Source organism: Rhizobium sp. BT-226 (assembly GCF_025847085.2).
GTDB lineage: Bacteria > Pseudomonadota > Alphaproteobacteria > Rhizobiales > Rhizobiaceae > Rhizobium > Rhizobium sophorae.
On sequence record NZ_JAOYTI010000004.1, the window covers coordinates 1 to 57,671 of the forward strand.

General features: G+C 61.2%; 52 protein-coding genes and 2 pseudogenes (1 of these 54 running past the window's edge). 29 read left to right on the forward strand and 25 right to left on the reverse strand.

Annotated elements, in window-relative coordinates; genetic code table 11:
• Positions 1–374 precede the first annotated feature (374 nt).
• From OIU37_RS24580 to OIU37_RS24595, 4 genes are all read left to right on the forward strand, one after another.
• Positions 375–1,322 (forward strand): ornithine cyclodeaminase family protein, encoded by a 948-nt coding sequence (locus tag OIU37_RS24580; RefSeq protein WP_264258911.1) that lies wholly within the window; start codon positions 375–377, stop codon positions 1,320–1,322.
• Complete coding sequence (hrpB, locus tag OIU37_RS24585; protein WP_264258912.1) at positions 1,319–3,784, forward strand: ATP-dependent helicase HrpB; 2,466 nt, start codon at positions 1,319–1,321, stop codon at positions 3,782–3,784. Before OIU37_RS24580 ends, hrpB begins: the two co-directional genes overlap by 4 nt.
• A gap of 24 nt (positions 3,785–3,808) precedes the next feature.
• The gene (locus OIU37_RS24590; protein WP_319004759.1) at positions 3,809–5,137 is read left to right on the forward strand and encodes an ActS/PrrB/RegB family redox-sensitive histidine kinase; all 1,329 of its coding nucleotides are present in this window, start codon (positions 3,809–3,811) and stop codon (positions 5,135–5,137) included.
• Positions 5,138–5,205: 68 nt separating this feature from the next.
• On the forward strand, positions 5,206–5,781 hold the full coding sequence (locus tag OIU37_RS24595; RefSeq protein WP_264258913.1) for an ActR/PrrA/RegA family redox response regulator transcription factor: 576 nt from the start codon (positions 5,206–5,208) through the stop codon (positions 5,779–5,781).
• 21 nt (positions 5,782–5,802) lie between these two features.
• Here the strand turns inward: OIU37_RS24595 and OIU37_RS24600 are convergent, their stop codons facing one another.
• A complete protein-coding gene (locus tag OIU37_RS24600) occupies positions 5,803–6,297 on the reverse strand; it encodes an MmcB family DNA repair protein (protein ID WP_182208691.1) in 495 nt (164 codons plus the stop codon).
• A 179-nt stretch (positions 6,298–6,476) separates the two neighbouring features.
• Between OIU37_RS24600 and OIU37_RS24605 the strand changes: the two genes are divergently transcribed.
• Positions 6,477–7,160, forward strand: a complete 684-nt coding sequence (locus tag OIU37_RS24605; RefSeq protein ID WP_129422193.1) for a L,D-transpeptidase — start codon at positions 6,477–6,479, stop codon at positions 7,158–7,160.
• A 69-nt stretch (positions 7,161–7,229) separates the two neighbouring features.
• On the opposite strand, the gene OIU37_RS24610 is transcribed toward OIU37_RS24605, so the two are convergent.
• The 6 genes and pseudogenes from OIU37_RS24610 to hslV form a co-directional block, all read right to left on the reverse strand.
• Positions 7,230–9,401, reverse strand: a complete 2,172-nt coding sequence (locus tag OIU37_RS24610) for a malate synthase G (protein WP_264258914.1) — start codon at positions 9,399–9,401, stop codon at positions 7,230–7,232.
• An 85-nt stretch (positions 9,402–9,486) separates the two neighbouring features.
• Complete coding sequence (locus OIU37_RS24615; RefSeq protein WP_180696652.1) at positions 9,487–10,899, reverse strand: cytochrome P450; 1,413 nt, start codon at positions 10,897–10,899, stop codon at positions 9,487–9,489.
• A 48-nt stretch (positions 10,900–10,947) separates the two neighbouring features.
• Positions 10,948–11,895 (reverse strand): DUF1402 family protein, encoded by a 948-nt coding sequence (locus OIU37_RS24620; protein WP_180696651.1) that lies wholly within the window; start codon positions 11,893–11,895, stop codon positions 10,948–10,950.
• A 187-nt stretch (positions 11,896–12,082) separates the two neighbouring features.
• Positions 12,083–13,390 (reverse strand): ATP-dependent protease ATPase subunit HslU, encoded by a 1,308-nt coding sequence (gene hslU, locus OIU37_RS24625; protein ID WP_011649875.1) that lies wholly within the window; start codon positions 13,388–13,390, stop codon positions 12,083–12,085.
• Positions 13,387–13,482 (reverse strand): annotated as a pseudogene (locus OIU37_RS24630) (GNAT family N-acetyltransferase); the annotation flags it as partial. The gene hslU and the pseudogene OIU37_RS24630, both read right to left, overlap by 4 nt.
• Before the next feature lie 28 nt (positions 13,483–13,510).
• Positions 13,511–14,038: an ATP-dependent protease subunit HslV gene (gene hslV / locus OIU37_RS24635; protein ID WP_264258915.1), complete on the reverse strand. Its 528-nt coding sequence runs from the start codon at positions 14,036–14,038 to the stop codon at positions 13,511–13,513.
• A gap of 156 nt (positions 14,039–14,194) precedes the next feature.
• On the opposite strand from hslV, the gene hisB reads away from it, so the two are divergent.
• The 9 genes from hisB to coaA all read left to right on the forward strand — a co-directional run bounded on the left by hisB (position 14,195) and on the right by coaA (position 19,716).
• Positions 14,195–14,803, forward strand: a complete 609-nt coding sequence (gene hisB, locus OIU37_RS24640; protein WP_182208689.1) for an imidazoleglycerol-phosphate dehydratase HisB — start codon at positions 14,195–14,197, stop codon at positions 14,801–14,803.
• Positions 14,804–14,825: 22 nt separating this feature from the next.
• A complete protein-coding gene (locus tag OIU37_RS24645; RefSeq protein WP_182208688.1) occupies positions 14,826–15,311 on the forward strand; it encodes a DUF2628 domain-containing protein in 486 nt (161 codons plus the stop codon).
• A gap of 2 nt (positions 15,312–15,313) precedes the next feature.
• Positions 15,314–15,964: an imidazole glycerol phosphate synthase subunit HisH gene (hisH, locus tag OIU37_RS24650; protein WP_171604380.1), complete on the forward strand. Its 651-nt coding sequence runs from the start codon at positions 15,314–15,316 to the stop codon at positions 15,962–15,964.
• A gap of 140 nt (positions 15,965–16,104) precedes the next feature.
• Entirely contained in the window at positions 16,105–16,287 is a 183-nt protein-coding gene (locus OIU37_RS24655) for a hypothetical protein (protein ID WP_029768237.1), read from the forward strand.
• Positions 16,284–16,841 carry a hypothetical protein gene (locus OIU37_RS24660; RefSeq protein WP_264258916.1) on the forward strand — a complete coding sequence of 186 codons (558 nt, stop codon included), beginning with the start codon at positions 16,284–16,286 and terminating at the stop codon, positions 16,839–16,841. Before OIU37_RS24655 ends, OIU37_RS24660 begins: the two co-directional genes overlap by 4 nt.
• Positions 16,842–16,847: 6 nt before the next feature.
• Positions 16,848–17,594 carry a 1-(5-phosphoribosyl)-5-[(5-phosphoribosylamino)methylideneamino]imidazole-4-carboxamide isomerase gene (gene hisA / locus OIU37_RS24665; protein ID WP_171604382.1) on the forward strand — a complete coding sequence of 249 codons (747 nt, stop codon included), beginning with the start codon at positions 16,848–16,850 and terminating at the stop codon, positions 17,592–17,594.
• Complete coding sequence (gene hisF, locus OIU37_RS24670; RefSeq protein WP_017962660.1) at positions 17,595–18,383, forward strand: imidazole glycerol phosphate synthase subunit HisF; 789 nt, start codon at positions 17,595–17,597, stop codon at positions 18,381–18,383.
• A gap of 17 nt (positions 18,384–18,400) precedes the next feature.
• Complete coding sequence (locus tag OIU37_RS24675; RefSeq protein ID WP_182208687.1) at positions 18,401–18,724, forward strand: phosphoribosyl-ATP diphosphatase; 324 nt, start codon at positions 18,401–18,403, stop codon at positions 18,722–18,724.
• Positions 18,721–19,716: a type I pantothenate kinase gene (coaA, locus tag OIU37_RS24680; RefSeq protein ID WP_182208686.1), complete on the forward strand. Its 996-nt coding sequence runs from the start codon at positions 18,721–18,723 to the stop codon at positions 19,714–19,716. The genes OIU37_RS24675 and coaA overlap by 4 nt, the downstream gene beginning before the upstream one ends.
• Before the next feature lie 13 nt (positions 19,717–19,729).
• Here coaA and OIU37_RS24685 read toward each other — a convergent pair whose 3' ends face one another.
• The 3 genes from OIU37_RS24685 to OIU37_RS24695 all read right to left on the reverse strand — a co-directional run bounded on the left by OIU37_RS24685 (position 19,730) and on the right by OIU37_RS24695 (position 22,505).
• Positions 19,730–20,341 (reverse strand): alpha-ketoglutarate-dependent dioxygenase AlkB, encoded by a 612-nt coding sequence (locus OIU37_RS24685; protein ID WP_264258918.1) that lies wholly within the window; start codon positions 20,339–20,341, stop codon positions 19,730–19,732.
• Position 20,342: 1 nt separating this feature from the next.
• A complete protein-coding gene (arfB, locus tag OIU37_RS24690) occupies positions 20,343–20,786 on the reverse strand; it encodes an alternative ribosome rescue aminoacyl-tRNA hydrolase ArfB (protein WP_025396530.1) in 444 nt (147 codons plus the stop codon).
• A gap of 108 nt (positions 20,787–20,894) precedes the next feature.
• Positions 20,895–22,505 carry a phosphoenolpyruvate carboxykinase gene (locus tag OIU37_RS24695; RefSeq protein WP_264258919.1) on the reverse strand — a complete coding sequence of 537 codons (1,611 nt, stop codon included), beginning with the start codon at positions 22,503–22,505 and terminating at the stop codon, positions 20,895–20,897.
• 337 nt (positions 22,506–22,842) lie between these two features.
• Between OIU37_RS24695 and OIU37_RS24700 the strand changes: the two genes are divergently transcribed.
• From OIU37_RS24700 to trxA, 12 genes are all read left to right on the forward strand, one after another.
• A complete protein-coding gene (locus OIU37_RS24700; protein WP_011649862.1) occupies positions 22,843–23,577 on the forward strand; it encodes a response regulator transcription factor in 735 nt (244 codons plus the stop codon).
• Between the two features lie 185 nt (positions 23,578–23,762).
• Positions 23,763–25,553, forward strand: coding sequence for a sensor histidine kinase (locus OIU37_RS24705; RefSeq protein ID WP_011649861.1), 1,791 nt, complete (start codon positions 23,763–23,765; stop codon positions 25,551–25,553).
• A complete protein-coding gene (locus OIU37_RS24710; RefSeq protein WP_171604389.1) occupies positions 25,550–26,002 on the forward strand; it encodes an HPr kinase/phosphorylase in 453 nt (150 codons plus the stop codon). Before OIU37_RS24705 ends, OIU37_RS24710 begins: the two co-directional genes overlap by 4 nt.
• Before the next feature lie 150 nt (positions 26,003–26,152).
• Positions 26,153–26,554, forward strand: a complete 402-nt coding sequence (locus tag OIU37_RS24715) for a PTS sugar transporter subunit IIA (RefSeq protein WP_003544139.1) — start codon at positions 26,153–26,155, stop codon at positions 26,552–26,554.
• Between the two features lie 9 nt (positions 26,555–26,563).
• Positions 26,564–26,839, forward strand: a complete 276-nt coding sequence (locus OIU37_RS24720) for an HPr family phosphocarrier protein (RefSeq protein WP_003544133.1) — start codon at positions 26,564–26,566, stop codon at positions 26,837–26,839.
• Between the two features lie 157 nt (positions 26,840–26,996).
• A complete protein-coding gene (gene ahcY / locus OIU37_RS24725) occupies positions 26,997–28,397 on the forward strand; it encodes an adenosylhomocysteinase (RefSeq protein ID WP_264258921.1) in 1,401 nt (466 codons plus the stop codon).
• A gap of 203 nt (positions 28,398–28,600) precedes the next feature.
• On the forward strand, positions 28,601–31,186 hold the full coding sequence (locus OIU37_RS24730; protein WP_180696647.1) for a PAS domain-containing sensor histidine kinase: 2,586 nt from the start codon (positions 28,601–28,603) through the stop codon (positions 31,184–31,186).
• Positions 31,183–32,700, forward strand: a complete 1,518-nt coding sequence (gene tsaE, locus OIU37_RS24735) for a tRNA (adenosine(37)-N6)-threonylcarbamoyltransferase complex ATPase subunit type 1 TsaE (protein WP_182208684.1) — start codon at positions 31,183–31,185, stop codon at positions 32,698–32,700. The genes OIU37_RS24730 and tsaE overlap by 4 nt, the downstream gene beginning before the upstream one ends.
• Before the next feature lie 13 nt (positions 32,701–32,713).
• On the forward strand, positions 32,714–33,445 hold the full coding sequence (locus tag OIU37_RS24740) for a nucleotidyltransferase family protein (RefSeq protein WP_264258922.1): 732 nt from the start codon (positions 32,714–32,716) through the stop codon (positions 33,443–33,445).
• Positions 33,446–33,448: 3 nt separating this feature from the next.
• Entirely contained in the window at positions 33,449–36,643 is a 3,195-nt protein-coding gene (gene addB, locus OIU37_RS24745; protein WP_264258923.1) for a double-strand break repair protein AddB, read from the forward strand.
• Positions 36,636–40,187, forward strand: coding sequence for a double-strand break repair helicase AddA (gene addA / locus OIU37_RS24750; RefSeq protein WP_264258924.1), 3,552 nt, complete (start codon positions 36,636–36,638; stop codon positions 40,185–40,187). The genes addB and addA overlap by 8 nt, the downstream gene beginning before the upstream one ends.
• 75 nt (positions 40,188–40,262) lie before the next feature.
• Positions 40,263–40,583, forward strand: a complete 321-nt coding sequence (trxA, locus tag OIU37_RS24755) for a thioredoxin (protein ID WP_003544118.1) — start codon at positions 40,263–40,265, stop codon at positions 40,581–40,583.
• Between the two features lie 56 nt (positions 40,584–40,639).
• Here the strand turns inward: trxA and OIU37_RS24760 are convergent, their stop codons facing one another.
• The 10 genes from OIU37_RS24760 to OIU37_RS24805 all read right to left on the reverse strand — a co-directional run bounded on the left by OIU37_RS24760 (position 40,640) and on the right by OIU37_RS24805 (position 50,744).
• Positions 40,640–41,992, reverse strand: a complete 1,353-nt coding sequence (locus tag OIU37_RS24760) for a folylpolyglutamate synthase/dihydrofolate synthase family protein (RefSeq protein ID WP_264258925.1) — start codon at positions 41,990–41,992, stop codon at positions 40,640–40,642.
• Positions 41,993–42,019: 27 nt separating this feature from the next.
• Entirely contained in the window at positions 42,020–42,925 is a 906-nt protein-coding gene (accD, locus tag OIU37_RS24765) for an acetyl-CoA carboxylase, carboxyltransferase subunit beta (protein ID WP_180696641.1), read from the reverse strand.
• Positions 42,926–42,964: 39 nt separating this feature from the next.
• Positions 42,965–43,804, reverse strand: coding sequence for a tryptophan synthase subunit alpha (gene trpA / locus OIU37_RS24770; RefSeq protein WP_168314963.1), 840 nt, complete (start codon positions 43,802–43,804; stop codon positions 42,965–42,967).
• Positions 43,805–43,807: 3 nt separating this feature from the next.
• Positions 43,808–45,028: a tryptophan synthase subunit beta gene (trpB, locus tag OIU37_RS24775; protein WP_171604397.1), complete on the reverse strand. Its 1,221-nt coding sequence runs from the start codon at positions 45,026–45,028 to the stop codon at positions 43,808–43,810.
• Positions 45,029–45,030: 2 nt separating this feature from the next.
• A complete protein-coding gene (locus tag OIU37_RS24780) occupies positions 45,031–45,699 on the reverse strand; it encodes a phosphoribosylanthranilate isomerase (RefSeq protein ID WP_264258926.1) in 669 nt (222 codons plus the stop codon).
• 167 nt (positions 45,700–45,866) lie between these two features.
• Positions 45,867–46,625, reverse strand: coding sequence for a M48 family metallopeptidase (locus OIU37_RS24785; RefSeq protein WP_171604399.1), 759 nt, complete (start codon positions 46,623–46,625; stop codon positions 45,867–45,869).
• 107 nt (positions 46,626–46,732) lie between these two features.
• Complete coding sequence (locus OIU37_RS24790; protein ID WP_164015576.1) at positions 46,733–47,167, reverse strand: DUF2852 domain-containing protein; 435 nt, start codon at positions 47,165–47,167, stop codon at positions 46,733–46,735.
• 145 nt (positions 47,168–47,312) lie between these two features.
• Positions 47,313–48,593 (reverse strand): polyhydroxyalkanoate depolymerase, encoded by a 1,281-nt coding sequence (locus OIU37_RS24795; RefSeq protein ID WP_171604400.1) that lies wholly within the window; start codon positions 48,591–48,593, stop codon positions 47,313–47,315.
• Between the two features lie 205 nt (positions 48,594–48,798).
• On the reverse strand, positions 48,799–49,641 hold the full coding sequence (locus OIU37_RS24800) for a fumarylacetoacetate hydrolase family protein (RefSeq protein ID WP_171604401.1): 843 nt from the start codon (positions 49,639–49,641) through the stop codon (positions 48,799–48,801).
• A gap of 143 nt (positions 49,642–49,784) precedes the next feature.
• Positions 49,785–50,744: a glutathione S-transferase family protein gene (locus OIU37_RS24805; protein WP_264258927.1), complete on the reverse strand. Its 960-nt coding sequence runs from the start codon at positions 50,742–50,744 to the stop codon at positions 49,785–49,787.
• Positions 50,745–50,915: 171 nt separating this feature from the next.
• On the opposite strand from OIU37_RS24805, the gene OIU37_RS24810 reads away from it, so the two are divergent.
• Positions 50,916–51,200 carry a DUF2218 domain-containing protein gene (locus tag OIU37_RS24810; RefSeq protein ID WP_171604403.1) on the forward strand — a complete coding sequence of 95 codons (285 nt, stop codon included), beginning with the start codon at positions 50,916–50,918 and terminating at the stop codon, positions 51,198–51,200.
• Positions 51,201–51,242: 42 nt separating this feature from the next.
• A pseudogene (locus OIU37_RS24815) lies at positions 51,243–51,841 on the forward strand (nitroreductase family protein).
• An 85-nt stretch (positions 51,842–51,926) separates the two neighbouring features.
• On the opposite strand, the gene gyrB reads toward OIU37_RS24815, so the two are convergent.
• From gyrB to OIU37_RS24840, 5 genes are all read right to left on the reverse strand, one after another.
• Positions 51,927–54,362, reverse strand: a complete 2,436-nt coding sequence (gyrB, locus tag OIU37_RS24820) for a DNA topoisomerase (ATP-hydrolyzing) subunit B (RefSeq protein ID WP_182208672.1) — start codon at positions 54,360–54,362, stop codon at positions 51,927–51,929.
• A 133-nt stretch (positions 54,363–54,495) separates the two neighbouring features.
• On the reverse strand, positions 54,496–54,873 hold the full coding sequence (locus tag OIU37_RS24825) for a helix-turn-helix domain-containing protein (RefSeq protein ID WP_003544097.1): 378 nt from the start codon (positions 54,871–54,873) through the stop codon (positions 54,496–54,498).
• Positions 54,870–55,436, reverse strand: coding sequence for a Smr/MutS family protein (locus OIU37_RS24830; protein ID WP_017962631.1), 567 nt, complete (start codon positions 55,434–55,436; stop codon positions 54,870–54,872). The genes OIU37_RS24825 and OIU37_RS24830 overlap by 4 nt, the downstream gene beginning before the upstream one ends.
• On the reverse strand, positions 55,436–56,554 hold the full coding sequence (locus OIU37_RS24835; RefSeq protein ID WP_182208671.1) for a murein transglycosylase A: 1,119 nt from the start codon (positions 56,552–56,554) through the stop codon (positions 55,436–55,438). The genes OIU37_RS24830 and OIU37_RS24835 overlap by 1 nt, the downstream gene beginning before the upstream one ends.
• Complete coding sequence (locus OIU37_RS24840) at positions 56,547–57,251, reverse strand: Tim44/TimA family putative adaptor protein (RefSeq protein ID WP_003544090.1); 705 nt, start codon at positions 57,249–57,251, stop codon at positions 56,547–56,549. The genes OIU37_RS24835 and OIU37_RS24840 overlap by 8 nt, the downstream gene beginning before the upstream one ends.
• Before the next feature lie 131 nt (positions 57,252–57,382).
• Between OIU37_RS24840 and OIU37_RS24845 the strand changes: the two genes are divergently transcribed.
• Positions 57,383–57,671: the 5' portion of an FxsA family protein gene (locus OIU37_RS24845; RefSeq protein ID WP_319004760.1), read on the forward strand. Its footprint extends 218 nt past the window's final position; 289 of the gene's 507 nt are visible here — the first part of the coding sequence; its start codon is at positions 57,383–57,385; the stop codon falls past the right edge of the window.

The following is a 57,671-nucleotide window of genomic DNA, read 5'->3' on the forward strand; positions in this document are numbered from 1 at the left end:
AAACCAGCATCCGCCAATCCGCTTGAGTTTCACCAGAACGAAAGACTTCGTCGCCAGCAGCGCCGCCGCCCTCGTTCAGTGAGGGGGCTTATAGAACTAACCCCTGTAGACAGTCAACACACCAAACAAAAGTTTTTTGACATTTTTGTAACAGGTTGAAAATGAAGGGCTTTTGGCGTTCATCTCCAAAAACGAAGAAATTCACCGCCCGAATGGGTGGTTTTTGAGATTCGTTTTCGCCGAATCCCGAAGAACGGCTTCGGCGAGGGAGACAAGACTTATATGGGGCGCCAGGCGCGGAATTCCAGGGTGCTTGCCTATGTCACGCCTCACTCGCTAGTTTGGCGATGAAGAACGATGCGGCGGAGTGAAGAATGCTAGTCCTCGATGAAGAACAGACGCGCGCGGCCCTACCCTGGCCGGATCTGATCGAGGCGATCGCCCGCATGTTCCAGAGCGAATGCGTGATGCCGGTGCGCCATCACCATGGAATGGAGGTGCCGGATGAAGAGAGCGCCACATTGCTCCTGATGCCCGCCTGGGTTCCCGGACGCTATGCCGGGGTAAAGACGGTCTCGGTCTTTCCAGGCAATGTGCGACGCGGCCTGCCGGCAATCTTCGGAACCTATCTTCTTTCCTCCGGCGCTACCGGCGAGATGCTTGCCGCAATCGACGGCGGCGAGTTGACCGCGCGGCGGACGGCAGCAGCATCGGCGCTGGCGGCCCGTCATCTCGCCCGCCCCGACGCGGAAGAGTTGCTCGTCTGCGGAACCGGTCGGCTGTCGCTCAATCTGATGCTGGCCCATGGCACGACCCGGCCGATCAAGAGGTACCGGGTCTGGGGCCGCAACGGGCAAGCGGCGGAAAAGATCGCAGCCGAAGCCCGGGCGCTCGGACTGAATGCCGAGGCGGTCGCGGATGCTGAAATCGCAGCGCGGACAGCCGATATCATTTCCTGCGCCACGCTTTCCAGCGCGCCGCTGATATCAGGTGAATGGCTGAAGCCCGGCGCGCATCTCGATCTCGTCGGCGCCTTCAAGCCGAGCATGCGCGAAAGCGACGACGAGGCCATCCGTCGTGCTTCGGTCTATGTCGATACCCGCGCCGGCGCCATCAGCGAGGCGGGCGATATCGTTCAGCCGCTGAAAAGCGGCGTGCTGAAGGAAGGTGACATCAGGGCTGAGCTTGCGGAACTCGTCAGCGGCGCCCATGGCGGACGAAGCCATGACGCAGAAATCACGCTGTTCAAGTCGGTGGGTGCGGCGTTGGAGGATCTCGCCGGCGCCATTCTTGCCTATGAGACAGTGATGGGCCGAAAGTGACAATCAGTGCATCCTTGCCGGAACTTCCGGTTTCACATGTCCTGCCGGCCGTCGCTGCTGCGCTGGAAAAGCAAAAACGCGCCGTTCTTTCCGCCCCGCCCGGCGCCGGCAAGACGACGCTGGTGCCGCTTTACCTGCTTGGCCAGGCATGGCGCGGCGACGGCAAGATCATCCTGCTGGAGCCACGGCGGCTGGCGGCGCGGGCAGCGGCAAGCCGGATGGCATCGCTCATCGGCGAACAGGTCGGCGAGACGGTCGGCTACCGCATGCGCCTCGACAACAGGATATCGGCAGCGACACGAATCGAGGTGGTGACCGAAGGGGTTTTTGCCCGGATGATCCTCGACGATCCGGAACTGACCGGTGTCTCGGTGGTGATCTTCGACGAGTTCCACGAGCGTTCGCTGGACGCAGACTTCGGACTCGCTCTGGCGCTCGACGTCCAGTCGGCTCTACGCGACGATCTGCGTATCCTCGTCATGTCGGCGACCCTCGACATCGAACGCGTGGCCGCCCTGCTCGACCATCCGCCTGTTATCGAAAGCCTGGGGCGCAGCTTTCCGATCGATATCCGTTACCGGGATCGGCCGGGCGGCGAACGTATCGAGGATGCGGTGACGTGGGCGATACTCGATGCCCATGCCAATGAGCCCGGCTCGATCCTCGCCTTCCTGCCCGGTCAGGCGGAAATTACCCGGACCGTCCAACGCCTGCAGGGACGATTCGGAGCCGAAACGCTGATTGCGCCGCTTTACGGCAATCTCAGCCAGAAGGAGCAGGATGCGGCGATCCGACCGGCATCCAAAGGGACGCGCAAGATCGTGCTTGCGACATCGATCGCCGAAACGTCGATCACCATCGACGGCGTCAGGATCGTGATCGACAGCGGGCTGCAGCGTCTTCCGGTGTTCGAGGCGTCGACCGGTATCACGCGGCTGGAAACGGTGCGCGTGTCGCGGGCTTCCGCCGATCAGCGGGCCGGCCGTGCCGGGCGAACGGAACCGGGCATCGCCGTCAGGCTGTGGCACCAGGGACAGACGGCGGCATTGCCTGCCTTCGCCCCGCCACAGATCCTTTCCAGCGATCTCTCGGGGCTGGTGCTCGACCTCGCACATTGGGGCGTTCAAGATCCGGCATCCCTTGCCTTCGTCGATCAGCCGCCGGAAACGACGCTGAGGGAAGCGCGCGCGCTGCTTGGCCAACTCGGCGCCCTAAACAAGGACGGAGCGCTGACGGCGCGCGGCAAGGTGATGCGCGATCTCGCTTTGCCGCCGCGGCTTGCCGCCATGGTCGTCTCGGCGGGAGAAGCGGGACACGCCCGGGATGCGGCGATGATCGCCGTGCTTCTCACCGAACAGGGGCTCGGCGGAACGTGTGTCGATATCGAGGAGCGGCTGCGACGCTTCAAGGCCGAACGGAGCGAAAGAGCAGAGGCCTCGCGGCGGCTGGCTGGACGGCTGGCGAGCGGCCTCGACAGGGTTGCCTCAACGGCGCCGGCGCTTGCCGGCCAGTTGCTGCTGCATGCGTTCCCGGATCGAATCGCGCTTCAGCGCGGCGGGCGCGGCCGGTTCGTGATGGCGAACGGGCGCGGAGCGGAGCTGCCGGAAACCGAGAGGCTGGCCGGCAGCCAGATGCTGGTGATTGCCGACCTGACCGGACGGGCGGCGCAGGCGCGGGTTCTGGCGGCAGCCGAGGTGACACGCGGCGACATCGAAGCCGAGTTACCCGGGGAGATCAAAACCGGCGACCAGATATTCTTCGACCGCCAGAGTCGGCAAATCCGGGCGCGGCGGGCAACCCGACTTGGCGCCATCGTCTTCGAAGAGACGCCCTTGCCGCGCCCGTCCGGGGCAGCGGTCACGCAGGCGCTGGTAGAGGGGGTGCGCGAACTGGGGCTCGATCAGCTTGCCTTCTCCAAGGAGGCCGTGCAATTGCGCGAGCGGATCGGATTCCTTCATCGGACGATCGGCGAGCCTTGGCCCGATGTCAGCGATGATGCCCTGCTTTCCCGGCTCGACGACTGGTTCGCACCCTTCCAGACGGAGGCCCGCGGCCTTTCGGAGATTTCCGCCGCCGGGCTTTCGACCGGACTGATGTCGCTGGTACCACACGAATTGCAACGCGACCTTAGCCGGCTTGCACCGACGCATTTCGAGGCGCCGACCGGCCAAAGACATCCGATCCAATATGAGGGCGAGGAACCGGTTCTGACGATCCGCGTGCAGGAGCTGTTTGGACTGAAGCAGCATCCGGCCATTGCCGGTGGCCGCCTGCCGCTGCTGCTCGAGCTCACCTCGCCGGCGCACCGGCCGATCCAGACGACACGCGACCTGCCGGGCTTCTGGGCCGGCTCTTGGAAGGATGTGCGTGCCGATATGCGCGGGCGCTATCCCCGGCATCCCTGGCCGGAGCGGCCGGAGGATGCGTTGCCGACGACACGGGCAAAACCGCGTGGTACATGAGGCCATTCAAGGAGCCCTCGGCACATGATCGACAAGCCTGGCATGATCGACAAGACGGAAGGCTATACGCTGGAAGACCGGCATAACAGCCGCAGGCTGCGCCTGCAGACGCTGGTGCGGCTGCGCTGGCTTGCCTTCGGCGGACAGGCGCTGACGGTTTTCATCGTTGCCTTCTGGCTGAAATTTCCCTTACCGCTGGTTGCCAGTTCTTCGCTGATCGCCGCCCTTGCCTGGGTGAATTTCTACCTGACGATCCGTTATCCGCCGACCCATCGGCTGGAACCGCCGGCCGCCTTCGCCCTGCTCGGCTTCGACCTTTTGCAGCTCTGCGCGCTGCTCTTCATCACCGGCGGCCTTGCCAATCCCTTCGCAGCGCTCGTCTGCGTGCCGGTCATCATCTCCTTTGCCTCGCAGCCGATTCGCTACAGCACCGCGCTGATCGGCGTTGCGATGGTCTGCATCACGGTGCTTGCCTTTTCGCCCTTTCCGCTGCCCTGGTTCGACGGCGTCGAGATCAACGTGCACAACGTCATGCAGTTCGGTGTCTGGTGCTCGATCGCCTCAACCATGGCATTCGCCGCTTTCTATGCCTATCGGGTCTCGATGGAAGCGAGCCAGCTTGCCGATGCGCTGGCTGCGACCGAACTCGTGCTGCAACGGGAAAAGCATCTGTCGCAGCTTGACGGGCTGGCGGCGGCGGCCGCCCATGAACTCGGCACGCCGCTGGCGACGATCAGCGTCGTCGCCAAGGAAATGGAGCGCGAACTCAAGGACGACGACCGTTTCCGCGAGGACGTGATGCTGCTGCGCAGCCAGAGCGAACGCTGTCGCGATATCCTGCGGCGGCTGACGACGCTTTCCTCCGAAGGCGAGGCACATATGCGCCGGCTGCCGCTTTCCTCGATGATCGAGGAGATCGTCGCCCCGCACCGGGAATTCGGCATCGCTCTCGAGCTCATCGAAAAGAGCCCGCGCAAGGGTGAGCCTGTCACCGACCGCAATGCCGGCATCATGTACGGGCTCGGCAACCTGATCGAAAATGCCGTCGATTATGCGCGGGAGAAAGTGACCGTCACTGTCGAGCACGATCACGACAAAGTGCTGATCGTTATCGAGGACGACGGTAACGGTTATGCGCCTGATATTCTGACGCGGATCGGCGAACCCTATGTGACGAAGCGACAGAAAGAGGATACGGCGGGTGGCCTCGGGCTCGGGCTTTTCATTGCCAAGACGCTGCTGGAGCGCTCCGGCGCATCGCTGGTTTTCGAGAACCGCGATCCGGAAAGTGCGGGCGCGCGTATCCGGATCGAATGGCCGCGCATGCTGATCGACGCAAATTCGACAAAATAACTTTGTCGGCATAAACAGGATATAAGCGGTTGACCCAGATCGGACGTTCAACCGTCGGGACCGAGACGATGACAGAACAGAATCATGACAATTTCGCCGCGTCGGAGGACCATATCGGTCCCGACGCCAGCCTGCTGATCGTCGACGACGACGGGCCGTTCCTGCGCCGCCTGGCGCGGGCGATGGAGATACGCGGATTCCAGGTGGAGACGGCCGAATCAGTGGCGGAGGGCGTTGCGAAATCGAAAGGCCGGCCGCCGAAATATGCGGTGGTCGACCTTCGGCTCGGCGACGGCAATGGGCTCGACGTCATCGAGGCGATCCGCCAGCGACGCGACGACACCAGGATCATCGTGCTGACCGGCTATGGCAATATCGCAACGGCGGTGACGGCCGTGAAGCTCGGCGCTGTCGATTATCTGGCAAAGCCTGCGGATGCCGACGACGTGTTTTCGGCGCTGACGCAGCGGCCGGGCGAAAAGGCCGAGCTTCCCGAAAATCCAATGTCGGCCGACCGGGTGCGCTGGGAACACATCCAGCGGGTCTATGAAATGTGCGAGCGCAATGTTTCCGAAACGGCGCGCCGGCTCAACATGCACCGGCGGACGCTGCAGCGTATCCTTGCCAAACGCGCGCCGAAATAGACGAACACCTCGCGCTTATAATTAGACGTCGTCCACAGTGAACGGTTTTCCGTTCGCCCATTCGGCCATCATCAGCCTTTGTGCGGCGGCACGCGAGAAGTTGAGCGTGACGGATTTGCGCGTGGCGGGCGCCATGCGGTGTTCCGGCGCCTCGCGAATCATATGGGCGCCGTAACCATCCGACAGGAACAGTCCGCATTCTTCGGGAAAGATCTCCAGCGGCACATCCTTATGAGTCGCAAAGAACAAGCGGTCGCAATGCAGCCTGTATTCCGGCCATTTGCGATCCACCCTGAAATCCTCGATCGATGTCTTGATTTCGATGATCCAGACCTCGCCCTTGTCCGAAAGCGTGATCAGATCGGCCCGGCGGCCGCTTGCCAAAGGCAGTTCGGGCAGCACGGCGTGGCGCATTTCATGCAGCAATATCTGCGCTCCCCGCCGCACCATCATGGCCCTGTCCGATTGCCGGCCATCGATTAACGGATTGTTATTGTAAACGCTCAAAATCGTCATGGATAACCACCGCAGGGGCTGGCGTGTTGTTGCAAAAAAACCATGCGCTTCTAATTTGCGCGGCAGACGGATTTGTCGCGCTGCAGTAGCCTTGCAAAGCGCAAGTTAATCGAAAATAAACCATAATCAACGATGGTCGAGAGACCGTTCTCCTTGCCCCAAAACTTCAAGAGTCTTCCATGCGCATCCGCAATGCATTCCCTGTATTTGGCCTGCTGACGACGCTCGCTCTGGCCGGTTGCTCGACGACCTCAGACAGCGCGTCCGTCGACGATAAGGGCGCGGGCCCGACGGTACAGACGGCCCAGATCTTCGATGACGCCTACGGCGTGACGAAGGATGCCGGATACTCGCTGCCGGCGATCCCGATCAGCCGCGTCAAGCCGCAGTTCCGCCGCCAGGTCGTCAGCTACCAGACCACAGAGCGTCCCGGAACGATCATCGTCAACACGCGCGAGCGCTTCCTCTACTACATCCTGGCCAACGGCAAGGCCATGCGCTACGGCATCGGCGTCGGCAAGCAGGGCTTCGCATGGGCCGGCACCGCCTACGTCGCCTGGAAGCAGGAATGGCCGAACTGGCACCCGCCGAAGGAAATGGCCGTCCGCCGGCCTGATCTCGCCAAGTACGTCGAAGACGGCATGGGCCCGGGCCTCAGCAATCCGCTCGGCGCACGCGCCATGTATCTCTTCAACGAGGACGGCAAGGACACGCTCTTCCGCCTGCACGGCACGCCGGAATGGGCTTCGATCGGCACCGCCGCTTCCTCGGGCTGCATTCGCCTGATGAACCAGGATGTCATCGATCTGTACAGCCGCGTCCGCCCGGGCAAGGGCACGTCCAAGGTCGTCGTCATTCAGTAAGCTAATTATCGAATTCGGTATAAAAAAGGCCGCCGAACTATCGTTCCGGCGGCCTTTTCGTATTCTCCGTCAGGCAGTCTGCATCGCCTTGAGTTCGAGGCGGCGGCGGTGAAGCACCGGCTCGGTGTAGCCGTTCGGCTGCTCCCTGCCCTTCAGGACGAGATCGAGGGCGGCCTGGAAGGCGATCGAATCGTCGAAATTGCCGGCCATCGGCCGGTAGGCCGGATCCGATTCGTTCTGCCGGTCGACGACGGCGGCCATGCGTTTCATCGTCTCGACGATCTGAGCTTCGGTGACGACCTTGTGATGCAACCAGTTCGCCATATGCTGGGCCGAGATGCGCAACGTCGCGCGATCCTCCATCAGACCGACATTGTTGATGTCGGGCACTTTCGAGCAGCCGACGCCCTGATCGACCCAGCGCACGACGTAACCGAGGATGCCCTGAGCATTGTTGTCGAGTTCGCGCTGGATTTCCTCCGGCGTCCAGTTCGGCCGCACCGCGACCGGCACGGAGAGAATATCGGAAAGCTTGGCGCGGGCGCGATCCTTCAGCCCCAGCTGAACACGGGAGACATTGACCCGGTGGTAATGGGTGGCATGCAAGGTCGCCGCCGTCGGCGACGGCACCCAGGCGGTGTTGGCGCCGGCCTTCGGGTGGGCGATCTTCTGTTCGAGCATCGCCGCCATCAGATCCGGCATCGCCCACATGCCCTTGCCGATCTGGGCGTGGCCGGCAAGGCCGCATTCGAGGCCGATGTCGACGTTCCAGTTCTCATAGGCGGAAATCCAGGTCGCCTGGCGCATGTCGCCCTTGCGAATCATCGGGCCGGCTTCCATCGAAGTGTGGATCTCGTCGCCGGTGCGATCGAGGAAGCCTGTATTGATGAAGACGACGCGCTCGCGAGCGGCACGGATGCATTCCTTGAGGTTGACGGTCGTGCGGCGCTCCTCATCCATGATGCCCATCTTGATGGTATTGCGCGGTAGGCCAAGCGCATCTTCGACCCGCGAGAAGATCTCGACGGCGAAGGCGACCTCTTCCGGCCCATGCATCTTCGGCTTGACCACATACATGGAGCCCGTGCGGGAATTCTTCCGCCGGCCGGAGGGGCCGATATCATAAAGCGCGATCAGGCTGGTGATCGCAGCATCCATGATGCCCTCGGGCACCTCGTTGCCGTCGCGGTCGAGGATCGCCGGATTGGTCATGAGGTGGCCGACATTGCGCACCAGCATCAGCGAGCGGCGATGCAGCTCGAAGGAGCTACCGTCCGGACCGGCATATTGCAGATCCGGGTTGAGCTTGCGAATGAAGCTCGTTCCGCCCTTTGCCACCTCTTCCTGCAGGTCGCCCTTCATCAGGCCGAGCCAGTTGCGATAGACAGTGACCTTGTCCTCGGCATCGACGGCGGCAATCGAATCCTCGCAGTCCATGATGGTCGTGATTGCCGATTCCAGCCAGACATCGGAAATATCAGCCGGATCGGCTTTTCCGATCGTCGTCGCCGCATCGATGACGATTTCGATGTGAATACCGTTGTTCTTCAGGAGAATATGCGTGGGGGCGGCGGCGGCACCGCGATAGCCGGCAAAATGACCGACGTCCGTCAGCATTGCCTGCTCGCCATCGATCGATCTGACGACCAGCACTCCATCCTTGACGGCGAAGCTTCCGACGTCCTTCCAGCGGCAGTCCTGCAGCGGCGCTGACGTATCGAGGAAATCGCGCACCCAGGCGATGACCTTCTCGCCGCGCTTCGGATTGTAGCCCTTGCCCTTCTCGGCGCCGTCGCTCTCGGGAATGGCGTCCGTGCCGTAGAGCGCATCATAAAGCGAACCCCAGCGGGCATTTGCGGCGTTCAAGGCATAACGGGCGTTCATGACGGGAACGACGAGCTGCGGGCCGGCGATCGAGGCGATCTCCGGGTCGACATTTTCGGTCGAAACCTGGAAGTCCGATCCCTCAGGCAGGAGATAGCCGATTTCACGGAGGAAGGACTGGTATTCGTCCATATCCGCCGGGGCGCCATGTCGGCGATACCAGTCGTCGATCTTGACCTGCAGCTCATCGCGTTTTGCCAGCAGCCCACGATTCTTCGGGGCGAGATCGTGGATGATCGCCGAAAAGTCCGCGAAGAACTTGTCCGCATCGACCGCCAGACCCGGCAGCACCTCCTTGACGAGGAAATCATTAAGGACGGTTTCGATGGCAAGACCGTTCTTATCAACGCGGCTCATGCGGCATTCTCCCTGGCAACGACTTTGAATGCTGCCACTTTGCCCGGCTTTCATTCACAGTCAATTCTGCAATAATTCGAAAGATTTATGCTTTCGTGGAAATTATGCGCGGCGTCACGCGCATCGGCAGCCCGTTTTGCGGCTGCGTCGTCAGCTTCTGCACCGGCCAGGGATTGGTCTGATCGGTGGAATCGAAACGATAGCGGTGCATCAGGACGGCAAGGGCAATTACCGCCTCCTGAAGCGCAAAGGTTGCACCGATGCAGACACGCGGACCGGCGCCGAAAGGCAGGAACTGGAAGCGGCCGATAGAGCCGCGATTTTCCGGCAGGAAGCGTTCGGGCATGTAGGCACGCGGCCTGTCCCAGTGAAGTTCGTGGCGGTGCAGCGTCCAGGGCATGATCAGCACCGTGACGCCGGCTTCGATCGCGACCCGCTCGCCCTTAGTGCTTGTCCAGGAATCATCCGATATGGCGGCGCGATTGATCGATGGCGCCGGCGGATAGAGGCGCAAAGCCTCCTCGAAGGCGGCGCGTGTCTGCGGCATCATATCCAGCCATTCCACAGGTTCGGCCCCGGTGGCGAGCACCGCGTCGATTTCTTCTTCCATCGCCTCGCGGATATGCGGGCTGTTGCATACGCAATACAGCGTCCAGGCCAATGCCCGGGCTGTGGTCTCATGCCCCGCGCCGATGAAGGTCAGAATATTGTCTTCGATTTCTTCCTTGGTCAGTCCCTCAGGGCCGGCCTGCTCCAGGAGCAGGGTCAGGAAATCCTGAGGCGCGCTGCTGCGATTCGCCTTCATCTTTGCGAGCCGCATATCCATGGTATTGCGCACGATGGCGCGGAATTTCTCCAGCACTTTCTGACCGCCGATGCGTGTCACACGTGGAACCCAGGACGGGGCGCGCATCAGATCCATCGGATCGACGCGGCCCATGCGATGCAGGAGTTCATTGACATCGTCGGCGAAATGGCCGCTCGAGGTGACGATTTCGCCGGAGAACAATGTGTCAGCGAGAATCGCGAAGGTCAGCTCGGTCATATCGGTGCTGATATCGAAAATTGCGCCTGCCTCGCCTGCGCTCTCATATTTGCAGACATAGTCTTCGGACTGGCGCAGCATCTGCCCGGCGAAGCCTTGGGCATGGCGGGGCGTGAAAACCGGCGCCACCGCCTTGCGCGATCTCTTCCAGACAGGACCTTCGGCGGTCAGAAGGCCGTCGCGGAGGATCGGACGCAGGACGAGCTGGCGCACATCCGACATGCGGTAATTATTTGCATTGTCGACCAGCACGTGCTTGATCAGGCCGGGATCATTGACGATCAGCGTCCTCTGGCCGAAGAAATTGGTGCGGATCCAGGGCAGCGTGTAGGACGGCTCGCCCCAGAGTTCGAGCGGATTGCGCAGGATGATGCGAATGATTTCCAGCCGGCTCGGCGGCACGGTACGCGGCAGCGGTGCTGGCGGGACGAAGGGGTCCGGACGCATGTCCATCGTAAAAGCCTTTCGGGGAAGATCTAGGCCTTCCCGGCAAGCTTGAAGCTAGAGCAGGCCCTTGAGTTCGTCCAGCTTGTCGTTGATCAGCCAGCCGTAATAATTCTCTTCCGGCCAGACCGTCGTACCGGCGCCGCGGTTCTTCGCAGCAAGGGCTGCGGCGCGCTGGCGCGAATTGCCGACATTATAAAGCGTTGCCGTCAGGCCGGGATTGCCCGAGATATCCATGCCGGCGATCTCCTTGTAATCGTCGATCGACCTGCGGATCGAGGCCGCGACGAAGGCGAGCGAGATATCGGGATCCATGATGGCCCTGTAGACGGCGCCGGCATTCTTCTCGTTCAGCTTCGGATAGCCGGACACGCGGGTGACGAGATCGGAGAGCATCAGCGCCGTCAGCGGATTGACCTGGCCGAGGCCGAAGGTCTGGCCGGCATAGAAGGGCTGGAAGAAGACTGCGCTGAAACGGTTGTTGGGGAAGCTCGTACCACCCACCGTCTTGCCGCGGAAATCGGTTTCCCAGACATCTTCGCGGCAGGACCAGAGCGTGTAGGAATCACTCTTGCCCTTGCATTCGGCAAATTGCGGCCGCGCCACGAAATCGTCGACGTTTTCGCCGTCATAGGCGAAGCGGAAGCTTTCCCCGGCATAGGAAGCGGCCTTGACATAATAGGCCTGCAGTCGGTCGTAGGCATCGACATTATAGGTATGTTCGCCGACAATCGCGCCGACGACGTGGATGGGATTGATGCCGTAAGCGCTGGAGACCTTGCGGATCTTGCCCATCAACTCGCGATCGGTCGCTAGAAGCTCATGGACCTTTTCGTATTTCAGATCGAAGCTGCTCTTGGTGCCCTTGGTGCGCCTAATGGAAGCGCCCGGAATATCGGGCTGCTCGGCATGACGATTGCCGGCCGGCACCGTCTGCATGGCGAAGGCAGGCGCCGAATTCACGAGGGCAACGGCAATCATAAGGCTTGTCAAAAGGCGTCGCACGATCCGTTATCCCGTCCATTCCATCGTCCTGTTTGTGATGCGGCTGCCTGGACCAGAATCTTGGCCGAATAAAGCCGAGCGGAAACAAAACGGGCCTTCACTAGAAAGTAAAAGGCCCGTTGTCGAGAGTCGCGTTCGTCACAATCCGTCATTCATGCCGGGAAAGACATGAAGCGGTGCGCCGATATCACAGAATGAAGCGCGAGAGATCGGTATTCTGTGCGAGATCGCCGACATGTTCGCGCACATAAGCGGCATCGATCGTCACGGCCGTCCCGCCCCGATCCGGCGCGTTGTAGGAAATATCGTCCAGCACCCGCTCCATCACCGTCTGCAGACGGCGTGCGCCGATATTCTCGACGGAGGAGTTCAGATGCACGGCGACATCGGCAAGCGCGTCGATTGCGTCGTCGGTGAATTCGAGGCTCAGGCTCTCGGTTTCCATCAGCGCGCGGTACTGGCGGATGAGGCTTGCTTCCGTCTCGGTCAGGATCCGGCGGAAATCATCCTTGTTCAGCGGACGCAATTCGACACGGATCGGCAGGCGGCCCTGCAATTCCGGCAGCAGATCCGAAGGCTTGGAGACATGGAAGGCGCCGGAGGCGATGAACAGGATATGGTCGGTCTTCACAGGCCCGTATTTGGTCGAGACCGTCGTGCCTTCGACGAGCGGCAAGAGGTCGCGCTGCACGCCTTCGCGCGAAACGCCGGCGCCCATGCCGCCGTCACGGGCGGCGATCTTGTCGATTTCGTCAAGGAAGACGATACCGTCATTCTCGGTGGAGCGAACGGCTTCGCGCTGGATCACCTCATTGTCGATCAGCTTGTCGGATTCGTCGCGGATCAGGTCACTATATGAAGCCTTGACTGTCGTGCGAACCTTCTTGGTGCGGCCGCCCATCGCCTTGCCGAACATTTCCGACAGGTTCAGCACGCCGATATTGGCACCCGGCATGCCGGGAATTTCGAAGCCGCCCATGCCGGAACCGGCATCGGCTACCTCGATATCGATTTCCTTGTCGTCAAGCTCGCCGTCCCTCAGCTTCTTGCGGAAGTTCTCGCGTGTGGCAGGCGATGCTGTCGTGCCGACCAGCGCATCAAGAACACGCTCCTCGGCGCTCACATGCGCCTTGGCTTGCACTTCGGCCCGCTTCTTCTCGCGCACCAGGCCGATGCCGACCTCGACGAGGTCGCGGATGATCTGCTCGACATCGCGGCCGACATAGCCGACTTCGGTGAACTTGGTGGCTTCCACCTTGATGAAGGGCGCGCCGGCGAGTTTTGCCAGGCGGCGGGAGATTTCCGTCTTGCCGACACCGGTCGGGCCGATCATCAGGATGTTCTTCGGCATGACTTCGTCGCGCAGGCTCGGATCGAGCTGCTGGCGGCGCCAGCGGTTGCGTAGCGCGATCGCGACGGCGCGTTTGGCATCATGCTGGCCGATGATATAGCGATCGAGCTCAGAAACGATCTCGCGGGGGGAAAAAGTCGTCATTGCGTGTCATTCTCCTGGCGGCCCAGGGCCATCAGCAGCGCCCGGCCGTAATTATTCGTTGTTTCGCCAAGTCCCTGAAAGCCTGCCTTGGTTAGGCCTAGCGGTCTCAAAGCCTAGGGTTCAGCCTTCGACATCCAGCGATTCCAGCACGATATTGTGGTTCGTGTAGACGCAGATATCGGCGGCGATATCGAGGGCGCGGCGAGCGATCTCTTCAGCCGATTTGTCGGTATCCATGAGCGCGAGGGCGGCAGCGAGGGCAAAATTGCCGCCCGAACCGATCGCCGTCGTGCCGTGTTCAGGCTCCAGGACGTCGCCGTTGCCGGTGATCGCCAGCGTAATCGACTTGTCGGCGACGAGCATCATGGCTTCGAGATTACGCAGGTATTTGTCGGTGCGCCAGTCCTTGGCGAGTTCGACGGCGGCGCGCATCAATTGACCGGGATATTGCTCAAGCTTCTTTTCAAGCCGTTCGAGCAGGGTAAAGGCATCGGCGGTGGCGCCGGCGAAACCGGCGACGACTTCGCCCTTGCCGATGCGGCGCACCTTGCGGGCATTGCCCTTCATGACGGTCTGGCCGAGGCTCACCTGGCCATCGCCCGCCATCACCACCTTACCGCCTTTTCGAACTGTAATGATTGTTGTCATAAAACACCTGTCTGCCGGGCCGCATGCCGGCCCTGTTGAGCCCTATGTAAGTGGACTGGCGCCGATTGCAAATGGGCCGGCTTTTCTCTTGCCCGGCTTCTGGATATTTCCCGACGCGCCTGATAAGGAACGGCCTTATTCCCGATGGAGGGCCATATGGCCGAGACCGCAGCAAGCCGCACGGGCAGCGTTTCCCGCAAGACCAACGAAACCTCGATTTCCATTTCCGTCAATCTCGACGGCACCGGCAAATCGACGATTTCTACGGGCGTCGGCTTCTTCGACCATATGCTCGACCAGCTTTCGAGACATTCCCTCATCGACATGGAGATCGATGCCAAGGGCGACCTGCATATCGACGATCATCATACGGTCGAAGATACCGGCATCGCCATCGGCCAAGCGATATCCAAGGCGCTTGGCGACCGGCGGGGCATCACCCGCTATGCGTCGATCGATCTCGCCATGGACGAGACGATGACCAAGGCTGCGGTCGATCTTTCCGGCCGGCCGTTCCTCGTCTGGAATGTCGCCTTCAGCGCGCCGAAGATCGGCACTTTCGACACCGAGCTCGTTCGCGAATTCTTCCACGCACTCGCCCAGAATGCCGGCATCACCTTGCATATTCTCAACCATTATGGCGCCAACAATCACCATATTGCCGAGACATGCTTCAAGGCCGTTGCCCGCGCGTTGCGCACGGCGACAGAGATCGATCCGAGACAGGCAGGCCGTGTTCCCTCGACCAAAGGCACGCTCGTCTGAGCCCTTCGAGGGAGCAGCGGCAATGACATCCAGCTATATCTTCCTGACACCGCCCGGCAGCACGAGCGCCGCGGCCGATGAGACGAGAACCATCCGTGACGGCTTCACGCTGCTCGGCTTCCTGTTTCCATGGGTTTGGTTGCTGGCGCATCGGCTTTGGCTGCATGCGGCCGCGGCCTTTCTGCTGCAGGGGATTGGTGGTGCGCTGATGGATGAACCCGGCCTCGGGCCAGCGGGAGCGGCAATCCTGCTGGGCGTGAATATGCTGGTCGGTCTCGAGGGCCAGAATTTCCGTGTCCGCAACCTTGCTGCCAAGGGCTGGAACGAAGACGCATTCATTGCAGCCGATACGATCGGGATTGCCGAGCAGGTCTATTTTTCGGACAGGGCGGCTATCGCAGCTAGTGACGCCGCCGCAGCACCGGACTGGCAGAACAAGGCCCGTCCGAACAGCCCCCACGGCCATGCAACATCGCTTGGTCTCTTTGGTTTTGATGGAGGACGCTGACGATGCGCGTCGCGATTATCGACTATGGCTCCGGTAACCTGCGCTCGGCGACAAAGGCTTTCGAGCGTGCCGCCCACGAAGCCGGCATGGATGCCCATATCGATCTCACCGACAGGGCGGAGGATGTTGCCGCGGCCGATCGTATCGTGCTTCCTGGTGTCGGCGCCTATGCCGACTGCCGGCGCGGCCTCGATGCCGTGCCTGACATGGCCGAGGTGCTGATCGAAGCTGTCGAGAAAAAGGCGCGGCCGTTCCTCGGCATCTGCGTCGGCATGCAGCTCATGTCCTCGCGCGGCCTCGAGAAGACCGTGACGCACGGTTTTGGCTGGATTCCCGGTAACGTCATCGAGATGACGCCGGATGATCCGGCACTCAAGATCCCGCAGATCGGCTGGAACACGCTCGATCTGAAGCGCGAACATCCGCTCTTCGAAGGAATTCCGACGGGGTCACAGGGACTGCACGCCTATTTCGTGCATTCCTACCATCTTGCCGCCGAAAACGCCGAGGATGTTATTGCGACGGCCGACTATGGCGGTCCGATGACCGCTTTCGTCGGGCGCGACAACATGGTCGGAGCACAGTTTCACCCGGAAAAGAGCCAGAAGCTTGGCCTGGCCCTGATCGCCAATTTTCTGCGCTGGAACCCGTAGAGCCTGGAACGCGTCAAGCATTGTTCACGCAATTCCGAAGCAAACGGCTACACGCTTTTGCTGGAATTGCTCCAAGGGCTGGCTTTTAATACAGCCGCCTTATTTCCCTTGTATGGAAAGGCGGAACAGGAGTGCGTTCGATGCCGGCTTCACGGAAATCAGGCAAGGTGTTCTACACGTTGCGGCCCTCCAGGGAAGGCTTGCCCCCCTTTTCCGATATCAAGCTTCCCGGCGGCACGATCATCCGCCGTGTCGACGAAGCCATTCATAGGAAGGCGCTTTCCAACGCAGCCAAGGCGCTGAAAGAAAGGCTGGACCGATGATCCACGATTCTTTCCCCGCAAATGACGGTTCGATCCGGCGGCAAAACGGGGTCAGCGCCAGCGACATCGCCGAGGCCGTACTGGAATTCTACATCGAAGGTGAGGACGATCTGATCGGCCTGCTCGCCTACGCACTCTACGAGCGGCAAAAGCGCGATTTCGTTCTCAGCCATCGCAAGCGAAATGCCGGCCGTTCGCCCGATGAGGCCGAGCTTGCCGCCGTCAACAGCAATTATCTCTCGACCGACCTGCGCAATACGCTGCGCGACCGCGCCTCGCAGATCCTTTCGAGTTATGCCGAAACCTATGTCGAGGCGATGGAGCCGCAGATCCGGCTGACCGCCGTCAACAGCGATGCGTTGCGCCAGGTACGAAACATCGAGAAATCGATCAAGAGGCGCCTGGGCTTCTGGCGTCAGGTCCGGGCCGGCTTTGCCGTCACCCTGCTCCTCCTTCTACTTTTCGGCGCGGCTACCATTGCCGCTGTCTTTTTCCGATCGGATATCGTAGATGCGTGGAATGCGCTGATGGTACCGATCACTCTACGGACGTAAGACGACATGATCCTTTTTCCCGCGATCGACCTGAAAGGCGGCCAATGCGTCCGCCTGAAGCTCGGCGACATGCAGCAGGCGACAGTCTACAACATCGATCCGGCCGCCCAGGCGAGATCCTTCGAAGATCAGGGTTTCGAATGGCTGCATGTGGTCGATCTCGACGGCGCCTTTGCGGGACATTCGGCAAATGGCGACGCCGTCGAAGCGATCCTGAAGGCAACTGACAATCCCGTGCAGCTCGGCGGCGGCATTCGCACGCTCGATCATATCGAGGCCTGGCTGTCGCGCGGGCTGCGGCGCGTCATTCTCGGCACCGTCGCGGTCAGAAATCCGGCGCTGGTCATCGAGGCTTGCCGGAAATTTCCTGATCATGTCGCCGTCGGCATCGACGCCAAGGGCGGCAAGGTGGCCGTCGAGGGTTGGGCGGAGGCCTCCGAACTCGGTATCATCGAGCTCGCCAGGAAATTCGAGGGCGCCGGCGTTAGCGCGATCATCTATACCGATATCGATCGTGACGGCATCCTGGCCGGCATCAACTGGACCTCGACGCTGGCGCTTGCCGACGCCGTTTCCATTCCCGTCATCGCCTCGGGCGGCCTTGCCTCGCTCGATGATATCAGACGTATGCTGGAGCCCGATGCGCGAAAGCTGGAAGGAGCGATTTCAGGCCGTGCGCTGTATGACGGCCGCATCGATCCCGGGCAAGCGCTGGCGCTGATCAAGGCCAACAGGGCAAAGGAGACTGCGTAAATGACCCTCAAGGCCCGTGTCATTCCCTGCCTCGACGTCAAGGACGGCCGTGTCGTCAAGGGCGTCAACTTCCTCAATCTCGTCGATGCCGGCGATCCCGTCGAAGCCGCGAAGGCCTATGATGCGGCCGGCGCCGACGAACTCTGCTTCCTCGACATCACCGCTTCCTCGGACAATCGCGAGACGATCTTCGATGTCGTGTCGCGCACGGCCGACCAATGCTTCATGCCGCTGACGGTCGGCGGCGGGGTGCGTACCATCGCAGATATCCGCAAGCTGTTGCTGTGCGGCGCCGACAAGGTCTCGATCAATTCGGCAGCCGTCAGCAATCCCGACTTCGTCACGGAGGCAGCCGACAAGTTCGGCGACCAGTGCATCGTTGTTTCGATCGATGCCAAGCGCCGGCGCACGCAGGCAGTCGGCGGCGACAATCTCAGCGCCTGGGAGATCTATACCCATGGTGGCCGCAACGCGACCGGCATAGATGCCGTCGAATTCGCGGAGAAGATGGTGGCGCGCGGCGCCGGCGAGCTCTTGGTCACCTCGATGGACCGCGACGGCACCAAGGTCGGCTACGATCTTGAACTGACGCGGGCGATCGCCGATGCGGTGCGTGTGCCGGTCATCGCGTCCGGCGGTGTCGGCGATCTCGACGATCTCGTCGCCGGGGTGAAGGAGGGCCATGCCAATGCGGTGCTTGCCGCGTCAATCTTCCACTTCGGCACCTATTCCGTCAGCGAGGCGAAGCACTATATGTCGAAGTGCGGCATCGACATGCGTCTCGACTGAACTTTGAAAGCGGACCTATGAGCGGATTTTCCCTTTCCGATCTCGAAAGCATCGTCGCAGAACGATCGAAAGCCTCGCCGGAGCAATCCTGGACAGCCAAGCTCGTGGCCGCCGGCCAGCCGAAAGCGGCAAAGAAACTCGGTGAAGAAGCGATCGAAGCCGTGATGGCGGCGGTGACCGGCAACCGCGACAATCTGACCTATGAGGCGGCCGATGTGCTCTATCACCTTTTGGTCGTATTGAAGATTGCTGAAATACCGTTAGAGAATGTCATGGCCGAACTCGAGCGCAGAACCGCGCAGTCCGGCCTCAAGGAAAAGGCCAGCCGGCAGAGTTCATGAGTATCGCGACTGAGATTATCGGGGTGCCGGAAGCGTTGGATCATTTCCAGTCGGAATCCTATTCGCCCTACCACTTCTTCTCTTCCGAACAATGGGCGAAATTCCGCGCCGACACGCCGTTGACGCTGACGAGCGACGAGGTCAAACGGCTGCGTTCGATGGGCGATCCCATCGATCTCGACGAGGTCCGGCGCATCTATCTGTCGCTGTCGCGGCTGCTCTCGGCACATGTCGAATCCTCGCAGATGCTGTTCGAACAACGCAACCGCTTCCTCAGCCTGTCCGATGTGACGAAGACGCCCTTCGTCATCGGCATCGCCGGCTCGGTCGCTGTGGGCAAATCGACCACCGCCCGTATCCTCAAGGAACTCCTGGGGCGCTGGCCTTCCAGCCCGAAGGTCGATCTCGTCACCACCGACGGCTTCCTCCATCCGAACGCCGTGCTGCAGCGGGAAAAGCTGATGCAGCGCAAAGGCTTTCCGGAAAGTTACGACACGGGTGCGATCCTGCGCTTCCTCTCGGCGATCAAGGCCGGGCGGCCGGATGTGAAGGCGCCCAGCTATTCGCACCTCGTCTACGACGTGCTGCCGGACGAATACAAGATCGTCGACCGGCCCGACATCCTGATCTTCGAGGGCATCAACGTGCTGCAATCGCGCGACCTGCCGGCCGGCGGCAAGATCGTGCCGATGGTCTCCGACTTCTTCGACTTCTCGATCTATATCGATGCCGCCGAAGACGAAATCCACAACTGGTACGTCACGCGCTTCATGCGGCTGCGCGAGACCGCCTTCCGCGATCCGAATTCCTATTTCCATCGCTATGCCTCGATCAGCGACGGGGAAGCGCTCGAAATCGCCGAGGATCTTTGGGCAAACATCAACCTGAAGAACCTGCGGCAGAACATTCTACCGACGCGTCCCCGCGCCGATCTCATCCTGAAAAAGGGCAAGGATCACCTGATCGAGCAGGTCGCGCTGCGAAAACTATAGCAGGCGATTGTCTTCAGGGATTGACGCGGCGCAGCGTCAGATTGATGCGGCCGCCATTCTTCAGCAGCGTCGACGTCGCCGGATGGATGCGGTCGACGCCATGGAAACACAGCCTCCCATCGCCGCCCAGCACGACCAGATCACCGGTCGACAGCTTGAAAGATAGAGTGCGATCATTGCGGCTGAGGCCGCCGACGCGAAAGAGGCAGCTGTTGCCGAGCGAGATCGACACGACCGGGGCTTTGAGATCCTGTTCGTCCCTGTCCTGATGCAAGCCCATGCGCGCTTCGTCGGAGTAAAAATTGACGAGGCAGGCTTCCGGCGGCTTGTCATAACCCGAAACGTCATTCCAGATGTCGAGCAATTGCTGCGGCATATCGGGCCAGGGTCTGCCGGTTGCAGGGTGTGTCGGCTGGTAGCGATAGCCGCGCTCTTTGTCCGTCACCCAGCCGAGCGGTCCGCAATTGGTCATGCGCACGGACATCGGCTTGCCGGTGCCGGGCATGACGGGCACATAAAGCGGTGCTTCGGCGACGATGGTGCGGATCACCTCGACCAATGCCTCCTGACGCGCTCGGTCGAGGTAACCGGGGAGATGGCGGATGCCGCTCAAGAGCTCCGGCATGTCACTCACCACTGCCGCCGCCCGGGCGGCCGCGCATTTTCTTGACTTCCGAGCGGCCGGATTTTTCCTTCAGGCGGCGTTCGACCGAGCCCTTGGTCGGCCTGGTCTTCTTGCGCGGTGGCGGCGGCGGCTTGGCAGCCTCGAGGATCAGTTCCTTCAGCCGGTCGCGCGCATCCTCGCGGTTGCGGTCCTGGCTACGAAACCGGCTCGCCTCGATCATCAGCACGCCCTCCTTCGACAAACGCCGGCCGGCGAGCTTGATCGCATTGGTTTTGACTCGATCATTGAGGGACGGCGAATTCGCGATGTTGAAGAACAGCTGGACCGCGGTCGAGACCTTGTTGACATTCTGCCCGCCGGGACCGCCCGCCAGAACGAACTGTTCCGTCAGCTCCCATCCGGCGATGGTGATCCTGTCATCGATATAAAGCGCGTCGCTGGCCATGCGGCGTTCTATCTCACATCGGCGGCGAATTGAAAATATCGGCTGAGACATGGAAAACCCGGCGATCTTGCGATGCCGGGTTTCACGTGAGTCAGAGGTTTGATCTGCTTATTCGGCAGCGACCTTTACGCCGGGGGCCGCATCACGGACGCCGCCATCGACATGATTTTCGAACTTGGCGAAGTTCGCGATGAACATCGAGACCAGCTTTTCGGCCTGTGCGTCATAGGCTGTCTTGTCGGCCCAGGTCGAGCGCGGATCGAGAATGCTGCCATCGACACCGTCGACGGAGACCGGTACGGCGAAGCCGAAGTTCGTGTCAGCACGGAATTCGGCCTGTCCAAGTTCGCCGCTGAGGGCGGCAGCGAGAAGCGCACGCGTCGCCTTGATCGGCATGCGTTTGCCGGTGCCATAGGCGCCGCCGGTCCAGCCGGTATTGACAAGCCAGCATTGGACGCCATGACGGCCGATCAGCTCCTTGAGCAGATTGCCATATTCGGCCGGATGCCGCGGCATGAAAGGCGCGCCGAAGCAGGTGGAGAAGGTCGCTTCCGGCTCGACGACACCCTTTTCGGTGCCGGCCACCTTGGCGGTGTAGCCGGAGAGGAAGTGATACATCGCCTGATCAGGCGTCAATCGGGCGATCGGCGGCATGACGCCAAAGGCATCGGCGGTCAGCATGATGATCGTCTTCGGATGCCCGGCACGGCCGGTTTCCGACGCGTTCGGGATGAAGTCCATCGGATAGGCGCAGCGGGTGTTCTCGGTCAGCGACCCGTCGTCGAAATCCGGCTCGCGGCTTTCGTTCAGCACGACGTTTTCCAGCACGGTGCCGAAGCGCTGCGTTGTTGCATAGATTTCCGGCTCGGCTTCGGCCGAAAGGCGGATGGTCTTGGCGTAGCAGCCGCCTTCGAAGTTGAAGATACCGTTTTCGCTCCAGCCGTGTTCGTCATCGCCGATCAGCGTCCGGGCCGGATCGGCCGAAAGCGTCGTCTTGCCGGTGCCGGAAAGGCCGAAGAACACCGCCGCGTCACCGTCCGGGCCGACATTGGCCGAGCAGTGCATCGGCATCACGCCCTTGGCCGGCAGCAGGTAGTTGAGCACGGTGAAGACCGATTTCTTCATTTCGCCGGCATAGGAGGTGCCGCCGATGAGGACGAGACCGTTGGTGAGATCGCAGGCGATCACCGTTTCCGAACGGCAGCCGTGGCGGGCCGGATCGGCCTTGAAGCTCGGCAGATCGATGATCGTCATTTTCGGCACGAAGCCGGACAGCGCTGCGGTGTCAGGGCGGATCAGCAGATTGCGGATGAACAGCGAATGCCAGGCGAATTCGGTCACGACGCGGGTCGGCAGAGCATGGCCTTCCTCGGCGCCGCCGACGAGATCCTGGACGAAAAGCTCCTTGCCCGCGGCATGCGCCAGCATATCGTCGCGCAGCACGGCGAAATGCTCCGGCGAGATCGGCTTGTTGTTGTCCCACCAGATTTCGCCATCGGTATTGACATCGCGAACGACGAACTTGTCGCGCGGCGAACGGCCGGTGTGCTGGCCGGTGATAGCCCGCAATGCGCCCTGAGCGGTCAGTTCGGCTTCGCCCCGGCGGATCGCTTCTTCATAGAGCGCGGCGGCGGAAAAGTTGTAGCGAACGCTGGCTGCGCCGCCCAATCCCACCGTTGCCAGCTCTATTGCCGGGTTATGAACTCCGAACATTTCCATGGCTAGTTCCCTTCGCTCAGGCTCGTTGCCGTTAAAACTAATCGCGAAAATACGGGCAGAAATTTTAAAACACAAGATGGAAAACTTGAGAAAATGCAGTGATATCAAACAATTAATCGATTTAAATTTATTGTCTTAATTTTAAATCGTTTGAATGGGTCGCGTTTATACATTCAGACGCACTACCTAAGATTGCTGGCGAATTTTACGGCAATCCTCCTCTTTATCTTTGCCACAATTTGTTCCACCTTTATCCTCCATAAGCGCATCCGGTCACTGAGACCGCCTGGGGAGAGCAAATCCGGGAGATTGCGCACTGATGACGGAGACCAACACCATGCCGACAATCGCGCTCGTTGATGACGACCGCAACATCCTCACCTCGGTGTCGATCGCACTGGAGGCCGAAGGATATAAGGTCGAGACGTATACGGACGGTGCTTCGGCGCTCGACGGCCTGCTGGCGCGACCGCCGCAGCTGGCGATCTTCGACATCAAGATGCCGCGCATGGACGGCATGGAACTGCTGCGCCGCCTGCGGCAGAAGTCGGATATTCCCGTCATCTTCCTCACTTCCAAGGATGAGGAGATCGATGAACTCTTCGGCCTGAAGATGGGCGCCGACGATTTCATCACCAAACCTTTTTCGCAGCGTCTGCTGGTGGAGCGCGTGCGCGCCGTCCTGCGGCGCGCGTCAAGCCGCGAAGCCGCCGCCGCCGGTACCAGCCCCACCGGCGCGCCGAAGAATGGCGCGGTGCAGCAAGCCCGCTCGCTGGAGCGCGGACAGCTGGTCATGGACCAGGAACGCCATACCTGCACCTGGAAGGGCGAGGCCGTGACGTTGACGGTGACCGAATTCCTGATCCTGCATTCACTGGCGCAGCGCCCCGGCGTCGTCAAAAGCCGCGACGCGCTGATGGACGCAGCCTATGACGAACAGGTCTATGTCGACGACCGGACCATCGACAGCCACATCAAGCGGCTGCGCAAGAAATTCAAGATGGTCGACACCGACTTTGATATGATTGAAACACTCTACGGAGTGGGATACCGCTTCCGCGAAGCAGCCTGAGCCCCAAGCGGCGCAGCGCGCTCCTGCATAATTCCCTAAATCGGCATCGGTTTAAGGGTCAAATTATGCAGCAGTTCAAAATGTCACAGCGTCCTTGGCGCGTCTGAAAAGACGCGCGGCGCTGTCGGAAATGTTGAGGGCTGCGGGCCGGTCCATCCGGCCCCGCCCTTCGAAAGGGCCTGTCATTGGCACAGTTGGTGCAGGAAAGGGATCTCGACGATGCGGAGGGCGTGAGCACCCGTCGCGTTCGTGGCCGCCGTTGGTCGCATCCCTTCACCCTGATCCGCCGCATCTTCGGTAATGCCGTCTTTTCGAGCCTGACGCGGCGCATCCTGTTCTTCAATCTCGTCGCGCTGGTAGTGCTCGTCGGCGGCATCCTCTACCTTAACCAGTTCCGCGAGGGATTGATCGACGCCCGCGCCGAAAGCCTGTTGACGCAGGGCGAAATCATCGCCGGCGCCGTTTCGGCCTCCGCGTCGGTCGATACGAACTCGATTACCATCGATCCGCAGAAGCTGCTCGAGCTGCAGGCCGGCCAGAGCATCACTCCGGTGCCGAACGACGAGGATCTCGAATTCCCGATCGATCCCGAAAAGGTCGCGCCGGTCCTGCGCCGGCTGATCTCGCCGACGCGCACGCGCGCCCGCATCTTCGATGCCGATGCCAACCTGCTGCTCGATTCGCGCCATCTTTATTCGCGCGGCCAGGTATTGCGCTTCGACCTGCCGCCGGTGGAAGAAGAGAAACAGACTTGGAGCGAGTGGTTCGCCACCTTGTTCAACAAGGCGTTGCAGCCCGGCAATCTGCCGCTCTATAAGGAAGCGCCGGGCGGCGACGGCTCGATCTATCCCGAAGTGATGAATGCGCTCACCGGCGTGCGCGGCGCAGTCGTGCGCACCACCGAAAAAGGTGAACTCATCGTGTCCGTCGCCGTGCCGATCCAGCGCTTCCGCGCCGTGCTCGGCGTGCTGTTGTTGTCGACGCAGGCGGGCGATATCGACAATATCGTCCATGCCGAGCGGCTTGCCATCATGCGCGTCTTCGGCGTAGCGACACTCGTCAACGTGCTGCTTTCGCTGGTGCTGTCGTCGACCATCGCCAATCCGCTGCGCCGTCTTTCGGCAGCCGCCATCCGCGTCCGCCGCGGTGCCAAGACGCGTGAGGAAATTCCCGACTTCTCTGCCCGCCAGGATGAAATCGGCAACCTTTCCATCGCATTGCGCGAGATGACGACGGCGCTCTACGACCGCATCGATGCGATCGAGAGTTTCGCGGCCGATGTCAGCCACGAGCTCAAGAACCCGCTGACCTCGCTGCGCAGCGCCGTCGAAACGCTGCCGCTTGCCCGATCCGACGATTCCAAGAAGCGGCTGATGGACGTCATCCAGCACGATGTCCGCCGCCTCGACCGGCTGATCAGCGATATCTCCGACGCCTCCCGTCTCGACGCCGAACTCGCACGCGTCGATGCCGGCTCCGTCGACATGGAAGTGCTGCTGCGCGACCTCATCGAGGTTTCGCGCCAGGTCAGGAGCACCAAGAAGCAGGTGGAAATCGAATATGCGATCGAACGCAAGCCGAACGTCAAGACGCGCTTCGTCGTCAACGGCCACGATCTACGCATCGGCCAGATTATCGCCAACCTGATCGAGAATGCCCGCTCTTTCGTGCCGGAAAAGGGCGGCAAGATTACCGTGCGGCTGGTGCGGACACGCTCGCGCTGCGTCACCACGATCGAAGACAACGGCCCCGGCATCCAGGCGGAAAATATCGACCGTATCTTCGAACGCTTCTATACGGACCGGCCGGAGGCGGAAGGCTTTGGCCAGAATTCGGGGCTCGGCCTTTCGATCAGCCGGCAGATCGCCGAAGCGCATGGCGGTTCGCTGAGAGCCGAAAACATCACTGATGCCGAGAGCGGGCATATACTCGGCGCGCGCTTCATCCTCTCTCTGCCAATCGGCGCCGCAGCATGACCGAGGCAGCTTTCAACGTCCATGCGACGGCGATCGTCGTCGGCAAGACGGGGCTGCTGTTCAGCGGCCCCTCCGGCTGGGGAAAATCGATGCTGGCCTTCACCTGCATGACCGAGGCGCGCCGGCTCGGGCTTTTCACGGCGCTGGTCGCCGACGACCAGGTCCTTCTCTCAAGAGAGGCCGGAGCGGTGATCGCCACATGCCCGCCGTCGATCACCGGGCTGATCGAACTTCGCGGCACCGGCATCGTTCGTCAGGACCATATTCCAAGAGCGGCCATGCATTATGCCGTGCTTCCGGGCACCGCCACCGGTGAAGACCGGGTGCCTCCCGAGGGCGAAATGGTGAGCCTTGCCGCCGATTTTTCGCTTCCCGCATTGCGGTTGCTCACAGGCGTTTCCTCACCCCTTGCGATCCTGATGGCAAAAGTGCCGGATATCGGGCGCTGAGGCCTTCCGGATTAGTCAATCTGCCTTATATATTCGCATTTTTATCTTGCACTTCGGCTTTTCATAGCCAAGATGTGCCCCCACCGGTGGACGTAATTGCTGCGTTGCGATATTGGGGCCACCGTTTGCGTATATGGGAGCAGTAATATCATGATCGGACTTGTGCTTGTCACTCATGGCAAGCTGGCTGAAGAGTTTCGTCATGCTGTCGAGCACGTCGTCGGTCCTCAGAAATTCATCGAGACGGTCTGTATTGGCCCCGAAGACGACATGGATCAAAGACGGCAGGACATTCTGGAAGCCGTTTCCGGTGCCGATGATGGCCACGGCGTCGTCATCCTGACAGACATGTTCGGCGGCACGCCGTCCAATCTCGCCATATCAGTCATGAGCAGCGGCCATACCGAAGTCATTGCCGGTGTCAATCTGCCGATGTTGATCAAACTTGCCGGCGTGCGCGGCGAGAACAACATGGAGAAGGCGCTGGTCGAGGCCTCCGAAGCCGGGCGGAAATATATCAATGTCGCGAGCCGTGTGCTCAGCGGAAAATGACGGGCATTCATGACATCGCTCTCCCGGGAACTCCTCATTATCAACAAGCGCGGTCTTCACGCGCGCGCTTCCGCCAAATTCGTGCAGATGGTCGAGACCTTCGATGCCGCCATCACCGTTTCCAAGGATGGAATGACGGTCGGCGGAACCTCCATCATGGGCCTGATGATGCTTGCAGCAAGCCCCGGCTCGAGCGTCGTCGTTTCGGCAAGCGGCAGCCAGGCCGAGGAAGCGCTGGAGGCCCTGGACCAGCTGATCCAGAACAGGTTCGGCGAGGAGATGTGAGCTCCGGTCGAGTTCATATAAACATATAAAGACTTCTTTATATCCTTATTGCCATCACCGGCGAAGCCTGCTAAACGGCGGACATGCCGTGCGCTTGCACGCGGGTCATCTTCGCGCCTGCGCCAATTTTGAGACGTTTTTCAGCCTGGAGGCCTCTATGAGCACTGAAAAAGATTATGTCGTCGCCGATATCGGGCTTGCGGATTTCGGCCGCAAGGAAATTACGATCGCCGAAACCGAAATGCCGGGGCTGATGTCCTGCCGCACCGAATTCGGCCAGACAAAGCCGCTGAAGGGCGCGCGCATCACCGGCTCGCTGCACATGACTATCCAGACGGCCGTGCTCATCGAGACGCTGGTCGCGCTCGGCGCCGAAGTCCGCTGGGCCTCGTGCAACATCTTCTCGACGCAGGATCATGCCGCTGCCGCGATCGCCGCTTCCGGCGTGCCTGTCTTCGCCATCAAGGGCGAATCGCTTGAAGATTACTGGGTCTATACCGACAAGATCTTCCAGTGGGCCGATGGCGGCCTTTCCAACATGATCCTCGATGACGGTGGCGACGCCACCATGTACATCCTGCTTGGCGCCCGTACAGAAGCCGGCGAGGACGTGCTGTCTCATCCGCATTCCGAAGAAGAGGAAATCCTCTTCGCACAGATCAAGAAGCGCCTAGCCGCTTCGCCTGGCTGGTTTACCAAGCAGCGCGACGCGATCAAGGGCGTCACCGAGGAAACGACGACCGGCGTCAACCGCCTTTACCAGCTCAGCCAGAAGGGCCTGCTGCCTTTCCCGGCGATCAACGTCAACGACTCGGTCACCAAGTCGAAGTTCGACAACAAGTATGGCTGCAAGGAATCGCTGGTCGACGGCATTCGTCGCGGCACCGACGTCATGATGGCCGGCAAGGTTGCCGTCGTCTGCGGCTACGGCGACGTCGGCAAGGGTTCTGCCGCTTCGCTCTCCGGCGCCGGCGCCCGCGTCAAGGTGACCGAAGCCGATCCGATCTGCGCATTGCAGGCTGCGATGGACGGTTATGAAGTCGTCTTGCTCGAAGACGTCGTTTCCTCGGCCGATATCTTCATCACCACCACCGGCAACAAGGACGTCATCCGCATCGATCATATGCGGGCGATGAAGGATATGGCGATCGTCGGCAATATCGGTCACTTCGACAACGAAATCGAAGTCGCTGCATTGCGCAATCTCAAGTGGACCAACGTCAAGCCGCAGGTCGACCTGATCGAATTCCCCAAGGGCAACCGCATCATCCTTCTTTCCGAAGGCCGTCTGCTCAACCTCGGCAACGCCACCGGCCATCCGTCCTTCGTGATGTCGGCTTCGTTCACCAACCAGACGCTGGCGCAGATCGAGCTCTTCACCAAGCCCGACCAGTATGCCAATCAGGTCTATATCCTGCCGAAGCATCTCGATGAAAAGGTCGCACGCCTGCATCTCGACAAGCTCGGCGTGAAGCTGACGGAGCTTTCTGAGGAACAGGCTGCCTATATCGGCGTCTCGCCGAAGGGCCCGTTCAAGTCCGACCACTACAGATATTGATCTGATCGATAATATCCACAAGATGTAGAAGCCACGGCATTGACAAATGCCGTGGCTTATTTTTTGGACGCTCCCTTCCCGCCGATTCCCTTCCGAAGTATTGTTTTAAGACTTGATTCGTGGCGCCGGACCCTGTCCGACCGCTGCGAAAATGGGATGTCTTGTCGTAATGCGGCACATTGAAGGACGGAGACATACCGCGGATGTCGGAAATGAAAAGCAGCCTGCCCGATCAGGCGGATGATGGCGCTCGCGCCGATCGCCGCCCGCTCATGGCAGGCCAAGGATATAAATCTGCAACGGCACACGAGGCCGCAAAGCAAGAGCACGGACCATTGGCGCGCTTCCTGAAAAGCTGCGCGGCCGGCACGGCGCTTGCCGCGCTGGCGCGGCCGGCTCTGGCACAAGCGGAGCAGCAGGCGGCCGCCTCGGCTCACCTCTTCACATCCTCGCAGGTGATCGGTGTTTCCGTCGTCATCGGCGTCATATCGGCAGCCTTGCTGTCGACGCTGTGGCTCGTGCGCCAGCGCGGCAACCTGGAAAACGAGAGCCGGGAAATCCGCTCGGCGCTCTCCGATGCCCAGCAGCGCATTTCGCAATACCAGGCTCTGATCGCCGACAAGAACCGGCGGATCGTCATCTGGGACGGCAATGCACGCCCCGAACTGCTCGGCCAGCTTCCGCCCGAGACCGGCGCGCCGCAGGACGGCGAATTCCTGGCCTTCGGCCTGTGGCTGAAGTCACGCTCGGCTTCCGAGCTGGAAAAAGCGATTGACCGGCTGCGCGACGAAGCGCAGAGCTTCGACATGGTGGTCGAAACCATCCGCGACGAAATCCTCGAGGCGCAGGGCCGGGTTTCCGGCGGGCGCGCCTTCGTCCGTTTCGTGGCGCTCAACAATCTGCGCGCCGAGCTCGCAGAGCTCAGGATCGAGCGCGACCGGCTGATGACCTCGATCTCGGCCTTCCAGACCATGCTCGACGCGATCGACATGCCGGCCTGGCAGCGCGATCCGGTGGGCCGCCTCACCTGGGTCAACCAGGCTTATGGCGAGGCGGTCGAAGCGCGATCGCCGCAGCAGGCGATCAATGAAGGCCGCGAGATGCTGACGACCGTCGCGCGCGAACGCATTCGCGCGACGACGACGCCGGAATCGCCCTTCCACGACAAGATCTCGACGGTCGTGCACGGCAACCGCACGTTCTTCGACGTCGTCGACGTCAGGCTTCCCGGCGGCTCGGCCGGCATCGCGATCGATGTGTCCGACATAGAGGCAGTGCGCGCCGAGCTGGAACGGACGCTGAAGAGCCATGCCGAAACGCTCGACCATCTCGCCACACCTGTTGCCATCTTCGACGGCGACCGCCGGCTGCAATTCTACAACCAGGCCTTCGTTGCGCTCTGGGAGCTGGATATCGCCTTCCTCGAAGGCCGGCCCGACAATAGCGAGCTGCTCGAACGGCTGCGGGCTGCCAAGAAGCTGCCGGACCAGCTCAACTGGAAAAGCTGGAAGGAAGCAGCACTTTCCGTCTATCGCGCGCTCGACACGCAATCCGATCTCTGGCACCTGCCGAACGGGCAGACGTTGCGGGTCTTTGCGACCGCCCATCCGCAGGGCGGCGCCACCTGGGTGTTCGAAAACCTGACCGAACAGGTCGATCTCGAAACGCGCTACAACACGCTGGTCAAGGTGCAGGGCGAAACGATCGACCATCTTTCGGAAGGTGTGGCGGTGTTCGGTCCTGATGGACGCATCCGCCTTTCGAACCCGGCCTTCCGCGCCCTCTGGGGGATCACCGAAACCGAAGCCAAGCCCGGCACCCATATCCGTGCGCTCGGCGATGCCTGCGCGCCGTCCTATGATCGGCCGGACGGCTGGAAGACCTTCGCGGAACTGATCACCAGCTTCGACGACGAACGCCGCTCGGGCCAAGGAACGCTGGAACTCTTCTCCGGCCTCGTGCTCGACTATGCCGTCATCCCGCTGCCGAACGCGCAGACCATGCTAACCTTCGTCAACATGACGGACAGCGTGCGTGCCGAGCGGGCGCTGACCGAGAAGAACGAGGCGCTGCGCAAGGCCGACGAACTGAAGAACGATTTCGTCCAGCACGTTTCCTACGAACTGCGCTCGCCGCTGACCAACATTATCGGCTTTACCGATCTCCTGCGCACGCAGGGCGTCGGGCCGCTGAACGAGCGGCAGGCCGAATATATCGACCACATTTCGACCTCATCCTCGGTTCTGTTGACACTCGTCAACGATATTCTCGACTTAGCGACGGTCGATGCCGGCATCATGCGCCTCAATTATGCGGATATCGATCTCAACGACCTGCTCGACGACGTCTCGATGCAGATCGCTGACCGCCTCCACGAAAGCGGCGTGGCGCTTGAAATCACCGCCCCGGCCTATCTCGGCTCGATAGTTGCCGATCCGCAACGGCTGAAGCAGATCCTTCTGAAGCTTCTGTCCAATGCGGCCAATTTCTCGCCCGAAGGAACCTCGATCTCACTGGAATGCCATCGCGAAGGCACGGATTTCGTCTTCTCCGTCAGCGATCGCGGCCCAGGCATCTCACCTGACATGATCGCGACCGTCTTCGACCGTTTTGCCACAGGGGCGAAAAGCGGCAAACGCGGCGGCGCCGGCCTCGGCCTCTCGATCGTCGACAGCTTCGTCAGTCTGCATCATGGCGACGTGACGATCGACAGCGAGCCGGGCAAGGGCACGACCGTCGTCTGCCGTATCCCCTCGGTCGATGTACCGCATTCCGCTGCCGCCGAATGACGACCAGTGACGCGATCTCGCTTTTCTTGAAAGACGAGGCGGCTACCATCCGCCTCGGCGAAGACCTGGCGCTGGCCCTGAAAGCCGGCGATTGCCTTGCCCTTTCCGGCGATCTCGGCGCGGGGAAATCCTCACTTGCCCGCGCGATCCTGCGCGCCATGGCCGATGACGAAGGGCTCGAGGTCCCGAGCCCGACCTTCACGCTGGTGCAATCCTACGATCTGCGCATCGCCGTTTCGCATTTCGATCTCTACCGGCTCGGCGACCCCACCGAACTGACGGAACTCGGCTTCGACGAGGCTCTGCAGAATGGTATCTGTCTCGTCGAATGGCCGGAGATGGCGGAAAGCGAACTGCCCGCTGAGCGCATCAACCTGACGCTGGCGCATGAAGGCAACGGCCGCCGGGCAACGATCAAAGCCGCTGGCGCGCAAAATGCACGCATCCGCCGCGTCCTGGCGATCCGCGCTTTCCTTGATACCGCCGGCTACCCCGCAGCGAAACGCCGCTTCCTGACCGGTGATGCCTCGTTGCGTGCCTATGAGGCGATCTATCCGCAAGCCGGGAACCAACGCATCATCCTAATGGACTGGCCGCCGCTTGCTGAAGGCCCGCCGGTTCTCGACGGCAAACCTTATCCCAAAGTCGCGCATCTTGCCGAAAACGCTTATCCCTTCGTGGCGATCGCCGATACGCTGCGCAAGGACGGTTTTGCGGCGCCCGAAGTCTACAAGGTGGATTATGATCAGGGTATCCTGCTGATAGAAGATCTTGGCAGCGAAGGCGTGCTGGGTCCCCACGGACAGCCGATCATAGAACGCTATCGCGAAAGCGTTGCCTGCCTGGCCAGACTGCACGCCTTGAAATTTCCGCAGGACATCCCTGTTGGAAAGGGGCATGTCCATCATATTCCTGATTTCGACCGCACGGCGATGAAGATGGAGGTGCGGCTGGTGCTCGACTGGCACCTGCCCTGGAAGCGTCAGGGCGCACCCGTAGCGGAAGCCGAACGGGCGGAATATCTGGCGATCTGGGATGCGCTCATCGATGAGCTCGCAATGGCCGAGAAGAACCTGCTGCTGCGCGACTTCCACTCGCCGAACATCATCTGGCGGGAACATGAAAGCGGTATTCGCAAGATCGGCCTCATCGATTTCCAAGACGCGATGATCGGCCCCACGGCTTATGACCTTGCCTCGATCGTCCAGGATGCGCGCGTAACGATCGAGCCGGACCTCTTCCGGCAGCTGATGGATGATTATCTGATGCTTCGCCGCGCGCAGGCCGGTTTCGACGAGGCCGGCTTCATGAAAGCCTGGGCGATCATGTCGGCGCAGCGCAATTGCAAGCTTGCCGGCCTCTGGGTGCGCCTGTTGCAGCGCGACGGCAAGCCGGGCTATCTGAAACATATGCCGCGCACGCTCGCCTATCTGAACGTCGCGCTCGAGCATGAGACGCTTGCCCCCTTGCGCGATTGGTGCACAAGGGCTGGAATAGGCCAGAGCGAATCATAAGTTCCGGATCAGAATGACCATCAGACAAGCCATGGTACTGGCCGCGGGTCTCGGAACCCGCATGCGCCCGATCACCGATACGATCCCGAAGCCGCTGGTGAAGATCGACGGCAAGCCGATGATCGACTACGCCCTGGATTCCCTGGTGGCGGCCGGCGTCGAACGGGCTGTCGTCAACGTTCACCATCACGCCGGCCAGATGCTCGATCATCTCGGGAACTATCAAGGCCTCGACATCGCCATTTCCGATGAGCAGGAAGCGCTGATGAATTCCGGCGGCGGCCTGGCAAAGGGCCTGACGCTGCTGACCCGCGACAATATCTTCGTCATGAATGCCGACCTCTTCTGGATCGGCGAACAGCCGGGGCGGCCAACGAATCTGCAACGCTTAGCCGGATTCTTCGATGCGCAACACATGGACATGGCGCTGCTTTGCGTTGGGATCGAGGATACGACGGGTCACAACGGCAAGAACGACTTCAGTCTCGCGGCCGATGGTCGGCTGACGCGTTATCGCGACGATCCCTCCAATCCCGTCGTCTATGCCGGCGCGATCGCCATGAACCCGTCGCTGTTCGACGATGCACCAAAGGATGCCTTCAACCTCAATATCTATTTCGACAAGGCGATCGCGCGCAGACGGCTTTTCGGCATGGTGCTCGAAGGCCATTGGCTGACGGTCGGCACGCCGGAGGCAATCGGCGAGGCGGAGGAAACGATCCGCAGGTTGCGGGCGTTTGCCTGAGCCATGGTGGAGCGGCACCAGCCACGCATCCTGACGATCCCGGCGGGCCTCTCCTTCCTGAAAACGCTGGCGACGACACTTTGCGACGGCCGCTTGACGCCGCTTTTCCGGCACGACGCCGATGATCCGCTATCGCTTGCCAAAGTGACGATCTACCTGCCGACCCGGCGCGCCGTGCGTGTGCTGCGCTCGGAATTTGTCGACCTGCTCGGCGGCCGATCAGCGATCCTCCCCGTCATCCGCCCGCTCGGCGAAACCGATGACGATAGCGGCTATTTCGACGAGGCGCTGCCGGCAACGATCGATCTCGCCCAGCCGCTGTCGAATACCGCCCGCCTGCTGGAGCTTGCGCGCCTCATCCTTGCCTGGCGAAACAAGCTGCCGGAGATCGTCCGCCACATTCATTCGGACTCGCCGCTCGTCGCGCCGGCAAGCCCGGCAGATGCGATCTGGCTCGCCCGCAATCTTGCCGAGCTGATCGACTCCATCGAGACCGAGGATCTCGACTGGTCGGAGCTGTCGAAACTCGATACCGGCGATTATGCCGCCTGGTGGCAGCTGACGGCGGAGTTCCTGCAGATCGCCAGCGCATTCTGGCCGGAGCGGCTGTCCGAACTCGGCAAATCCTCGCCGGCGCGGCACAGAAACGCCATTCTCCGGGCCGAAGCAAGCCGGCTTTCGGCGACGAAACCCGCGGGGCCGATCATCATCGCCGGCTCGACGGGTTCGGTTCCCGCCACCGCCGATCTCATCGCCGCCGTCGCCAATCTGCCTGAAGGGGTGATCGTGCTGCCGGGTCTCGATCTCTCCATGCTTGAAAAGCACTGGCAGATGGTCGCGCCGGAACCGGTGCCCGGCCAACATGCCAATCCGGCAAGCCGGAGCCATCCGCAATATGGTCTGTCGCTGCTGCTCAAGCGGCTGAAGCTGACGCGGGCCGACGTCACGCTCCTCGACAGACCGGAGGCCGATCTTGACCGGCGCGCCGAAATCCTGTCGCGGGCCCTTGCTCCGGCGGAGGCGACCAGCGACTGGGGAGCGTGGAAGAGCGATCTCCCGGCAGGCGCGCTGTCTTCGGCCTTCTCCGATGTTTCGCTGATCGAAGCCGCCAATGAGCGGGAGGAAGCAACGGCGATTGCCATCGCGCTCAGGCTGGCATTGGAGAGGTCGGGACTGGACGGCGAAAGCCGGGCAGCCCTCATCACGCCGGACCGCAATCTCGCTCGGCGGGTGATGGCTGAGCTTTCGCGCTTCGGCATCCTCGCCGATGATTCGGCGGGTACGCCGCTTTCAGCCATACCGCAGGGCACGCTTTTGCAATTGCTGCTGGAGGCAGCGCTGCGGCCGGGCGATCCGGTGGCGATCATCTCGCTGCTCAAACATCCGCTTGCCTGCTTCGGCCTGGAGCGCGGCGCGTTGATTTCCGCTACCGAGGCGCTCGAGCTGCTGGCGCTGCGCGGCGGTGTGGCCGAGGTGGATATCAGCACGCTTGAGCCGCTGCTGACCCACCAACTTGCCGAACAGGCGCTGGACAGGCACGCACCGCAATGGCGAAAGGCGCTTTCACCTGAGGCCGCCGACGCCGCATACGACCTTGCCCGGCGGGTCACACAAGCGACCGAGCCGCTGGCTTCGGCGCTGATGCGGCATCGGCCGGAGGATCGCGGAAGGACGGCAAGCTTCACTTTGTCCGAATGGGCGGAGCGCACCGGTCGTTCGCTGGAAGCCGTTGCGGCCGATCCGCGAGGCAATCTCGCCGATCTCTGGTCCAACGAAGCGGGAGACGCTCTCGCCGCTCTGCTCAGCGAAGTGATCGACACCAACGGCCAGATGGAGGCCGACGGGCCGCAATGGATCGACATCATGGCAGCCCTTGCCGCCGGTCATGCGGTGAAGCCCCGGGCGCTCAGCCATCCCCGCCTCTTCATCTTCGGCACGCTGGAAGCCCGCCTGCAGAGCGTCGATACGTTGATCCTCGGCGGCCTGAACGAAGGCACCTGGCCGGGACAGACCGCCAACAATCCCTTCATTCCGCGAATGATGAAGACGGAGATCGGCCTCGAGCCGCCGGAGCGGCGTATCGGCCAGTTGGCGCATGATTTCGAGATGGCAAACGGTACGCGCCATCTGATCTATTCGCGCGCGCTACGCCAGGGCTCAACGCCGACCGTTGCCTCGCGTTGGCTGCAGCGGCTGCTGGCGCTGGGCGGAGAGGCATTCGAAGCGGAATTGAAGGGCCGCGGCAACCGGTTTCTCCAATGGGCCGGTCTCATCGATCGGGGAGATGCTCAGGCGCCAGCGCAACGACCCTCGCCGAAACCGCCGCTGGCGCTGCAGCCGAAATCCTATTCCTTCAGCGAAGTCGGCCGGCTGCGCCGAGATCCCTATGCCATCTATGCCCGTCGCATCCTGCGGCTCGACCCCCTCGATCCGTTCAATCGCGATCCGGGTGCGGCCGAACGCGGGACGCTCTACCACAAGATCATCGACCGTTTCATTCGCGAAGCCCATATCGCCGGCGCGCCGGATGCGGCAGCGGCGATGGAGCGCATTCTTTCCGAGCTTTTCGACATGGAAAAGTTGCCGCCTCATATCGATGCCGTATGGCGGCCGCGCTTTCGCGCGGTGGCCCGCGCCTTCCTCGAATGGGAGGCTGGACGCCGGCATGGCATCCTGAAAACGCTGACGGAAGTACGGGGTGGCATGGAGCTGGAGTCGATCAATATCCGGCTCACCGGCGTCGCGGACCGGATCGACATAACAGGACCGCATTCGGCCGACATTATCGACTACAAGACTGGCTACAATCCTTCGCCGGCGCAGGCGCGCGTGCTTCTCGATCCGCAGCTTGCGCTCGAAGCGGCGGCCTTGAGTGCCGGCGCCTTCCGTGATGCCGGCAGCCTCGTGCCGCAGGACCTTCTCTATGTGCGTCTGCGACCCGGAAGCCGCTTCCAGGTCGATACCGTCAACAACGAGAGCTCGGCGCGCAGCGACAAGGCGAGATCGGCGATGGATCTCGCAGCCGAATCGATCGACCAGCTGGTCAAATTCGCGGGGTTGCTGCAATCCAGCGAAAGAGGCTTCACTTCGCGGCTGATCCCGGCCCAGCAATTCGATTTCGGCGGCGACTATGATCATCTTGCCCGCGTCTCCGAATGGTCGACCGCCGAAACCGAAGAGGGCGGCGGTGATGAGTGATGTGACCGCCCTTCCCAACGACGACGATCCCGGCGCCTGGATCGGCTGGACGACGATCCAGCAGGCGATTGCCTCCGATCCACTGCGTTCGGCATGGGTCTCGGCCAATGCCGGTTCCGGCAAGACACATGTATTGACACAGCGCGTCATCCGGCTGCTGCTTGCCGGGGCGCGGCCTTCCGCCATTTTATGCCTCACCTACACCAAGGCTGCGGCATCGGAAATGTCGAACCGGGTCTTCGAACGGCTGGCGGAATGGGTGGTGCTTGACGATGAAGACCTCGGCCGGCGGATCACGCAGATCGAGGGTACAGCTCCCGACGGACTGAAGCTTGCCGAGGCCCGCCGGCTGTTTGCCAAGGCGCTGGAGACACCCGGCGGACTGAAGATCCTGACGATCCATGCCTTTTGCGAGGCGCTGCTGCATCAGTTCCCACTGGAGGCCAACGTTGCCGGTCATTTCTCGGTTCTCGACGATCGCGCGGCGGTGGCGCTGCTTTCCGATGCGCGCCGGGCGCTGCTGACGGCAACCGCGCCTGACGAAGACAGCGCCCTTGCTGAGGCATTCGCCTACGTGCTCAATCTCGGCGACGAATCCGGACTGGAGAACCTGCTCGGCGACATCGTCGCCAACCGCAATGCCATTCGTCGTTTCACGGCGACGGCCGAACAGCAAGGCGGCGTGGAAATGGTTCTGCGCAAGAGGCTCGGCCTTGCCGCCGGCGACACGGAAGACAGGATCGCGGCGCAATATTGGCCTTTGCCGGAGCTTTCGGGTGGCACGCTGGAGCTTTATCTTTCGCTCGCCGACCAGAAAGGCGGCGCGAAGGCGCAGGAGGTTGCCTATGGCCTCAGGCTCGCCGGGCGGGAGCGCGATGACGCAAGGCGCGCTGAGATCCTCGAGAAAATCTTTCTGACAGTGAAGGGCGAGTCCAAGGCGGACTCGCAATTCCTCGTCAAGGCCATGCTTGCCGAGGCACCGCAGCTGGCAGGGGCTATCGCCATTGCCCGCGCGCATGTCGCAGCAAGCCGCGACCGGCTGAAACTGATGCGGATGTACGGCGCCACGCATGCGGCGCTCGTGCTCGCCGACCGGCTGAATCACGACTATGAGGAGTTGAAGAAGCAACGCAGCCAGCTCGATTTCGAGGACCTGATCACCCGGACCGCCGACCTCCTGACGAAAAGTGGCGTCGGCCCCTGGATCCACTACAAGCTTGATCGGGGTATCGATCATATCCTCGTCGACGAGGCGCAGGATACCAGCCCGATCCAGTGGAGCGTCATCCAGTCGCTCGCCGAAGATTTCTTCTCCGGCGAAAGCGCCCGGCCGATCGTGCGCACGCTGTTTGCCGTCGGCGATGAAAAGCAGTCGATCTATTCCTTCCAGGGGGCGCGGCCTGAGCGTTTTTCCGAGGAGAGCGACCGGACGCGGCGGCGCGTTTCCGACAGCGGGCAGAGCTTTTCTTCCGTGCGGCTGCCGCTCTCCTTCCGCTCGACCGCCGACGTGCTCGAGGCCGTCGACCACATTTTCAAGGCGCCCGAGAACGCGCGCGGCCTCAGCGCGCTCGGCGAACCGGTCGTGCATCGCTCCAGCCGCATCGGGCATCCCGGCGCCGTCGATCTCTGGGAGATGGTTGCGCCGGAAGCGGTGGTGAAGGAGGAGGACTGGACGGCGCCCTTCGATGCGACGCCGGAAAGCGCGCCGGCCGCAATCCTCGCGCGGCGGATCGCCCATTCGATCGGCACACTCGTCGGCCGCGAGACGATTGTCGACAAAGGCAAGGAGCGCCTGATCGAGGCCGGCGACATCCTGGTGCTGGTGCGCAAGCGCGACGCCTTCGTCAATGCGTTGACGCGCGCGTTGAAGCGCCGCGGCGATATTCCCGTCGCCGGTGCGGACAGGCTAGTGCTGACCAGCCATATCGCCGTGCAGGATCTGCTGGCGCTCGGCCGTTTCTTGCTTCTGCCGGAAGACGATCTTTCGCTCGCCGCCGTGCTCAAGAGCCCGCTTTTCGATCTCTCGGAGCACGACATCTTCGCGATCGCCGCGTTGCGCGGCGACAATGAAAGCGTCTGGAGCCATCTCAGAAGCTTCGCCGCCGACGGCACCGAGCGTTTCCGCGCTGCCGTCGAGAGGCTGGAGCTGTTTCTCCGGCAGTCCAGGAGCCTGTCGGTCCATGATTTCTATGCGCGCGTGCTGGGCAGCTATGGCGGGCGGCGGCAATTCCTTGCCCGTCTCGGCACCGAGGTCAGCGATATCCTCGACGAATTCCTGACCTTCACGCTCGACCATGAGAGCTCCGGCCTTCCCGGGCTGCAATCCTTCATCTCGACGCTGGAGCTCGAAGCCCCGGTGATGAAGCGCGAGCAGGACAAGGGGCGCAACGAGGTGCGAATCATGACGGTGCATGCCTCCAAGGGTCTTGAAGCACCGATCGTTTTCCTCGTCGATGGTGGTTCGAAGGCCTTCACCCATACCCATCTTCCGAAGCTTCGCCTGATCGAGACCGGCCCAGACGAGCCGCCAATGCCCGTCTGGGTTCCTGTCTCGGATCTTTCCAATTCGCTGACCCAGGACGATGCCGCACGTATCCAGATGCTGGCGGAAGAGGAATATCGCCGGCTGCTCTATGTCGCCATGACGCGCGCCGCCGACCGGCTGGTCGTCTGCGGCTATCGTGGCGTGCGTGTGAATAACGACACCTGGCATATGATGATTTCGGCAGCACTCAGCGACGACCATCCGCATGTGGAGGCGACCACATTCTCCGGTCCCGATGGGGAATGGCCGGGCATCAAATGGCGGGTGCCGCGGGTGGGACGAAGCTTCGAGCGTATCGATCGCAGCGAAGAGCGCGGCAGCGAGGAGACTTTGCCGGACGGCCTGTTGCGGCCATTGCCGCCGCAGGCTGAGCTGCCCCGGCCGCTCAGTCCTTCCGGTGCCGGGACGATTATCGATGAAGATGAGGGCGGTCTGCTCGTCATTTCGCCGCTGTTCGGCGAGAAGGGGCGCAGCGATCGTTCACTGGAGAAGGGCCGGCTGATCCACCGCATGCTGCAGGCGCTTCCCGAAATTCCGTCTGGCGAGCGGCCTGATGCGGCGAGCCGCTATGCCGAACGCGCGGCGCGATTCTGGCCGGAAGGAGAACGGCGCAAGCTTGTCGATTCGGTTCTGAAACTATTGGACGAGGAAGGCCTGCAGGCCGTCCTCGGTGCGCAGGCCCAACCCGAGGTCTCGATCATGGGAACATTGACGCTCGACGATCGGCGCTATGCCGTCTCCGGCCGCATCGACCGGCTTGCCGTCCTTGCCGATCGCGTCGTCATTCTCGACTACAAGACCAATCGGGTGCCGCCGACAACAGAAGCGGCTGTCCCCTTCGCGCATCGGGCGCAGCTGGCGATCTATCGCGAGATCCTGGCGCCGCTCTATCCTGATAAGCGTATCGATTGCATGCTTGTCTATACCGAGAATGCCTCGCTCTTCACGCTAAGCGAAAAGGCGCTCGGTTTGGCGCTTGCAGCGGTCAAGACAAAGTGAAATACCGGACATTGAAAATTCGGCACCGCACCATCACATGTGGTTCAACACCCAATTCCGTTAAAGGAGCAGCCCATGGCTACCGTGAAAGTCGATATCAATAACTTCCAGTCGGAAGTTCTGGAATCCGCAGAACCCGTCGTCGTCGATTTCTGGGCTGAATGGTGCGGCCCCTGCAAGATGATTGCTCCGAGCCTCGAAGAAATCGCCGTCGAGATGGAAGGCAAGGTCAAGGTCGCCAAGCTCAATATCGATGAGAACCCGGAACTCGCTGCACAGTTTGGTGTGCGCTCTATTCCGACCCTTGCAATCTTCAAGGGCGGCGAAGTTGCCGATATCTCTGTCGGTGCAAAGCCGAAGACGGCTCTTTCGAACTGGATTTCCAGCGCTGCCTGATTGATACCGACCAATTTATATCGCATTGACGAAAAGCCCGGCTCGACCGGGCTTTTTCATTTCGGGGGCGTACCGTTGTCGGCAAGCACGTCGCCGACGAGATAGAGAGAGCCGCCGACCAGAATGCGCGGCGGCAATGCCTCCGGATCGAGAACGGCTTTTATCGCTTCCAGCGCATCGCCGACCGTCAACATCGGTTCGGCAACCAAACCGGCATCATAAGCCGCATTCGACAATATCACCGGGTCGATCATCGCTTCGCTGCCGCGGATCGGCACGCAGAAAACCTTCTCGACCAGGCCGGTAAAGGCCTTGAAATAGCCGACCGGATCCTTGGTGTTGATCATGCCGGTAATCAGGAAAAGCGGCCGAGACTGGCGCTCCTCAAAATTGGCCATGGCTTCGGCGATCACTTCGCCGGCACCGGGATTATGCCCGCCATCGATCCAGATCTCGGCGCCCGCGGGCGCATGCGACAGCAGCCGGCCCTCGCTCAGACGCTGCAGCCGGCCCGGCCATTCGACCGAACTCATCGCCTTTTCCATCATCGTCTCGGTGACGGTGAAACCCGCCGCCTTGACGGCCCGAATAGCGGCGGCGGCATTGGCATATTGGTGGCGGCCGGGAAGGCGCGGCAGCGGCAGGTCGGCAAGGCCGAATTCGTCCTGGTAGACGAGCCGGCCATATTCCTCATGCGCCATGAAATCCTGCCCGAAGACGGCGCTCGGGCAATGCAGCCGTTCGGCCGTCGACATCAGCACGTCAAGTGCTGCGTCATATTCCTGATGGCCGATGACAACGGGAAATCCCGGCTTCATGATGCCGGCCTTTTCGGCCGCGATCAACTCGACCCTGTCGCCGAGATAAGGCTGGTGATCCAGCGAGATCGGCATGATCACCGAGACGGCCGGGTCGGAAATGACATTGGTCGCATCGAACCGGCCGCCGAGACCGACTTCGATGATCGCGGCATCGGCCGGATGTTCGGAAAACAGGATGAAGGTGACCGCCGTCAGGATTTCGAAGACGGTGATGTGCTGTCCGGCATTGGCATCGGCTACGCGACGCACGGCCTCGGCAAAAACGGCGTCGTCGACAAGCTGCCCGCGTCCGCCCTTGACGCCAATGCGATAACGTTCGTGCCAATTGACGAGATGCGGTGAGGTGTGGACGTGAGCGCTGTAGCCACCGGCTTCGAGCAGGGCGCGGGAGAAGGCGGTGACCGACCCTTTCCCGTTGGTGCCGGCGACATGGATCACCGGCGGTAGTTTCCTGTGCGGATTGCCGAGCACATCGAGAAGACGGGTGATGCGATCGAGAGACAGATCGAACCCCTTGGGATGCAATCCCATGAGCTTGTCGATCTCCTGTGCTGCCTCACTCACCGCGGTTTGGCCTCTGGGTATCAATTCGGCACCCCGCCTGCTTGTCGGTTATCAGGCGCTCGCCGCCAGAGCGATCGCGCCACTATTGATGTTGTTCGCCGCCGAAACCGGCTTTTTCGTCAGGATCTTCAGGAGGCGCGCCAGCGTTTCGGGAATATCGTGACGTTTGACGACCATATCGACCATACCATGCTCCAGCAGATACTCGGCGGTCTGGAAGCCTTCGGGCAGTTTTTCACGCAGGGTCTGCTCGATCACGCGCTTGCCGGCAAAGCCGATTTCGGCGCCGGGTTCAGCCAGATGAATATCGCCAAGCATGGCATAGGAGGCCGTGACGCCACCCGTCGTCGGGTTGGTCAGCACGACGATATAGGGCTGGCCGGATTCTTTCAGCATGTCGACGGCAACCGTCGTGCGCGGCAGCTGCATCAGCGACAGGATGCCTTCCTGCATGCGCGCGCCGCCGGAAGCGGGGAACATCACCAGTGGGCATTTTTCAGCCGTCGCACGCTCGAAAGCCTTGACGATCGCCTCGCCGGCGGCCATGCCGAGCGAACCGCCGATGAAATTGAATTCGTGCACAACGGCCACGAGTTTCAGTCCCTGCACCTTTCCGACACCGGCGAGAATCGTATCCTCCTGTTCGGTCTTCAGGCGGCTGTCGCGCAGGCGATCACTATATTTCTTCGAATCGCGAAACTTCAGCGGATCCTGCGCGACCTTCGGCTGTGGCAGCGATTCGAACTCGCCATTGTCGAAAAGATCGGCCAAGCGGGCCTTGGCCGGCATCTTCATGTGATAACCGGACGCCGGAATGACCCATTTGTTGCCTTCCAGGTCCTTGTGGAAGACCATCTCGCCCGTTTCCGGGCACTTGATCCAGAGGTTCTCCGGCACTTCGCGACGGCCCAGCATGGAATTGATCCGCGGGCGAACGTAGTTGGTGATCCAGTTCAACTCGAATACTCCTGATAGACTTTTTCCAGTGTGCGCAAACTATTCGGCAGCAACAAGGCGCGCCGAACGTGTTCCCGTGGAAAGGCCGCGCACCAGCGTGGCAACGGCCTGAACCGTGTCCGCCGTTGCCTTTCCGTCATGCGTCAAGCTGGTCGCGACCTGATTGACGATCGCGGTGCCGACGACGACGCCGTCGGCCGAACCGCCGATGACCTTTGCATGTTCCGCCGTCTTAACGCCGAAGCCGACGCAGACGGGCAGCTTGGTGTGCTGCTTGATGCGCTCGACCGCGCCCGAAACCAGCGAGGGATCGGGCAGCGCCGAACCGGTGATGCCGTTCATCGAGACGTAATAGACGAAGCCGGAGGTGTTCTTCAGGACCGTCGGCAGGCGCTTCTCATCCGTCGTCGGCGTCGCCAGGCGGATGAAATTGATGCCTTTGCGGATGGCCGGAATGCAGAGTTCGTCATCCATCTCGGGCGGCAGGTCGACGACGATCAGGCCATCAATGCCGGCGGCGAGCGCGTCGTCGAGGAATTTCTCGACGCCGTAAATATAGATCGGGTTGTAGTAACCCATCATCACGATCGGCGTCGCATCATTGGTCTTGCGGAAATCGGCCGCCAGCTGCAGCGTCTTCTTCAGCGTCTGGCCACCTTTCAGGGCGCGCTGGCCGGCCAGCTGGATCGCCGGGCCGTCGGCCATCGGGTCGGAAAAGGGCATGCCGAGCTCGATAATGTCGGAGCCTGCCTCCGGCAGCGCCTTCATGATGCCGAGCGAGGTGTCGTAGTCGGGATCGCCGCCCATGAAATAGGTCACAAGCGCCGGACGGCCCTCGGCCTTCAGCTCGGCAAAGCGTTTGTCCATGCGTGCGGTCATGACTTACAGTCCCATTCCCAGAATCTTGCCGACGGTGAAGATGTCCTTGTCGCCGCGGCCGGAGAGGTTCATCAGGATGATCTCGTCCTTGCCCATCGTCGGGGCGCGTTTGATCACCTCGGCAATCGCGTGCGAGGGCTCGAGCGCCGGGATGATGCCTTCGAGGCGGGTCAAGGTCTGGAAAGCCTCGAGCGCTTCATGATCCATGATCGGCACATAGTCGACGCGGCCGGTATCGTTCAGCCAGGAGTGTTCGGGGCCGATACCGGGATAATCGAGGCCGGCCGAAATCGAATGGCCTTCCTTGATCTGACCGTCACTATCCTGCAGCAGATAGGTGCGGTTGCCGTGCAGCACGCCCGGCGAACCGGCGGTGATCGAGGCGCAGTGTTCGTCGCCCTGCAGACCCTTGCCGCCGGCTTCGACGCCGACGATCTTGACCGAGGGGTCATCCAGGAAAGGATGGAAAATGCCGATGGCGTTGGAGCCGCCGCCGACGGCAGCGATGACGAGATCCGGAAGACGGCCTTCGGCAGCCAGGATCTGCTCTTTCGCTTCGATGCCGATCACCGACTGGAAATCGCGGACCATCTCCGGATAAGGATGCGGACCCGCTGCCGTTCCGATCAGATAATAGGTATCCTCGACATTGGTGACCCAGTCGCGAAGCGCCTCGTTCATAGCGTCCTTCAGGGTGCCGCTGCCTGCGGTGACCGGTTTGACCTCCGCGCCAAGCAGCTTCATGCGGAAAACGTTCGGCGCCTGACGCTCGACGTCGGTGGCGCCCATATAGACGACGCAGGGAAGCCCAAAGCGGGCGGCAACGGTTGCGGAGGCGACGCCGTGCTGACCGGCACCGGTTTCGGCGATGATGCGGGTCTTGCCCATGCGCTTGGCGAGCAGGATCTGGCCGATGCAATTGTTGATCTTGTGCGAGCCGGTATGATTCAGCTCCTCGCGCTTGAAATAGATCTTCGCGCCGCCGAGTTCGGCCGTCAGCCGCTCAGCAAAATAGAGCGGGCTCGGGCGGCCGATATAATGCGCGCCGAGATGCTTCAATTCGGCCTGGAATGCCGGATCGTTCTTTGCCCGGTTCCACTCGTCCTGCAGGTCCAGGATCAGCGGCATAAGAGTTTCGGCGACGAAACGACCGCCATAAATGCCGAAACGGCCATCTTCATCGGGGCCGGAACGGAAGGAATTCGGTTTAGGCGTCTCGTTCACTCTCAACTCCCTGAGGCCATCATCGGCGCATTCGCCTTTTCGACCGCGTCAAAAAATTCATCGATCTTCGCGACGCTCTTCATGCCAGGCGCAGTTTCGACTCCTGAGGAGACGTCGATACCCGGTGCGTTAGTAATGAAAAGCGCTTCTGCGATATTGTCCTTGTTCAGCCCGCCGGAAAGCATGTAGTCGACGCTGCCGTCAAGCCAGCTGAGGAGGCTCCAATCGAAGGAAATGCCATTGCCGCCAGGCAGTTCCGAGCCCTTCGGCGGCTTCGCATCGAAGAGGAAACGGTCGGCGATGCCGATATAGGCCTCGACGCGCTTCAGGTCGTCTGCCGTGCGTATCGAAAAGACCTTCATCACAGGCAGACCATAGACCGCCTTTATGGTCAGCACGTGTTCGGGGCTCTCGTTGCCGTGAAGCTGGAGCATATCCGGCTTCAACAACGACACGATCTCGTCCAGTTCGTCATTGGTCGGATCGACGACGACGGCGACGATTTTCGCCTTGCCGCGCGCAGGTTCGGCAAGTTTTGCCGCCAGGTCCGGCTCGATATAGCGCGGGCTCTTTTCGAAGAAGATAAAACCGATATGGGTCGCGCCGCGTTTCAGCGCGCGATCGACAGCGTCAGGCGTCTTCAAGCCACAGATCTTGATATCCGGTCTCATGGCAGCGAAGTGACACGAAATGCGGAAAGAGTCGAGCCAATTTGCGACGAACGCTGAATTTAGCGCGGCTCTCGGCTAGAGCGCCGCGCGTCCAAAGGACGCGCTATCACTTTAAATCTGCGCATCATCCTTTGCGAAAAATCGATTCCGACTTTCAGGGTTATGCGCTAGTCGAAATCGATGGCATGCAACTGGCTGCCATGCCGTTTGAGCCAGGACTTCGCCTCCTCCATACCTGGGCAAAGCTTACGGCAGAGAGCCCAGAAGTGCGGGCCGTGGTTCATTTCCTTGAGATGGGCGACCTCATGGGCGGCGAGATAATCGATCACCGAAGGCGGCGCCATGACGATACGCCAGGAAAAACTCAGATTTCCCTCCGACGAGCACGAGCCCCAGCGGCTTCGGGTATCCTTCATCGAGATCGAACGGATCGGCGCTCGGATCGTTGCGGCATGCATCGTCGCCAGTCTTGCGAGATCGGCGCGCGCCTCCTTCTTGAGAAAGGCCGCAATGCGTCGTCCGACATGTTCCGGCATGCCGCTGACGCGCAGCACCGGCCTGCCGTCTACGGAAACCGCCTCCGTCAGCCCGCGCAAGCTGCCGCTATGCTGGATGCGGTGGGAAACGCCGCGAAGGAGGATTTCGCCGCCGTCACGCAGGCCGGCATCGGTCGAAAACTTGGCAAGCTTGGTGAGCAGCCAACCCTGGTGACGATCAAGGAAAGCATTGACCTCGCGCGCCGCAAGGCCTTTGGGCACCGTCATCTTCAAGGCGCGACCGCCCGGCTCGATGCGCAGCGTGATGCGTGTCGCCCGGTCATGCTGCTTGATCGTCAGCGGCATGAGCCGGCCGGCAACGTCGAGCGTCCGCATTTCGGGCGGAGCCGGCTTTCGCGCCTTCGACCTTGTTTTCAGAAGCGAGAACATGCGTGTTTTCTATACGATTCGCCGGCAAATCTAAATGATCGCCGGAAGGGCAGGCATGGAAAAACCGGCATCGGGAGATGCCGGTCATCAATTCATCGTTCAGGCGTTTACGGCGTCTGATATTCAGCGACCGGGCCGTTGTCATCGCGCTTGGCGTTCCTGCGGTCACGCATGAAGCGGTCGAACTCTTCCTGGTCCTTGGCGCGGCGAAGTTCGCGCATGTAAGCGTCAAATTCCTCGCGCATTTCGTCGAGCTTGCGGCGCTCTTCCTCGATCCGGTCGATCTCGGCCTTGCGCCAGTCGTCGAAGGCGACGTTGCCGGTCGAGAAGTGCGGGCGGTGACGGCCATGCGGGCGGCGGCAGGAGGCAAAGAAGCCATCGGTCGCCTGGTTGACGTCACGCTTGAAGCCGCGCAGACGGTCGCCGAAGATGATGTAGGCAAGCATGGCAAGACCCAGAGGCCAGAAAACCATGAAGCCGAGAATCATCAGGGCAATGGTAGCCGGAGTCCAATCCGGTCGAAGCAATGCTGACTGGTTCATCGTGCGGGTATCCCTCGCTTTCCGCGCCCGGCAGGATACCGAACGCTGAAATCGATGTGGTTACCGGAATAACCGCCTTCAAGACGATTGCCCGCGAAATCGGACAAGGCCTTGAATCCGTTTTGCTAATTCAGCTGCCTCTGAATCACGCCGAGCGGCCGCCTTTGATGACGCGCGGGACCGGAGGCTTAACGGCAGAACGGGAATGCTGGCGGACGAAATCGAGGATGCGCGGCGCGATCTCGCGGCGGAAACGCGAGCCGTTGAAAACACCATAATGGCCGACATCCGGCTGAAGATAGTGCAGGCGCATATCTTCGGGAATGTTCACGCAGATGGTCTGCGCCGCCTTTGTCTGACCGACCCCTGAGATATCGTCATTCTCCCCTTCGACGGTCAGCAGGGCCACGTTGCGAATTGCCGCCGGATCGACGCGTTTGCCGCGATGCATCAGTTCGCCTTTCGGCAGCGAATGCTTGATGAAGACCTCCTCCACCGTCTGCAGATAGAATTCGGCGGTCAGATCCATGACGGCGAGATATTCGTCGTAGAAATCGCGATGCTTTTCCGGCTCGCCGTCGTTCTTCACGAGATGCATGAAGAATTCCTTGTGCGCGACAACGTGGCGATCAAGATTCATCGACATGAAGCCCGAAAGCTGCAGGAATCCTGGATAGACCGGGCGCATGAAGCCCGGCTGCGGCCAAGGCACGTTCATGATGACATTGTCGGAGAACCACTGCAGCGACCGCTCCTGAGCGAGCTTATTGACCGCCGTCGGGTTGATGCGCGTGTCGATCGGGCCGCCCATCAGCGTCATCGACGCCGGCGAAAGCGGATCCCTGGCTTCTTCCATCACGGCAGCGGCTGCCAGGACGGGAACGGAAGGCTGACAGACGGCGATGACATGCGTGTCATGACCGAGGAAATGCAGCATCTCGATGACGTAGTCGACGTAATCGTCGAAATCGAACGTGCCTTCCGTCATCGGCACCATGCGGGCGTCGATCCAGTCTGTGATATAGACATCGGCACTCGGCAGCAGCGCTTCGACCGTGCCGCGCAGCAGCGTCGCATAGTGCCCGGACATCGGCGCGACGATCAGGATGCGCGGGTCGTTGCCGCGGGCGGCGGGCGGAACATTGCGGGCAAAATGCAGAAGATTGCAGAAGGGTCGCGACCAGACGACCTCTTCGCGGACAGACATTGTCTGGTCACCGATCGTCGTCTGCTTCAGTCCGAATTCGGGCTTGCCGTAGCGACGCGTCGTGCGTTCGAACATTTCGAGACTTGCTGCCATCGTCCGGCCAAACGGCGTGTGGGAGAACGGGTTCAGCGGATTGGCATAGGCAAATCGCATGATATCGGCCGCGGCGCGAAACGGCGCCATGGCAGCATGGTTCAATTCATAAAGCTGATAAAACATGGAAGGCGCCACCTTTCTCCATCGAAAAGATGACACCGATTGAGAGGCATCGACTCTTTTCGTAACGCGGGCACGTAACGCAGACTAACAGGTTTTTGTTGCACAGCAACATGGACGCACCAGACCCACACAAGAAATGCCGGAGAATTGACTCTCCGGCACCATTCTCGACTGGAAAACTTAAGTTTCTCAGCAGGAAGCGTCGTTAACGATCCGCTACAAAGGTCTGCTTCTGCGTGCCGAGACCTTCGATGCCGAGTTCGACCACGTCTCCCGCTTTGAGATAGCGCGGCGGCTTGAGGCCCATGCCGACGCCCGGAGGCGTGCCGGTCGAGATCACGTCACCGGGATGCAGCGACATGAACTGGCTGAGATAGGAGACGAGGAACGCAACCCCGTAAACCATCGTCTTCGATGAGCCGTTCTGCATCTTCTGGCCGTTGACCGTCAGCCACATGCCGAGGTTCTGCGGTTGCGGAATTTCATCCTTGGTCACGAGCCAGGGGCCGATCGGGCCAAAGGTGTCGCAGGATTTGCCCTTGGTCCATTGACCGGACCGCTCGGTCTGGAAAGCGCGCTCGGAGACGTCATTGGAGACGCAATAACCGGCGACATAATCCAGCGCTTCGGCTTCCGTCACATATTTGGCCGTTTTGCCGATGACGACGCCGAGCTCGACTTCCCAATCGGTCTTTTCCGAACCGCGGGGAATGACGACATTGTCGTTCGGCCCGACGATTGCGGATGTTGCTTTCATGAAGATGATCGGCTCGGGCGGCACCGTCGCACCGGTTTCGGCAGCATGATCCGAATAATTCAAGCCGATGCAGATAAACTTGCCAGTGCCCGCGACGCAGGCGCCGATGCGGCCGGGTGCGATTTCCGGAAGGCTCTTCGGATCGATCGCCGCTATCTTTGCAAGGCCGGCCGGTCCGATCGCTTCACCGCCGATATCGGCGACATGACCGGAAAGATCGCGGATCCTGCCATCGGCATCGAGAAGTGCTGGTTTTTCACTGCCTGCTTCGCCAACACGCATCAGCTTCATGGAATTCCTCCTCATCGAAAACGAATTTGCAGCCACCTATGAACGAATTATTCATCGGTGTCATTACGGCTTTGCCAAGAAGCGGTACGGCTTTGCCGCGATTTGGGTGATTTTCTGCCGAAAACCGCCCGTATCTTTCGGCATCATGCTCTAAAAATTTCCGCCAGATCCGGGCCGGAGGGGACGATCTTCGTCGGATTGAGGCTTTCGATCGAATAGTAGCCGCGCTTGATATGATCGAGGTTGACCGTTTCACCGATGCCCGGCCAATCCAGCATGCGGCGGCAGAAGGCGCGCAGCTTGGCATAGTCGGAAAGCCGGCGGAGATTGCATTTGAAGATGCCGTGATAGGCGACGTCGAAGCGCACCAGCGTTACAAAAAGCCGGATATCGCTCTCGGTGGGATGATCGGCGAAGAGAAAGGACCGGCCCTCGAACTGCTGCTCGACCCAGTCGAGGCAGGAAAAGACATCGGCAAAGGCTTCTTCGTAGGCGACTTGCGTACTGGCGAAACCGGCGCGGTAGACGCCGTTGTTGAGGGCAGGATAGATGCGATCGTTGAAAGCATCGATCTCGGTGCGCCTCTCCGCCGGGTAAAGATCGATCGGATTTTTTGCCAGACCGCCGAAGCCGCTGTTCACCATACGTAGAATATCGGCGGATTCATTATTGACGATGGTCCTTTTCTGCTTGTCCCAGAGAACCGGCACGGTAGCCCGGCCGGTGAAATCCGGCGCCGCCCTGGTATAGATTTCATGCATATAGGTTACGCCGTTGACGTGATCCTCCGTCGCGCCGGGATAATCACCGAAGCGCCAGCCCTGCTTGCCCAGCAGCGGTTCGACGACCGAGACGGAGATGATGTCTTCCAGGCCCTTGAGCTTGCGGCCGATCAGGGTGCGCGAGGCCCAGGGGCAGATATAGGCGACATAGAGATGGTAACGGCCGGTGCTGGCTGCAAAGCCGCCTTCGCCCGTCGGCCCGACACTACCATCCGGGGTTACCCAATGGCGGAAACTCGAGGTCTGCCTGATGAAACCGCCCTTCTCGTCCTTGGCCTGAACGGGCTGCCAGTCTTCCGTCCATTTTCCGTTCACCAGCATCCGCAACTCCCGCAATCGATTGACTAATTGGTTCATTACGCTGCTTCGACGCCGGCGTGAGGCCGCTTTTATGAAGACAGTCTGTACACCCAAACTGCGACGATGCTGCGCTTGCCAAGCCGGTGAGACAGGAAATATGACTGCGCTACACAAGATGACGTGGAGTTCGAAATGCATCTCTCGAAGGCCGTCGTGCGGACCGAACATGCAAGCCGCTATCTGCAGCAGCTCTGCAAACACTGGAGCCACAAGTTCAGCGTCGATTTCAATCCCGTGAAGGGTCGGGTGCCGTTCAGCGATACGGCCGAGGTGACGTTTGCGGCCGACGATGCGGCACTGACCATGACACTTTCCGTCGCCGATCCCTCGCAACAGGAAAGGATGCAGCACGTCATCGACGATCATCTGAAGCGCTTCGCCTTCCGCGAAGAGCTCGACATCGTCTGGACGGACTGAGCCCAGCCCCGATCCAAATTCTCCGCCCCGAACCCCGGAAGCATGACGAAGAGCAATCACCGCGAATCCGACTATCCGATCGATCCGATGTTTCTCGACCGCTGGTCGCCGCGCGCCTTCACCGGCGAAATCATCGAGGAGGCGCGGTTGCTCAGCCTGCTCGACGCTGCCCATTGGGCGCCGTCTTCGGCCAACCACCAGCCCTGGCGCTTATCTATACGCTCAAAGGTTCAGAGGAATGGGAGAAATTCGTCGCATTGCTCGTCGATTCCAACCAGGAATGGGCCAGAAACGCGTCGGCGCTGATTTTCGTCGTGTCGCGCGCCTTCACCGGGGCTGCCGGCTCGGCTGAGGAAAAGCCGAGCTACACCCATTCCTTCGATGCCGGTGCGGCATGGGGGCATCTGGCGATCCAGGCGCGCCTCTGTGGCCTTTACGCCCATGGCATGGGCGGCATCAAGCATGAAGAGATCAGGCAGGCTTTTACCATTCCCGAGGGATACCGGATCGAAGCAGGCGTCGCCATCGGCCGCCTGGCCGACAAGAGCGTTCTTTCCGAACGCAATCAGGCGCGCGAATTCCCCAGCCAGCGCAAGCCGCTCTCCGAGGTCGCCTTCAACGGTCGCTTCGTGGCGAATTGAGCGAAGCCTGAGACCAAGCACATACCGGGCAAACGAAAGCCCCGCATCCTAAAGATAGCGGGGCCATTTATTTCTGAAATATCAATTAGATATCGAGGTTTGCAACGCTCAGCGCATTGTCCTGGATGAACTCGCGCCGCGGCTCGACTTCATCGCCCATCAGTCGAGCAAACAGGCCGTCGGCATCGGTGGCATCGTTGACCCTGACCTGCAGCAGCGAACGAACATTCGGATCGAGCGTCGTTTCCCAGAGCTGTTCGGCATTCATCTCGCCAAGACCCTTGTAGCGCTGCATGGTGAGGCCCTTGCGGCCGCTTGCGAAGATCGCGTCGAGCAGAGCGCGCGGGCCGGAGATTTCGACGTCGCCTTCGCGGCGATGCAGCGACGGCGGCGTCTGATAGATTTCCTTCAGCCGTGCCGTCAGCTGGTCGATATGACGGGCATCCGAGGAACCGATCAGCGCCATGTCGAGCACGACAATTTCCTTGACGCCGCGGACCATGCGCTCGAGGCGCAGACCGCCATCGGTTGTCACATCGCCCTGCCAGCCGCGCTCGGTTTCCTCGGCGATGATGTCGAGGCGTCCAGCCACTTCGTTTGCCAGCGCCAGCGCTCTAACCGGATCGCTGGCGAGCTCGGCGTTGAGGGCTCCGGCAATCGCCGCTTGTTCGACGGCGGAACGATTGTAGCGCGAATGGAGATTGTCGAGCAGCGCACGCATGCGTAGAGCGTCGAGGATGACCTCGCGCAGATCCTGACCGGCGCGAACCTCGCCGCTACCGAGCCTCAGCGAAGCATCTTCCAGGCCCTGGCTGATGAGATATTCTTCGAGCGCCTTTTCATCCTTCAGATACTGCACCGACTTGCCGCGCGCGACCTTATAGAGCGGCGGCTGGGCGATATAGAGATGACCGCGCTCGATCAGTTCCGGCATCTGGCGGAAGAAGAAGGTCAGCAGCAGGGTGCGAATATGGGCGCCGTCGACATCGGCGTCCGTCATGATGATGATCTTGTGGTAGCGCAGCTTTTCGACATTGAACTCGTCCTTGCCGATGCCGGTGCCGAGCGCGGTGATCAATGTGCCGATTTCCTGGCTCGACAGCATCTTGTCGAAACGGGCGCGTTCGACGTTCAGGATCTTGCCGCGCAGCGGAAGGATCGCCTGATTTTCGCGCGAGCGGCCCTGCTTGGCCGAACCGCCGGCAGAATCGCCCTCGACGAGGAAGACTTCGGACTTTGTCGGATCACGCTCGGAGCAGTCGGCGAGCTTGCCCGGCAGCGAAGCGATATCGAGTGCGCCCTTGCGGCGGGTCAACTCGCGGGCCTTGCGGGCCGCTTCGCGGGCGGCGGCTGCCTCGACAACCTTGCCGACAAGAATCTTGGCCTCGCTCGGATGTTCTTCAAACCAGGTGTTCAGCGCCTCGTTGACGAGACTTTCGACAACAGGACGGACTTCCGAGGAAACGAGCTTATCCTTGGTCTGCGAGGAGAATTTCGGGTCCGGCACCTTGACCGACAGAACCGCCGTCAGGCCTTCGCGGCAATCTTCGCCCTGTAGCGTCACCTTTTCCCTTTTGGTGATGCCGGAACTGTCGGCATAGGAAACGACCTGGCGCGTCAGCGCCGCGCGGAAACCGGCCATATGTGTGCCGCCGTCGCGCTGGGGGATGTTGTTGGTGAAGCAGAGTACGTTCTCATGATAGCTGTCGTTCCACCACATCGCGACTTCGACGGTGATGCCGTCCTTTTCGCCGCGGATGGCAACCGGCTTGTCGACGAGCGACTTCTTGGCACGATCTAGATAAGCGACGAAAGCCTCGAGGCCGCCGTCATAACGTAGCTCTTCCTGCTTGATATCGGAATGGCGCTTGTCGGTCAGCAGGATGCGGACGCCTGAATTCAGGAAGGCGAGTTCGCGAAGGCGATGCTCCAGCGTGCCGTAGTCGAACTCCGTCATGGTGAAGGTGTCGGTGCTCGGCATGAAGCTTACTTCCGTGCCGGTTTCATTCGGCGCGTCGCCTGTAACCTTCAGCGGAGCATCGGCCACGCCATGGGTGAAGCTCATTTCATGGATCTTGTCGTGACGGCGGATCTTCAGCTTCAACCAGACGGATAGCGCGTTGACGACGGAGACGCCGACGCCGTGCAGGCCCCCGGAAACCTTGTAGGAATTCTGGTCGAACTTACCGCCGGCATGAAGCTGCGTCATGATGACTTCGGCCGCCGATACGCCTTCGCCGGTGTGAATGTCCGTCGGGATGCCGCGACCATTGTCGGTGACGGTCACCGAACCATCCGGATTGAGGGTGACGGTGACGATGTCGGCATGGCCGGCAAGCGCTTCGTCGATCGCGTTGTCGACGACTTCATAGACCATGTGATGCAGGCCGGAGCCGTCGTCGGTATCGCCGATATACATGCCGGGGCGTTTGCGCACGGCATCGAGGCCCTTCAGAACCTTGATGGAATCTGCGCCATATTCGGTGCTTACGCCGTTTTCCGTCGCGGATGTATCGCTCATTCTGTCGAGATTTTCCCTGTTGTCGTAAAGCTGCGGCGCCTTGCGAATCACCGGCTTTCTTCACTCTCGTATATAGGTTTTTTGAACCCACTTCCCAATGGCAAGCCCCTAAAACAAGGCATAAAACAGGGGATTATGACGCTTTTCCGTCGCCTTTGCCGCCATTTTCGAGAAGAGCCGATAGCCGGCCTATCTCAGCGCTGTCAAGGTTGCGAATCCGCCGGGCCAGCCGGTTGGCAAATTCGGTATATTCGGGGGGCAAGCCGGAGGTGTCGATCACGACGCGCGGGTCCGAAGAGCGGGCGAGCAGGAACAGTTCCTCGGCTTCATCCCAGATGATGTTGAAATAGCCGGCGATGCGCTGCAGCAGATCGAATGTCGGCAATCCACGCTTTCCATGTTCGAGCGCCGAGAGATAGGCAGGAGAGACATTCAGCGCTTCCGCCATCTCCTTCTGGGAGACGCCCTTTCGCGCCCGCAACCTGCGAACTGCTTCTCCGAAGGGTGTCATGGCCTTTCCCCATGCCGTCGCGACAGGCGAATGTAGAGCGCGCCCTCACCGCCATGGTGCTGCGCGGCCGACTCATAGGAGGAGATCAGGTAGCGGAATTCCGGCTTCGAGAACCAGAGAGGCACGGCCCGCTTCAGCGCGCCGTCGCTGCCCATGGAGCTGCCCTTGCCCGTGATTACAAGCACATGGCGCATGCCGCGCTCATGGGCGCGGATCAGGAAATCGAGAAGGATGGCATGGGCCTCGCTCTGCACCAGACCGTGCAGGTCGATCCGCGCTTCGAGCGCCAGTCGGCCCTTGGCGATCTTCCGCTTGACCGGCTTTTCCAGCGGATGATGCACTCCAGCCGATGGCTTTGCCATTGACGGTGCTGTCGGCTGCAGCGGCGTGGGCGTGGCGGGCGTCTGCTTTTCCTGTTCCCGTTCGGCCGCCGCTTCGGCTTCGGCAAGAAAGGCATCGAGTTCGGTCAACGCCCCCGCCTTGCCGGGCATCGGCCGCGTGCTGCGGGCGACCTTGCCCCAGAGGATCCTCTCATCCGCGCTCAGCTTGCGATCCCTGGCCATCAGTCGAATCTTCCGGCGGCGGCATTGGGAATGAGGATGGTGAAATCGGCGTCGTTGCGGACAGTGCCGGCACCTTCCCCGGCCATGTCCCCCGAGCCGGTGAAGATATCCCCCCGCGCCGGCCCGACGATCGCCGAGCCGGTATCGAGCGCCAGCATCAGCCGGCGGAACGGCCGGCCCTGGTCGAGATGGGTGAGGCTTTCGGCGCGAATGAAAAAGGGAAAGCCGAAGGTATGGATCATCCGGTCGACCGCAAGCGAGCGCCCGGCGAGAAGCGGAACCTTGGCGGCCGCGATCGGACCGGCCCGCGAATCGGCAACCGGTGCATCACGGAAGAAAATATAAGAGCGGTTATGCCATAACACTTCATCGACGCGCTCGGGATTGCGCGCCAGCCAGACACGGATCGCCTGCATCGAAATCTCCGCCCGATCGATCTCGCCGCGGTCGATGAGCAGCTTGCCGATCGCCGAGAAAGCATGGCCGGCCTTCGCGGCATAGGTGATGCGGCCGATACGACCATCCTCATAGCGCAGGCGGGCAGCACCTTGCACATGCACGAAGAAGACATCGACCTTCGACTTCGCCCAGGCGATCTCGAGGCCGCGGCCCTCGAGAAACCCCTGATCGATGGCGCAGCGGTCCGGATAGGCGGTGACACGGCCCTCATGCAGACGGCCGAAAGCATAGGCCTTGTCGAGCTCGGCGGGGCGATTGGCGTCGTGGAGATCGATCAGATCGTCCGGCCGCCGGTAGAAAGGAAAACGGAAAATTTCGTCCGGCCGCGCCGACACGTCGATATCAGGTTCGTAGAAGGCGGTGACGAAGCCGGAATTGCCGTCCTTGCGGCGAATCAGAAAGGGCCGACAGTGCGTCTCGAAAAAAGCGCGCGCCGACGCCGGCGATGACGGAGTGAAATCCTCGGCGTCGGCGAGAAGCGGAAGCAGGTCTTCCGAGCTCAGGCCCAGCGATCCGGTGCGGTACGGTTTGACATCGGTGATCTGCCGCCGGCAGCTTCGCATGACTTCAAAAAGGCCGGAGGGATCATCATCCTTCCAGCCTTCCAGAGTGTCGAAGCTTATGGCCTGCAGGACGAAGTCCGATGCGTGGTCACTCATGTTCCGATTCGGTCGCCACGAGTTTCCAGTTCGGATCGCGCGAGCGGGTGTCGCGGGCGAAGGTCCAGACGTCGTTGACCTCGGCGACGTTTTCGGCGTCGCCCTCGATCAGAACGTCGGCCTTGTCGTAGGTCGCCGATATCAGCTGGCTGGCAATGCGCACGGTGATCTGCGCTTCGCTGCCCTTCGTCTCCGCATGGGTGATTTCGGCCTTGTCTATGCCCACGAAAGTGGATTTCACCTTCTCGCCCCGGGCCTCGCGCTCGCCGATCGCCGCATCGAACCCGTCATAGACTTCGCGGGACAGCAAGTTCTTCAGCGTTTTCCGGTCGCCATCGGCATAGGCCATGACGATCATCTCGTAAGCCATGCGGGCGCCGTTCAGAAACTCCTTCGGGCTGAAGGCGGGATCGGCCTTGTTCAGCGCACGCAGCGATTCGTTGAGCGGCGTTCCGGGCGCCGCGAAAGCATCGATGGCGGCGAAGCGATCCTCATCCTCCGTCGTCGCATCGCGCCGCGGCAGCGTCACGACCTTACCGGCATCGGCGGCTTCGGCCGGAGCCGCATCCCGCGGCGTATAGAGATCGCGCGGCGGCTTCTCATTTCCTGTACGGCGCCCGAGCACGGAGCGGAGCTGAAAGAAAATCAGCACAGCCGCCACCAGGAAAAATAATGTGATGAAGTCGTTCGAACTCATATCGTATCGCAGCCGCCGTTAACATCTCTGATTTGTACTCCCATATAGTCTGCCTATACAGATGATTCAAATGATGGCTGGCATCTTCGCCGGCGCAAAGAGGAGACCGGCGAGCCCGGGACATGACCGACATGCGTTTTTCGATCCTGCCAGCGTTCATTCTGCTGCTGCCGCTCGCCGAAATTGCCGGTTTCGTCGTCGTCGGCCGGGCTATCGGATTGTGGCTGACGCTCGCGCTCGTGATGCTGGGTTTCGTTCTCGGCGTGATTCTGCTGCGCAGGCAGGGCATCGGTATTTTGCGCCGCATGTCGAGCGAAGGACGAAACGGGGTGATGCCGGGCCGCGACCTGCTGCGGCCGGCGATGAACGTCATCGCCTCGCTGCTCCTGATCATTCCCGGCTTCCTCACGGATATCATCG

Excerpts from the sequence above, each read along its gene's own strand:
- OIU37_RS24790 (WP_164015576.1), bottom strand. The coding sequence starts at position 47,167 with ATGAACCAGTCAGCATTGCTTCGACCGGATTGGACTCCGGCTACCATT.
- addA (WP_264258924.1), top strand. The coding sequence starts at position 36,636 with ATGAGTGATGTGACCGCCCTTCCCAACGACGACGATCCCGGCGCCTGG.
- OIU37_RS24600 (WP_182208691.1), bottom strand. The coding sequence starts at position 6,297 with ATGACGATTTTGAGCGTTTACAATAACAATCCGTTAATCGATGGCCGG.
- OIU37_RS24590 (WP_319004759.1), top strand. The coding sequence starts at position 3,809 with ATGATCGACAAGCCTGGCATGATCGACAAGACGGAAGGCTATACGCTG.
- hslV (WP_264258915.1), bottom strand. The coding sequence starts at position 14,038 with ATGACAACAATCATTACAGTTCGAAAAGGCGGTAAGGTGGTGATGGCG.
- gyrB (WP_182208672.1), bottom strand. The coding sequence starts at position 54,362 with ATGAGCGATACATCCGCGACGGAAAACGGCGTAAGCACCGAATATGGC.
- OIU37_RS24660 (WP_264258916.1), top strand. The coding sequence starts at position 16,284 with ATGATCCACGATTCTTTCCCCGCAAATGACGGTTCGATCCGGCGGCAA.
- hisA (WP_171604382.1), top strand. The coding sequence starts at position 16,848 with ATGATCCTTTTTCCCGCGATCGACCTGAAAGGCGGCCAATGCGTCCGC.
- hisF (WP_017962660.1), top strand. The coding sequence starts at position 17,595 with ATGACCCTCAAGGCCCGTGTCATTCCCTGCCTCGACGTCAAGGACGGC.
- OIU37_RS24840 (WP_003544090.1), bottom strand. The coding sequence starts at position 57,251 with ATGAGTTCGAACGACTTCATCACATTATTTTTCCTGGTGGCGGCTGTG.
- OIU37_RS24740 (WP_264258922.1), top strand. The coding sequence starts at position 32,714 with ATGACCATCAGACAAGCCATGGTACTGGCCGCGGGTCTCGGAACCCGC.
- OIU37_RS24805 (WP_264258927.1), bottom strand. The coding sequence starts at position 50,744 with ATGCTGGTGAACGGAAAATGGACGGAAGACTGGCAGCCCGTTCAGGCC.
- OIU37_RS24780 (WP_264258926.1), bottom strand. The coding sequence starts at position 45,699 with ATGAGACCGGATATCAAGATCTGTGGCTTGAAGACGCCTGACGCTGTC.
- OIU37_RS24615 (WP_180696652.1), bottom strand. The coding sequence starts at position 10,899 with ATGGACATGCGTCCGGACCCCTTCGTCCCGCCAGCACCGCTGCCGCGT.
- hisH (WP_171604380.1), top strand. The coding sequence starts at position 15,314 with ATGCGCGTCGCGATTATCGACTATGGCTCCGGTAACCTGCGCTCGGCG.
- OIU37_RS24715 (WP_003544139.1), top strand. The coding sequence starts at position 26,153 with ATGATCGGACTTGTGCTTGTCACTCATGGCAAGCTGGCTGAAGAGTTT.
- OIU37_RS24710 (WP_171604389.1), top strand. The coding sequence starts at position 25,550 with ATGACCGAGGCAGCTTTCAACGTCCATGCGACGGCGATCGTCGTCGGC.
- trpA (WP_168314963.1), bottom strand. The coding sequence starts at position 43,804 with ATGACCGCACGCATGGACAAACGCTTTGCCGAGCTGAAGGCCGAGGGC.
- OIU37_RS24595 (WP_264258913.1), top strand. The coding sequence starts at position 5,206 with ATGACAGAACAGAATCATGACAATTTCGCCGCGTCGGAGGACCATATC.
- OIU37_RS24655 (WP_029768237.1), top strand. The coding sequence starts at position 16,105 with ATGCCGGCTTCACGGAAATCAGGCAAGGTGTTCTACACGTTGCGGCCC.
- tsaE (WP_182208684.1), top strand. The coding sequence starts at position 31,183 with ATGACGACCAGTGACGCGATCTCGCTTTTCTTGAAAGACGAGGCGGCT.
- OIU37_RS24700 (WP_011649862.1), top strand. The coding sequence starts at position 22,843 with ATGCCGACAATCGCGCTCGTTGATGACGACCGCAACATCCTCACCTCG.
- hisB (WP_182208689.1), top strand. The coding sequence starts at position 14,195 with ATGGCCGAGACCGCAGCAAGCCGCACGGGCAGCGTTTCCCGCAAGACC.
- OIU37_RS24645 (WP_182208688.1), top strand. The coding sequence starts at position 14,826 with ATGACATCCAGCTATATCTTCCTGACACCGCCCGGCAGCACGAGCGCC.
- coaA (WP_182208686.1), top strand. The coding sequence starts at position 18,721 with ATGAGTATCGCGACTGAGATTATCGGGGTGCCGGAAGCGTTGGATCAT.
- addB (WP_264258923.1), top strand. The coding sequence starts at position 33,449 with ATGGTGGAGCGGCACCAGCCACGCATCCTGACGATCCCGGCGGGCCTC.
- OIU37_RS24685 (WP_264258918.1), bottom strand. The coding sequence starts at position 20,341 with ATGCCGGAGCTCTTGAGCGGCATCCGCCATCTCCCCGGTTACCTCGAC.
- OIU37_RS24835 (WP_182208671.1), bottom strand. The coding sequence starts at position 56,554 with ATGAGTGACCACGCATCGGACTTCGTCCTGCAGGCCATAAGCTTCGAC.
- OIU37_RS24730 (WP_180696647.1), top strand. The coding sequence starts at position 28,601 with ATGTCGGAAATGAAAAGCAGCCTGCCCGATCAGGCGGATGATGGCGCT.
- OIU37_RS24610 (WP_264258914.1), bottom strand. The coding sequence starts at position 9,401 with ATGAGCCGCGTTGATAAGAACGGTCTTGCCATCGAAACCGTCCTTAAT.
- OIU37_RS24800 (WP_171604401.1), bottom strand. The coding sequence starts at position 49,641 with ATGAAGCTGATGCGTGTTGGCGAAGCAGGCAGTGAAAAACCAGCACTT.
- OIU37_RS24810 (WP_171604403.1), top strand. The coding sequence starts at position 50,916 with ATGCATCTCTCGAAGGCCGTCGTGCGGACCGAACATGCAAGCCGCTAT.
- OIU37_RS24675 (WP_182208687.1), top strand. The coding sequence starts at position 18,401 with ATGAGCGGATTTTCCCTTTCCGATCTCGAAAGCATCGTCGCAGAACGA.
- OIU37_RS24830 (WP_017962631.1), bottom strand. The coding sequence starts at position 55,436 with ATGGCCAGGGATCGCAAGCTGAGCGCGGATGAGAGGATCCTCTGGGGC.
- OIU37_RS24580 (WP_264258911.1), top strand. The coding sequence starts at position 375 with ATGCTAGTCCTCGATGAAGAACAGACGCGCGCGGCCCTACCCTGGCCG.
- ahcY (WP_264258921.1), top strand. The coding sequence starts at position 26,997 with ATGAGCACTGAAAAAGATTATGTCGTCGCCGATATCGGGCTTGCGGAT.
- OIU37_RS24695 (WP_264258919.1), bottom strand. The coding sequence starts at position 22,505 with ATGGAAATGTTCGGAGTTCATAACCCGGCAATAGAGCTGGCAACGGTG.
- OIU37_RS24795 (WP_171604400.1), bottom strand. The coding sequence starts at position 48,593 with ATGTTTTATCAGCTTTATGAATTGAACCATGCTGCCATGGCGCCGTTT.
- trxA (WP_003544118.1), top strand. The coding sequence starts at position 40,263 with ATGGCTACCGTGAAAGTCGATATCAATAACTTCCAGTCGGAAGTTCTG.
- OIU37_RS24825 (WP_003544097.1), bottom strand. The coding sequence starts at position 54,873 with ATGACACCCTTCGGAGAAGCAGTTCGCAGGTTGCGGGCGCGAAAGGGC.
- arfB (WP_025396530.1), bottom strand. The coding sequence starts at position 20,786 with ATGGCCAGCGACGCGCTTTATATCGATGACAGGATCACCATCGCCGGA.
- OIU37_RS24720 (WP_003544133.1), top strand. The coding sequence starts at position 26,564 with ATGACATCGCTCTCCCGGGAACTCCTCATTATCAACAAGCGCGGTCTT.
- hslU (WP_011649875.1), bottom strand. The coding sequence starts at position 13,390 with ATGACGACTTTTTCCCCCCGCGAGATCGTTTCTGAGCTCGATCGCTAT.
- OIU37_RS24785 (WP_171604399.1), bottom strand. The coding sequence starts at position 46,625 with ATGTTCTCGCTTCTGAAAACAAGGTCGAAGGCGCGAAAGCCGGCTCCG.
- OIU37_RS24605 (WP_129422193.1), top strand. The coding sequence starts at position 6,477 with ATGCGCATCCGCAATGCATTCCCTGTATTTGGCCTGCTGACGACGCTC.